The sequence below is a fragment of the Pseudomonas sp. CH61 genome (assembly GCF_059429415.1).
In genome coordinates, this window is sequence record NZ_CM182098.1 from 3,437,450 (window position 1) to 3,495,120 (window position 57,671).

General features: G+C 58.3%; 50 protein-coding genes (2 of these 50 running past the window's edge). 24 read left to right on the forward strand and 26 right to left on the reverse strand.

Annotated elements, in window-relative coordinates; translation table 11 throughout:
• Positions 1-449, reverse strand: partial view of a FadR/GntR family transcriptional regulator gene (locus AC5SEM_RS15345; protein WP_495470709.1) — the 5' portion only. Its footprint begins 265 nt before the window's first position; 449 of the gene's 714 nt are visible here — the first part of the coding sequence; it begins with the start codon at positions 447-449; the stop codon falls past the left edge of the window.
• Positions 450-794: 345 nt separating this feature from the next.
• Here AC5SEM_RS15345 and AC5SEM_RS15350 point away from each other — a divergent pair, with 345 nt between their 5' ends.
• Both AC5SEM_RS15350 and gudD read left to right on the forward strand, forming a co-directional pair.
• Positions 795-2,141 (forward strand): MFS transporter, encoded by a 1,347-nt coding sequence (locus AC5SEM_RS15350; protein WP_116030207.1) that lies wholly within the window; start codon positions 795-797, stop codon positions 2,139-2,141.
• Between the two features lie 40 nt (positions 2,142-2,181).
• Positions 2,182-3,525: a glucarate dehydratase gene (gudD, locus tag AC5SEM_RS15355; protein WP_495470710.1), complete on the forward strand. Its 1,344-nt coding sequence runs from the start codon at positions 2,182-2,184 to the stop codon at positions 3,523-3,525.
• Between the two features lie 128 nt (positions 3,526-3,653).
• Here the strand turns inward: gudD and AC5SEM_RS15360 are convergent, their stop codons facing one another.
• Entirely contained in the window at positions 3,654-4,526 is an 873-nt protein-coding gene (locus tag AC5SEM_RS15360; protein WP_495470711.1) for a LysR family transcriptional regulator, read from the reverse strand.
• Positions 4,527-4,695: 169 nt separating this feature from the next.
• Here AC5SEM_RS15360 and ampC point away from each other — a divergent pair, with 169 nt between their 5' ends.
• Entirely contained in the window at positions 4,696-5,853 is a 1,158-nt protein-coding gene (gene ampC / locus AC5SEM_RS15365) for a class C beta-lactamase (RefSeq protein ID WP_495473473.1), read from the forward strand.
• 92 nt (positions 5,854-5,945) lie between these two features.
• Here the strand turns inward: ampC and AC5SEM_RS15370 are convergent, their stop codons facing one another.
• Both AC5SEM_RS15370 and AC5SEM_RS15375 read right to left on the reverse strand, forming a co-directional pair.
• On the reverse strand, positions 5,946-6,212 hold the full coding sequence (locus AC5SEM_RS15370) for a hypothetical protein (protein WP_007918666.1): 267 nt from the start codon (positions 6,210-6,212) through the stop codon (positions 5,946-5,948).
• Positions 6,213-6,228: 16 nt separating this feature from the next.
• Positions 6,229-6,519, reverse strand: a complete 291-nt coding sequence (locus tag AC5SEM_RS15375) for a DUF6124 family protein (protein ID WP_495470712.1) — start codon at positions 6,517-6,519, stop codon at positions 6,229-6,231.
• A 458-nt stretch (positions 6,520-6,977) separates the two neighbouring features.
• On the opposite strand from AC5SEM_RS15375, the gene AC5SEM_RS15380 reads away from it, so the two are divergent.
• Positions 6,978-8,162 (forward strand): AAA family ATPase, encoded by a 1,185-nt coding sequence (locus tag AC5SEM_RS15380; protein WP_495470713.1) that lies wholly within the window; start codon positions 6,978-6,980, stop codon positions 8,160-8,162.
• Positions 8,163-8,317: 155 nt separating this feature from the next.
• Here the strand turns inward: AC5SEM_RS15380 and AC5SEM_RS15385 are convergent, their stop codons facing one another.
• Complete coding sequence (locus tag AC5SEM_RS15385; RefSeq protein ID WP_495470714.1) at positions 8,318-8,881, reverse strand: DUF4174 domain-containing protein; 564 nt, start codon at positions 8,879-8,881, stop codon at positions 8,318-8,320.
• Positions 8,882-9,089: 208 nt separating this feature from the next.
• On the opposite strand from AC5SEM_RS15385, the gene AC5SEM_RS15390 reads away from it, so the two are divergent.
• Positions 9,090-9,554: a GNAT family N-acetyltransferase gene (locus tag AC5SEM_RS15390; protein WP_495470715.1), complete on the forward strand. Its 465-nt coding sequence runs from the start codon at positions 9,090-9,092 to the stop codon at positions 9,552-9,554.
• Between the two features lie 36 nt (positions 9,555-9,590).
• Here AC5SEM_RS15390 and AC5SEM_RS15395 read toward each other — a convergent pair whose 3' ends face one another.
• The 4 genes from AC5SEM_RS15395 to AC5SEM_RS15410 all read right to left on the reverse strand — a co-directional run bounded on the left by AC5SEM_RS15395 (position 9,591) and on the right by AC5SEM_RS15410 (position 13,105).
• Positions 9,591-9,917: a hypothetical protein gene (locus tag AC5SEM_RS15395; protein WP_495470716.1), complete on the reverse strand. Its 327-nt coding sequence runs from the start codon at positions 9,915-9,917 to the stop codon at positions 9,591-9,593.
• Positions 9,918-9,924: 7 nt separating this feature from the next.
• On the reverse strand, positions 9,925-10,710 hold the full coding sequence (locus tag AC5SEM_RS15400; protein ID WP_077573721.1) for a sulfite exporter TauE/SafE family protein: 786 nt from the start codon (positions 10,708-10,710) through the stop codon (positions 9,925-9,927).
• 234 nt (positions 10,711-10,944) lie between these two features.
• Positions 10,945-12,159, reverse strand: a complete 1,215-nt coding sequence (locus tag AC5SEM_RS15405) for an MFS transporter (protein ID WP_495470717.1) — start codon at positions 12,157-12,159, stop codon at positions 10,945-10,947.
• Positions 12,160-12,355: 196 nt separating this feature from the next.
• Positions 12,356-13,105, reverse strand: coding sequence for a hypothetical protein (locus AC5SEM_RS15410; protein WP_495470718.1), 750 nt, complete (start codon positions 13,103-13,105; stop codon positions 12,356-12,358).
• Positions 13,106-13,437: 332 nt separating this feature from the next.
• Here AC5SEM_RS15410 and AC5SEM_RS15415 point away from each other — a divergent pair, with 332 nt between their 5' ends.
• Complete coding sequence (locus tag AC5SEM_RS15415; RefSeq protein ID WP_495470719.1) at positions 13,438-14,586, forward strand: aldose epimerase family protein; 1,149 nt, start codon at positions 13,438-13,440, stop codon at positions 14,584-14,586.
• 110 nt (positions 14,587-14,696) lie between these two features.
• On the opposite strand, the gene AC5SEM_RS15420 is transcribed toward AC5SEM_RS15415, so the two are convergent.
• From AC5SEM_RS15420 to AC5SEM_RS15470, 11 genes are all read right to left on the reverse strand, one after another.
• Positions 14,697-15,092 carry a hypothetical protein gene (locus AC5SEM_RS15420; RefSeq protein WP_495470720.1) on the reverse strand — a complete coding sequence of 132 codons (396 nt, stop codon included), beginning with the start codon at positions 15,090-15,092 and terminating at the stop codon, positions 14,697-14,699.
• A 79-nt stretch (positions 15,093-15,171) separates the two neighbouring features.
• Positions 15,172-15,435, reverse strand: coding sequence for a PAAR domain-containing protein (locus tag AC5SEM_RS15425; protein ID WP_495470721.1), 264 nt, complete (start codon positions 15,433-15,435; stop codon positions 15,172-15,174).
• Between the two features lie 198 nt (positions 15,436-15,633).
• Entirely contained in the window at positions 15,634-15,951 is a 318-nt protein-coding gene (locus AC5SEM_RS15430) for a hypothetical protein (RefSeq protein WP_495470722.1), read from the reverse strand.
• Positions 15,952-16,276: 325 nt separating this feature from the next.
• The gene (locus tag AC5SEM_RS15435; protein ID WP_495470723.1) at positions 16,277-16,759 is read right to left on the reverse strand and encodes a DUF4265 domain-containing protein; all 483 of its coding nucleotides are present in this window, start codon (positions 16,757-16,759) and stop codon (positions 16,277-16,279) included.
• Positions 16,760-17,111: 352 nt separating this feature from the next.
• A complete protein-coding gene (locus tag AC5SEM_RS15440) occupies positions 17,112-17,834 on the reverse strand; it encodes a hypothetical protein (protein WP_495470724.1) in 723 nt (240 codons plus the stop codon).
• A gap of 216 nt (positions 17,835-18,050) precedes the next feature.
• Positions 18,051-18,482 carry a hypothetical protein gene (locus AC5SEM_RS15445; RefSeq protein ID WP_495470725.1) on the reverse strand — a complete coding sequence of 144 codons (432 nt, stop codon included), beginning with the start codon at positions 18,480-18,482 and terminating at the stop codon, positions 18,051-18,053.
• A gap of 25 nt (positions 18,483-18,507) precedes the next feature.
• Positions 18,508-19,059 carry an Imm15 family immunity protein gene (locus AC5SEM_RS15450; RefSeq protein ID WP_495470726.1) on the reverse strand — a complete coding sequence of 184 codons (552 nt, stop codon included), beginning with the start codon at positions 19,057-19,059 and terminating at the stop codon, positions 18,508-18,510.
• Positions 19,060-19,410: 351 nt separating this feature from the next.
• A complete protein-coding gene (locus tag AC5SEM_RS15455) occupies positions 19,411-20,007 on the reverse strand; it encodes a hypothetical protein (protein ID WP_495470727.1) in 597 nt (198 codons plus the stop codon).
• Between the two features lie 20 nt (positions 20,008-20,027).
• Positions 20,028-24,737, reverse strand: a complete 4,710-nt coding sequence (locus tag AC5SEM_RS15460) for an RHS repeat-associated core domain-containing protein (protein ID WP_495470728.1) — start codon at positions 24,735-24,737, stop codon at positions 20,028-20,030.
• The gene (locus AC5SEM_RS15465) at positions 24,734-27,640 is read right to left on the reverse strand and encodes a type VI secretion system Vgr family protein (protein WP_495470729.1); all 2,907 of its coding nucleotides are present in this window, start codon (positions 27,638-27,640) and stop codon (positions 24,734-24,736) included. Before AC5SEM_RS15465 ends, AC5SEM_RS15460 begins: the two co-directional genes overlap by 4 nt.
• Positions 27,641-27,765: 125 nt before the next feature.
• Complete coding sequence (locus AC5SEM_RS15470; protein ID WP_016983993.1) at positions 27,766-28,281, reverse strand: Hcp family type VI secretion system effector; 516 nt, start codon at positions 28,279-28,281, stop codon at positions 27,766-27,768.
• Between the two features lie 478 nt (positions 28,282-28,759).
• On the opposite strand from AC5SEM_RS15470, the gene AC5SEM_RS15475 reads away from it, so the two are divergent.
• Together AC5SEM_RS15475 and AC5SEM_RS15480 are read left to right on the forward strand one after the other, a co-directional pair.
• Positions 28,760-29,581, forward strand: coding sequence for an aldo/keto reductase (locus AC5SEM_RS15475; RefSeq protein WP_495470730.1), 822 nt, complete (start codon positions 28,760-28,762; stop codon positions 29,579-29,581).
• A gap of 25 nt (positions 29,582-29,606) precedes the next feature.
• Positions 29,607-30,077, forward strand: coding sequence for a DUF1810 domain-containing protein (locus tag AC5SEM_RS15480; RefSeq protein WP_495470731.1), 471 nt, complete (start codon positions 29,607-29,609; stop codon positions 30,075-30,077).
• On the opposite strand, the gene AC5SEM_RS15485 is transcribed toward AC5SEM_RS15480, so the two are convergent.
• Positions 30,042-32,402: a DNA polymerase II gene (locus tag AC5SEM_RS15485; RefSeq protein ID WP_495470732.1), complete on the reverse strand. Its 2,361-nt coding sequence runs from the start codon at positions 32,400-32,402 to the stop codon at positions 30,042-30,044. The two genes, AC5SEM_RS15480 and AC5SEM_RS15485, sit on opposite strands and share 36 nt — an antisense overlap.
• Before the next feature lie 198 nt (positions 32,403-32,600).
• Between AC5SEM_RS15485 and AC5SEM_RS15490 the strand changes: the two genes are divergently transcribed.
• Positions 32,601-33,041 (forward strand): CBS domain-containing protein, encoded by a 441-nt coding sequence (locus AC5SEM_RS15490; protein ID WP_008084932.1) that lies wholly within the window; start codon positions 32,601-32,603, stop codon positions 33,039-33,041.
• A 132-nt stretch (positions 33,042-33,173) separates the two neighbouring features.
• Here AC5SEM_RS15490 and AC5SEM_RS15495 read toward each other — a convergent pair whose 3' ends face one another.
• Positions 33,174-33,797, reverse strand: coding sequence for a glutathione S-transferase N-terminal domain-containing protein (locus AC5SEM_RS15495; protein WP_495470733.1), 624 nt, complete (start codon positions 33,795-33,797; stop codon positions 33,174-33,176).
• Between the two features lie 1,117 nt (positions 33,798-34,914).
• On the opposite strand from AC5SEM_RS15495, the gene AC5SEM_RS15500 reads away from it, so the two are divergent.
• From AC5SEM_RS15500 to AC5SEM_RS15555, 12 genes are all read left to right on the forward strand, one after another.
• Positions 34,915-35,739, forward strand: a complete 825-nt coding sequence (locus AC5SEM_RS15500; RefSeq protein ID WP_495470734.1) for an energy transducer TonB — start codon at positions 34,915-34,917, stop codon at positions 35,737-35,739.
• A 67-nt stretch (positions 35,740-35,806) separates the two neighbouring features.
• Complete coding sequence (locus AC5SEM_RS15505; protein ID WP_371044186.1) at positions 35,807-36,493, forward strand: MotA/TolQ/ExbB proton channel family protein; 687 nt, start codon at positions 35,807-35,809, stop codon at positions 36,491-36,493.
• Positions 36,493-36,894: an ExbD/TolR family protein gene (locus AC5SEM_RS15510; RefSeq protein WP_007918272.1), complete on the forward strand. Its 402-nt coding sequence runs from the start codon at positions 36,493-36,495 to the stop codon at positions 36,892-36,894. The genes AC5SEM_RS15505 and AC5SEM_RS15510 overlap by 1 nt, the downstream gene beginning before the upstream one ends.
• A gap of 207 nt (positions 36,895-37,101) precedes the next feature.
• Positions 37,102-39,813 (forward strand): TonB-dependent receptor, encoded by a 2,712-nt coding sequence (locus AC5SEM_RS15515; RefSeq protein WP_495470735.1) that lies wholly within the window; start codon positions 37,102-37,104, stop codon positions 39,811-39,813.
• Positions 39,814-39,961: 148 nt separating this feature from the next.
• On the forward strand, positions 39,962-41,827 hold the full coding sequence (locus tag AC5SEM_RS15520) for an extracellular solute-binding protein (RefSeq protein ID WP_495470736.1): 1,866 nt from the start codon (positions 39,962-39,964) through the stop codon (positions 41,825-41,827).
• A 1-nt stretch (position 41,828) separates the two neighbouring features.
• On the forward strand, positions 41,829-42,893 hold the full coding sequence (locus tag AC5SEM_RS15525) for a microcin C ABC transporter permease YejB (RefSeq protein WP_454565604.1): 1,065 nt from the start codon (positions 41,829-41,831) through the stop codon (positions 42,891-42,893).
• The gene (locus AC5SEM_RS15530; RefSeq protein WP_102902438.1) at positions 42,893-43,915 is read left to right on the forward strand and encodes an ABC transporter permease; all 1,023 of its coding nucleotides are present in this window, start codon (positions 42,893-42,895) and stop codon (positions 43,913-43,915) included. The genes AC5SEM_RS15525 and AC5SEM_RS15530 overlap by 1 nt, the downstream gene beginning before the upstream one ends.
• A gap of 1 nt (position 43,916) precedes the next feature.
• The gene (locus AC5SEM_RS15535) at positions 43,917-45,551 is read left to right on the forward strand and encodes an ABC transporter ATP-binding protein (protein ID WP_495470737.1); all 1,635 of its coding nucleotides are present in this window, start codon (positions 43,917-43,919) and stop codon (positions 45,549-45,551) included.
• 167 nt (positions 45,552-45,718) lie between these two features.
• The gene (locus AC5SEM_RS15540) at positions 45,719-46,240 is read left to right on the forward strand and encodes a DUF3455 domain-containing protein (protein WP_077573743.1); all 522 of its coding nucleotides are present in this window, start codon (positions 45,719-45,721) and stop codon (positions 46,238-46,240) included.
• Positions 46,241-46,404: 164 nt separating this feature from the next.
• Positions 46,405-46,938, forward strand: coding sequence for a sigma-70 family RNA polymerase sigma factor (locus tag AC5SEM_RS15545; protein ID WP_495470738.1), 534 nt, complete (start codon positions 46,405-46,407; stop codon positions 46,936-46,938).
• A complete protein-coding gene (locus AC5SEM_RS15550; protein WP_495470739.1) occupies positions 46,935-47,627 on the forward strand; it encodes an anti-sigma factor in 693 nt (230 codons plus the stop codon). Before AC5SEM_RS15545 ends, AC5SEM_RS15550 begins: the two co-directional genes overlap by 4 nt.
• Positions 47,628-47,759: 132 nt before the next feature.
• Positions 47,760-48,161, forward strand: a complete 402-nt coding sequence (locus AC5SEM_RS15555; RefSeq protein ID WP_495470740.1) for a hypothetical protein — start codon at positions 47,760-47,762, stop codon at positions 48,159-48,161.
• A 70-nt stretch (positions 48,162-48,231) separates the two neighbouring features.
• On the opposite strand, the gene AC5SEM_RS15560 is transcribed toward AC5SEM_RS15555, so the two are convergent.
• On the reverse strand, positions 48,232-49,323 hold the full coding sequence (locus AC5SEM_RS15560; RefSeq protein WP_495470741.1) for a DUF1615 domain-containing protein: 1,092 nt from the start codon (positions 49,321-49,323) through the stop codon (positions 48,232-48,234).
• Positions 49,324-49,597: 274 nt separating this feature from the next.
• On the opposite strand from AC5SEM_RS15560, the gene AC5SEM_RS15565 reads away from it, so the two are divergent.
• Complete coding sequence (locus tag AC5SEM_RS15565; RefSeq protein ID WP_495470742.1) at positions 49,598-51,802, forward strand: TonB-dependent receptor; 2,205 nt, start codon at positions 49,598-49,600, stop codon at positions 51,800-51,802.
• Positions 51,803-52,124: 322 nt separating this feature from the next.
• Entirely contained in the window at positions 52,125-53,660 is a 1,536-nt protein-coding gene (locus AC5SEM_RS15570; protein WP_495470743.1) for an FAD-dependent monooxygenase, read from the forward strand.
• Between the two features lie 125 nt (positions 53,661-53,785).
• Here AC5SEM_RS15570 and hemB read toward each other — a convergent pair whose 3' ends face one another.
• Together hemB and AC5SEM_RS15580 are read right to left on the reverse strand one after the other, a co-directional pair.
• Positions 53,786-54,760 carry a porphobilinogen synthase gene (hemB, locus tag AC5SEM_RS15575; protein ID WP_495470744.1) on the reverse strand — a complete coding sequence of 325 codons (975 nt, stop codon included), beginning with the start codon at positions 54,758-54,760 and terminating at the stop codon, positions 53,786-53,788.
• A 248-nt stretch (positions 54,761-55,008) separates the two neighbouring features.
• Positions 55,009-55,707, reverse strand: coding sequence for a glutathione binding-like protein (locus tag AC5SEM_RS15580; RefSeq protein WP_495470745.1), 699 nt, complete (start codon positions 55,705-55,707; stop codon positions 55,009-55,011).
• 315 nt (positions 55,708-56,022) lie between these two features.
• Between AC5SEM_RS15580 and AC5SEM_RS15585 the strand changes: the two genes are divergently transcribed.
• Positions 56,023-56,697, forward strand: a complete 675-nt coding sequence (locus AC5SEM_RS15585) for a histidine phosphatase family protein (RefSeq protein WP_077573608.1) — start codon at positions 56,023-56,025, stop codon at positions 56,695-56,697.
• A 119-nt stretch (positions 56,698-56,816) separates the two neighbouring features.
• Here the strand turns inward: AC5SEM_RS15585 and mnmH are convergent, their stop codons facing one another.
• Positions 56,817-57,671, reverse strand: the 3' portion of a protein-coding gene (mnmH, locus tag AC5SEM_RS15590) for a tRNA 2-selenouridine(34) synthase MnmH (RefSeq protein WP_495470746.1). Its footprint extends 249 nt past the window's final position; only the last 855 of its 1,104 coding nucleotides appear in the window; its start codon lies off the right edge, out of view; the stop codon is at positions 56,817-56,819.

The window sequence follows — 57,671 nt, forward strand, 5'->3', positions numbered from 1 at the left end:
CGATCGGCCTCGACGCAGCTGTCGTTGATGTCCAGCAGCCGTTGATAGTCATCCAGCGCCTGGCGCATTTGCAGCAATTGCATCTCGGTACGGCGTTGCGCCGCCAGCGCCGCCGCTTGGGTTTCCAGGCCCAGGCGCAGTTCGAGAATGCTGCGCACACCGAGCGCGGTATCGACATTCAGGCGCAAGCCCTGCTCCGGCGCACGCTCGATGACAAACGTGCCGATGCCGTGCCGGGTCTCCACCAGTCCCGAAGCCTGTAATTTGGAAATCGCCTCGCGCACCACCGTGCGGCTGACACCGTGCTCCTGAACGATGGAATTCTCCGAGGGCAGTTTGTCGCCGGGCGTCAGCTGGCCGAGCAGGATGCTCTGAGTGAGCTTCTCCACCAGGTCATGGGCGAGGTTGTGCGCACGTTTGCGAGCAGGAGCGTCGATATCTTCTTGCATGGTCGGTTCCGGTGATCGGGGCTTGCCGATCGTAGCATTGCGAGGCTGGCTGACGGGATTGATTCTAGCGCCTCAACTTGTATGACAACACTCAAATAAATCGGAAAAAATCAGACCTCCCTGAGGGTTACTCGTACGCAGCCGGATAAATTTATCGCGACCTTCAAAGTACAAAACCCAATAAACGCGAGGATAAAATACCAAAAAGCATAAGAAATCGACCTTCCAGATAAAATTAATCGGCCCTCCCCACTTGTAGGACAAAAATTCTCAGTTGTATGATGTCTATCAACAACGCAGCACCCGTCCTACCCCGCATAAAAATAATCAGTGGGAGAAAACCAAGTGAAAACCTCCGTCTCCGGGATGAACGAGGGCGTCGATTCGACACTCGCGTCGGCCATCTCGAAAGTGAAACGCCACGTCCTGCCGCTCTTCGTGATCATGTTCATCGTCAATTACATTGACCGGGTGAACATCGGTTTCGTCCGCACCCACATGGAACACGACCTCGGCATCGGTGCCGCCGCATACGGCTTCGGCGCCGGTCTGTTCTTCATCGGTTACGCGCTGTTCGAAGTCCCGTCGAACATGCTTCTGCAGAAAGTCGGCGCACGCATCTGGCTGACTCGCATCATGTTCACTTGGGGCCTGGTCGCCGCCGGTATGGCGTTCATCCAGAACGAAACCCACTTCTATGTGCTGCGCTTTTTGCTCGGTGTAGCCGAGGCCGGGTTCTTTCCCGGGGTGATCTACTACTTCACCCGCTGGCTGCCCGGCGCCGAACGCGGCAAGGCGATTGCGATTTTCCTCAGCGGCTCGGCCGTGGCTTCGTTGATCTCCGGCCCGTTGTCCGGCCTGCTTCTGCAAATCAATGGGCTGGGCATGCACGGCTGGCAATGGATGTACTTCATTGAAGGGATGTTCTCGGTGTGCCTGTGCGTGTTCGTCTGGTTCTGGCTCGACGCCAAACCCCACGACGCTAAATGGCTGAGCCGCGCTGAGCAGGACGCACTGGTCAACGCCATCGACGCTGAACAGAAAGCCCGCGAAGCCGCGACACCGATCCGGCCATCGATGGGCAAACTGCTCAAGGATCGCCAGATCATCCTGTTCTGCCTGATCTACTTCTTCATTCAATTGACGATCTACGCGGCAACCTTCTGGCTGCCGAGCATCATCAAGAAAATGGGCGAGATGAGCGACTTCCAGGTCGGCCTGTTCAACTCGATTCCGTGGTTATTGTCGATCATCGGCATGTACGCCTTCGCTTCGTTCTCGGCCAAGTGGAAACACCAGCAGGCGTGGGTCGCCACTGCACTGTTGATCGCTGCTGCGGGGATGTTCATGTCCACCACCGGCGGGCCAATCTTCGCTTTCGTCGCGATCTGTTTTGCCGCGCTGGGTTTCAAATCCGCTTCGTCACTGTTCTGGCCGATTCCGCAGGCGTATCTGGATGCCCGCATCGCGGCGGCGGTGATCGCGCTGATCAACTCGGTCGGCAACCTTGGCGGCTTCGTTGCGCCGACCACGTTCGGCCTGCTCGAAGAACACACCGGCTCGATTCAGGGCGGACTCTATGGCCTGGCCGCGACCTCGATCATCGCCGCGATCATCGTCTTCTTCGCACGCACCACACCGAAACCTGCTGCTGATATCGCCGTGGCCGATGCCGCGCCAAAGCACGCCTGACGTCCATTTTTAAAGATTGCGAATAAGAAGGATAAAAACCATGACTGCACACGACACCGCCAAAGCCCCGATCATCACCGACATGCAAGTCATCCCGGTGGCCGGCCACGACGGCATGCTGCTCAATCTGAGCGGCGCCCACGGGCCGTTTTTCACCCGCAACATCGTCATTCTCAAAGACAACGCCGGCCACACCGGCGTCGGTGAAGTGCCCGGTGGCGAGCGCATTCGACAGACGTTGGAAGATGCACGCAGCCTGGTGGTCGGCAGCCCGATCGGCACCTGGCAGAAGATTCTCAATCAAGTGCGCCAGACCTTCGCTGACCGCGATGCCGGCGGTCGTGGTCTGCAGACGTTCGATCTGCGCATCACCATTCACGCCGTGACCGGACTTGAAGCGGCGCTGCTCGACCTGCTCGGTCAGCATCTCGATGTACCGGTGGCGGCATTGCTCGGCGAAGGTCAGCAACGCGATGAAGTGAAGATGCTCGGTTATCTGTTTTACGTTGGCGATCAACGCGAAACCGACCTCGCCTATCGCAGCGAACCGGACGCCGACAATGAATGGTTCCGCGTGCGTCACGAGAAGGCCATGACGGCCGAAGCCGTGGTGCGCCTTGCCGAAGCGGCGCATGCCAAGTACGGTTTCAAGGACTTCAAACTCAAGGGCGGTGTGCTCAGCGGCGATGCCGAAATCGAAGCAGTAACGGCGCTGGCCGAACGCTTTCCTGATGCCCGGATTACCCTTGATCCGAATGGCGCCTGGCCACTGAAAGAAGCCATTCGTTTGTGCCGCGACCAGCATCATGTACTGGCCTATGCCGAAGACCCGTGCGGTGCGGAAAACGGTTATTCCGGCCGCGAAGTGATGGCCGAATTCCGTCGCGCTACTGGACTGAAAACCGCCACCAACATGATCGCCACTGACTGGCGCGAAATGGGTCATGCGATCCAGTTACAGTCGGTGGACATCCCGCTGGCCGACCCGCATTTCTGGACCATGCAGGGATCGGTGCGCGTGGCGCAGATGTGCCATGAATGGGGTCTGACCTGGGGATCGCATTCCAACAACCACTTTGATATTTCGCTGGCGATGTTCACCCATGTCGCCGCTGCTGCACCGGGCGAGATCACCGCGATCGACACCCACTGGATCTGGCAGGACGGCCAGCGCCTGACCAAGGCGCCACTGCAAATTGTCGACGGTCTGGTGCAAGTACCGAAAAAACCGGGGCTGGGTGTCGAGCTGGATATGGATCAGGTGGCCAAGGCTCACGAGCTATATAAAGACATGGGCCTCGGCGCACGGGATGACAGCGTGGCGATGCAGTTTCTGATTCCGGGGTGGAAGTTCGATAACAAGCGGCCGTGTCTGGTGCGCTGAACCTGATATCCAATCCACCACGGTCCCTGTAGGAGTGAGCCTGCTCGCGATAGCGGTGTGTCAGTTGATGTAAATGTTGACTGACACATCGCTATCGCGAGCAGGCTCACTCCTACAAGGGTTTTGCATTAACCAGAGATTTGCAGCAGCCAGTTTTTGAAGGCGAACATCGCCGCCGTTTCCGGGCGTGACTGCAACCGCGTCAACCAGTAACTCCCCGTCGTAATCTCAATCGCAAACGGCTGACAAATCGCCTCCGCCGCCAGTTGCCGGGCGAACATCAGCGGCGGCGCCAACGCCACCCCGCTACCCTGCAACGCCGCCTCCATCATCGCCAGCGAAGAATCGAAAACGATGCTCTGCGGCGGTGCCGCTTGAGTCGCCAACCCGGCAGCCTGAAACCACTCCGGCCATTCATCGGTGCGATAGGAACGCAGCAGCGTCTGCTGCAACAAATCCCCCGGCGAATGCAATTGCCGAGCGATCTCCGGCACGCACAACACCGACAGCGGCGCATCGAGCAACCGCGTCGCCTCGATCCCGTGCCACGCACCAGCACCGAAGCGAATCGCGTAATCCAGCCCTTCCGCCGCGACATCCACGCGATTGTTGTTGGTCGACAGCCGCAAATCTATGAGCGGATGTTTCGCCCGGAAGTCCGCCAGCCTCGGCAACAGCCAACCCACGGCGAACGTACCCACCGCGCCAACGGTCAACATTTCGCGGTACTGTCCACCGGCGAGGCGTTCGAGTATCTGTGCGATGTGATCGAACGAGGTGCTCAGCACCGGCAACAAAGTTTCGCCTTCGCTGGTCAGCATCAGCCCACGGGGCAGGCGTTTGAACAGGGTAACGTTGAGTTGCGCTTCGAGGCTTTTGACCTGATGGCTGACCGCTGCTTGGGTGACGCACAGCTCCACGGCAGCGCGGGTGAAGCTCAAATGACGCGCGGATGCTTCAAAGGCGCGCAGTGCGTTGAGCGGCAATTGCGGTCGAATCATGCCCAGTCCCAAATTTTTCTAATGGCTCGTGCGAGTTTTCGTCGTTTGCCGATTGGCGCCGCGCTGGCTAGATTGGCGGCGCTCATAGGTCGCCCAACGAAGAAATCGCCCGCAGTGTAGCGGGATAACATCATCAACACTCATGGAGAGTGGCTCATTCATGTCATCCATTCAATCGAGCAAAGTCATTTCCTGCGCCGCTTTCGGTCTGCTCTTCGGCGCAAATTCCTGTTTCGCCGCCGTGCCCGACGATGCGCAGTTGCAAGCGTTGGTCAACGCAGCGGTGACACCGGTGATGCAACAACAGAACATTCCCGGCCTGACCGTAGCGCTGACCGTAAACGGCAAGGCGCATTACTTTAACTACGGCATCGCCAGCAAAGACACCGGGCAAAAAGTCAGCGAAAACACCCTGTTCGAAATCGGCTCGGTGAGCAAAACCTTCACCGCCACCCTCGCCGGTTATGCCCAGGCGACAGGCAAACTGGACCTGTCGACCAAGGCCAGCCAGCTCTGGCCTGAATTGAAAGGCAGCGCCTTCGACAACATCAGTGTGTTGCAACTGGGCACCTACAGTGCCGGCGGTTTGCCACTGCAATTCCCGGAAAACGCGGATTCGTCTGACAAGATGCTCGGCTATTTCCAGCAGTGGAAACCGGTGTATCCGGCAGGTAGCCATCGCCAGTACTCCAACCCGAGTCTGGGACTGTTCGGCTATCTGGCGGCGAAGAATCTCGGCCAGCCGTTTGATCAGGCGATGACACAAATCCTGCTGCCGAAACTCGGTTTGCAGCACACCTACCTCAGCGTGCCTGCCGCGCAAATGGGCCTGTATGCCCAGGGCTATGACAAGAACGGCAAACCGGTTCGCGTTACGCCCGGCGCCCTGGATTCGCAGGCCTACGGCGTGAAAACCAGTGTCGTGGACATGCTGCGTTACGTGCAGGCCAACCTGAAACCTGAAACGCTGGAAGCCTCCCTGCAAAAAACCATCGCCAACACCCACACCGGGTACTACACGGTCGGCGATATGACTCAAGGTTTGGGTTGGGAGATGTACCGTTACCCGATCAGTCTCGAGCGTTTGCTCGCCGGCAACTCGACGGAAATGGCCATGGAAGCGCACAAGGTGCAGTGGCTGAACCCGCCGCAACCGCAGCCACATGACGTGTTGATCAACAAGACTGGCTCTACCGGTGGATTCGGGACTTACGTGGCGTTTGTGCCGAGCAAGGACATTGGCATTGTGATCATGGCTAACAAGAACTTCCCGATTCCTGAGCGGGTGAAAATCGCCCATACAATTCTCAGCGCTGTCGCTGACTGAAAATCAAAAGATCGCAGCGTGCGGCAGCGCCTACAGGATCGGGTTTGCACTCGGTCAATGTAGGAGCTGCCGCAGGCTGCGATCTTTTGTCTTTAAAGCTGCGCCTGCAGCTTCCAGCCGATGACATCCATCAAGTCGCAACTGTCACGCAACGGAATCGCCATCACCCGGGCGAAATCCTGTAGCAGCAAGGCATCATGTCCCTTGCCATCTCCCAACGCCAAGGTCTCCATTAATTGCGTCACACAGCGCAAACGGTAAGCCGCCGTGCCATGCAGCACATCCACCGGTGCTTCGCGGTCGATCAACAGAGCGGGAATCTTGCAGTCGATCCCGGTCAGCGGAATGTATCGCGTCATGTTTTAACCTCCCTGTTCAATGTTGCGTCGCCGCCGGTGGATCGAGATTATCCAGCGCACGGTTGACCAGCAACTCGCCAAGCACAGCTAACTGCTGAATCGACAAGGCGAGACTGCGCGGTGAACCTTGCAGTTCTGCGGCCAGGTCGGTGGTCAGGACGTTCAGTGAAGCGAGGGTTTCGCAAGCGTGGCAGAGCAGCGTGGGGGTATCGATATCGGGGAGGATGGTGAAGACGTGGCTGATGGGATCGGGGTGATGCGGGTTGCGTAAGCGGGGGTTGTTGGCGTCGAAGGATCCCGAATCCATGGGGGATTCTGGAGGGTTTGGAGTATGTTTTTTCATTAGTAAAGACCTCTAAACATGGAAGAAAAAACTGCCAAACTCACTTCCACGAGAGGGTGGCAGCTTTGCGCAGGTGTGGAAGTCCGGGGAGGTCGGGAAGCCCGGTGCACTCGAAAGCGCTCCTGCGCATAGCTGCCATAAGCAAACAATGTTGGCATAAAAACCGCCAACATGTGTTTACAGGCGCACATGCGCTCCCAACCAACACCGGACTTCCACACCCGACCACTGTTTTTTGCAGCGGCCCAAGAAGACTATCCCTCCTCCCCCAACCCCACCAGTTCACCACCGCCGCCGCGACTTGCAGGAAAAATCCGCAGGCCCTGAAGGAGCTTTGTGTAAGACATTTCGGCAGGCACATGCTGCAACGACTTTGGATTAGCGAATGAATTTGTTGTATCTACACTGCATCGAGTCAATCTTTGGACGAGGATGGCGTCGGGCAAAAAAACAGTCATTCGAAGGGCGCAGTGATGGAAATCAAAAGTTTGAAGCTTACGGATGTCGGACACTTTGGCGACATGGATATTCAGTTTGCCCCTACCCCGACACACCGTTCGAATATCACGGTACTGGTGGGAAACAACGGCAGCGGAAAAACCACCATTCTGAAATCCCTGAATATTTGTCTGAGCTGGCTGATCGCAAAAATTCGCTCCAATAAAGGCAATGGCAAATACCTTGTCGATGAAGACATTCGCAACGGCGCCTCCGGAGCCGTCCTTTCGATTGGCATCACCGACGCTTCACACCCTCGCGCATCTGAGAGTGATGCGGGTTCCGAAAACGAATTATTCGTATGGGGCGCTGCCCGAAGTCGCCAAGAAGGTGCAGTTTCGGGCCGTGGATATTTAAACGAAGTCAGACTGCTTGCAGACCACTACCGCACTCAACTCACCGCCGACGATAGTGCCTCACTCCCGCTGATCGCTTATTACCCGGCCGAACGTTGCGTTGTAGAAGTCCCGCTGAAAATCAGCGGCAAACAAGCCTTCGATCAACTCGACGGCTACGACACCAGTTTTCACGGGGGTGCCGATTTTGGCAGTTTTTTCGAATGGTTCCGCGAACGCGAAGACAGCGAAAACGAAGACGGGATTTCCGATACCGCACTGGCCGAAATCGTGGAAAAATTCGGTACTGACAGCGACGCCTGGAAAACGCTGGCCAATGTGAAAGCCTCCACTCGCGATCGCCAATTGACTGCCGTTCGTTCGGCCCTCACCGCGTTCATGCCGGATTTCACTAACCTGCGCGTGCAACGCAAACCGCATCTGCATATGGCAATCGACAAGCATGGAGCGACATTCAATGTCACTCAGCTCTCGCTTGGCGAAAAGTCGATGATTGCGTGGGTGGGTGACATGGCCAGGCGTCTGGCGATGATGAATCCATCGATGGACAACCCGCTGCACGGTGGCGGCATTGTTCTGATCGACGATGTGGAATTGCGCATGGATCCGCAATGGCAGCTCGGTCTGACTACGCAATTAAGCGCGACCTTTCCCAATTGCCAGTTCGTGTTGACCACGCGTTCTCCACTGGTCATAGGTGATACCAAAGGTGTGCTGGTTTACCTGCTTGATGAGGGCGATAGCCGTGGGTAGACAGGTTGCAGTGAGGGCTTCGGTGTCCGCAAATATGTAGGAGTGAGCCTGCTCGCGATAGCGGTGTATCAGTCAACGCTGATGGTGACTGATACACCGCTATCGCGAGCAGGCTCACTCCTACAGGGGACGCGTTTTATTCAGTGACAGCGCGATCAATCATCCGGCATTTCCGGCGGCTTGCTCGGTTTCGCAGGCTTGGTCGGCTTCGCGTTCTTCGCGCCTTTGGCAGGTTCCGGCGTAGCAGCAACCGGCGCTTGAGCCGCAGCGGCCGCTTCATTCTCAGCCATCGGCATGGCATCGATGGTGTCGAAGATTTTCTTCAAATCCACCGCTTTCGCCTCATCCCCCGACGCCGAGAGTTTGGTCTCGCCGTCCTTGCCCACCAGGAACACTTTCGGATACGCCCCGGCACCGAGCTTCAGCGAGCGCAGCAGCGCCATGGTGTCTTGCTGGCCCATGTCCTTGCCGTCGAGCTGGCCGGACATGTTGAGGATGGTGTAGACCTTGATGTTGCGGTCGGCTACGCCTTTTTTGTTCGCGGGGTCTTCCAGCGACTTTTTCAGGGCTACCCACACGGGGTCGACCGTGCTTTGTGCGATCACGATCAGCGGTCGGGCACGGCCCATGTCCCCGGCGATGGGCGAATCGTTGTCAGCGGCGAACAAGGGGCCGGCAATCGCCAGCAAGAGTGTCAGGGTCAATGACCTGATGAGCATGCGCATCTCCTTTTGATATCCACGCTCTAATGATTGCGCATCGTGGCGATTGTTCCGGGCCAACCCGGCAAATATCTTCCGCCTAGTCAGAAGCTTAGGACAGGCGCGACATTGCGCAACCTATCCGAGGTGATCGCAACGCGGATTTGATTACCTTTTATGACCGCATTAGGGTGGCAGTTCTGCCCATGAAATGGAGTTCACCCGTATGCACATCGATTATCTGTGCAATCACCCCGAATTGATCGAAGAACTGGCCACGCTCAACTTCAAGGAGTGGGGCGAGTTTCGTCCCGGACAAACCGTCGAGGACCGTATCGAACACATGCGCGAGTCTTGCGGCAAAGGTGCCGTGCCGAGCGTCGTGGTAGCGCTAGAGGGTTCGCGACTGCTGGGCGGCGCGCTGCTGATCGAAAACGATCTGAAGTTGCGCCCGAATCTGACGCCATGGCTGGCCGGGGTTTATGTGAAGGCCGAGGAACGTGGACGCGGGATTGCTTCGCAACTGGTCAATCGAGTGGTTGCAGAAGCGGCGGCGTTGGGTGTGCAGGAGGTGTATCTGTACACCGACACGTCGCAGTCGCTGTATGCGCGGCTGGGTTGGGAAGTGGTTGAAGAACTGGTCTACGACGATTTGCCGGTGACAGTGATGAAATACGTCATTCAGCGCTAACCGGTGGTGAGGCGGCTCGCCGCAGGCTGTACCGCCTCACCCCAGCGCTGAATCGAGCGCCGAGAGCAATTGTGAAGGATCGACAGGTTGTCCACCGAGCTTGAGTTCACCGCTGTCGAGTTCAACGCTCAACCTCACCGACGCCCGATCGCCCGGGTATTTGCGCAGCACCAGCTCGATGCCATTGGCCGCCTCATCGGCGGTACCGAGCAAATCCCACAGACTCTCGCTCAGATCCAGCAGCACTTTCTGACGCTGCAGATCGACTACCCGCGGCGCGTACAGCCAATGGCTCATGCGCATCTCACGCGGTTCGACGGTGATGGCGAGGCGGCCATCGCAGTGGACAGTGGTTTCAGTCATGGCCGAATCAGAACGCCAGTTTGTAGCCGATCAGTACAAGCATCGTCGCCAGGCACGGGCGCAGTACTTCATCGGAAATGCGTCCGGTCAGGTGGCTGCCGAGCCAGATGCCTGGCAGCGAACCCACCAGCAAAAAGCCCAGCACGCCCCAATCCATATTGCCCATGCTCGCGTGGCCGAGGCCTGCGACCAGCGTCAGCGGAACGGCGTGGGCGATTTCGGTGCCAACCAGGCGACGGGTCGGCAGCAGCGGATAAAGGATGAACAGCGCGACAGTGCCGAGGGCGCCCGCACCGATCGAGGTCAGGGCAACCATGGTGCCGAGGACCAGACCGGTGATCACGGTCATCACGTTCAGCCGTGAACCGCTCGGGTTGTAGTTGCCACCGGCGCGTTTGTGAGCGAACTCGAGCAAGCGTTTCTTGAAGAAGATCGCCAGCGCGGTGGCGAACAGCACGAAACCCAGCGCCTGTTTGATGATGGCGTTCATCGCGTCCGGCGCGGTGTGCAGGGTGCTGAGGAACCACAGGGTCATGGCCACCGCCGGCACGCTGCCGAGGGTCAGCCAACCGGTGATGGCCCAGTCGATGTTCTTGTTTTTACGATGAACGAGGACGCCACTGGATTTGGTTATGGCGGCGTACAACAGATCAGTGCCCACCGCCGTTGCCGGGTTGATGCCGAACCAGAGCAGAATCGGCGTCATCAACGAACCACCACCGACACCGGTCATGCCGACAATAAAACCCACCACCAGCCCGGCAATCACCAGGCCGAAATTCGCCAATTCCATTAACACGTCCAGAAAAACGACAGGAAAAATCTGGCCCGCAGCATAGCGATTTTTCTTATAACCACATATATCGATGCGGTCTATCGTTATGCCATATCGAACTCAATTCCTATTCCCCCTGTGGGAGCGAGCCTGCTCGCGAATACATTGTGTCAGTCGACACATGAGTTGAATGATCCACCGCATTCGCGAGCAGGCTCGCTCCCACAGGGGGTCGTGGGGGTGGCTGATGAATCAATGCACCCTTCGGCCAGTTTTGAAGCTGTGGTTTTTGTTGATCCACACCGTGGCCAGGGCAATCAGCGACAGAATCAGCAACGCCCACGGAAACGACATCGCCCCGGCCCGATCCAGCAACAACCCACCAAACAACCCGCCCCCGGCAATCGCCACGTTCCAAGAGGTGGTGAGCATCGCCTGCACCACGTCGACGTGATCACCAGCAGAGTCGGCCGCAGAGGTGAGCAATAAGGTTGCCGAGCCGCCAAACGACAGTCCCCACACCGCCATGCAGGCGTAAATGACCAGCGGTGACGGCGCTGCCAACGCCAGAACCAGTGCCGTCAGCGCAAACACCGCGAGGCTGATCAACGTCAGCCAGCGCAGCCAGCGATCAACCAGCATGCCAATAATCCAGATCCCCACCAGCGAACACAGGCCAAACACCAGCAGCACCAGATCGACCTGGTCAGCCAGCCCGGCCTGCATCAGAAATGGCGCAATGTAGGTGTAGAGAATGTTGTGCCCGAGCATCCACGTCAGCACCACAAATAACACCGGCCGCACGCCCGGCAGGCGCATCGATTCGAGCAACGGCAGACGTTCATCACTGGTTTGCCCCGGACGATCCGGCACGGCGATGACAATCCACGCCGCCAACACCAGGGCCAGCGCCGACATGATCCCGAACGACGCGCGCCAGCCGATCAGATTGCCCAGCCACGTCCCTGCGGGGGTGCCCAGTGACAGCGCCACCGGCGTGCCGAGCATGGCAATCGCCAGCGCCCGCCCCTGTTGATGCACCGGCACGATGCCGCGCGCATAACCGGCCATGATCCCCCACGACAACCCCGCCGCCATCCCGGCGAGAAAACGCGAAGCCAGGGTCAAGCCGTAATGGCTGGAGAACGTGGTGACGGTGTTGAACAGCAGAAACCCGCCGACCGTCATCAATAAAACCCGGCGCCGAGGCCAGCCGCGCGTGGCGACGGTCAGCGGAATCGCCGCGACAATCGAACCCAGCGCATACAGCGTCACCAGTTGCCCGGCGAGCACTTCGCTGACGTCGAGCCCGGCGCCGATTTGCGGCAGCAACCCGGCGGGCAGGGTTTCGGTGAGGATGGCAATGAAACCGGTCATGGCGAACGCCAGCAACGCGGCATAAGGCAGTTTGTCCGCACGGGCGGTGCGGTCGACGCGAGTGAAATCGGCGCTGGCGGGGTCGGTCATGACGGGTGCGGCTCCATTTTGATCAATAGCGGTGACGGATTGTATACAAAAACAACCTTAGCTATTCGATCAATGTAGGAGCGAGCCTGCTCGCGAATGCGCTCTTTCAGGCACTGAAGTGTTGATTGATCCACCGCTTTCGCGAGCAGGCTCGCTCCCACACTGGATATCTGCACTCCCCAGGTTTTCGTGGAACTCACTGCACCGGCAAGAAATTCAGGAACAGCAAACTCTGCGCGTAGTTAAGGCCGATCCGCCGGTAGCGCTCATCGAGCATCTGCGTGATCAGGTCCAGTCGCGCGACGATTTTTCCGAACTCGGTGGCGAAGCTCAGGTTGCTGCCCTCCTCCGAGATCTCATTGGAAAACAGCAGCGGCTGACCTTCCTTGTTCTGCCGCTGGGACAAAATCCACGTGGCTTTTTCGATATTGCGTGCAGCGTTGTGAACGAACGTCGGGTTGATCGCGTCCGTCATATAGAACTCGGTGCGATTGCCATGGGCGGTGACCAGCATGCTGCCGATCGCATAGATGAACGCGCCGACACGGTCACCGAGAAACTCCGGGCTCATCGCAAAGCTCAGCGCCGCCAGGTCCTTTCGGCCACCCAACACCGGCAGCGGCTGTTGCTGCTCAATGGCCTGGCGCACCTGTTTCACGGCGGCATGGATGTTGAGAAAGCCCGACTTGCGCAGTTCTTCCGGGTTGCGCAGGTACAGCTTGGCTTGCAAGCGATAGAGGCTGCTGAGGTTGTCGCGCATCGCCAGCGTGGCCATGCGGTCGACGCTGGTCTGCAAGAACTCCTGCGGCTTTCCTTCACGCATCTGATTGAAGAAGCCGTTGCCGTCCTGGTGACTGCAACCGCTGAACAGCAGCAACGACAAACAGGCCAGCAACAGGCACGGGCGGCGGATAAAAGCAGTGATCAGGGCAAAAACTCTCGGCATGAAATCTCGAACAGGCACATTCCTGTGCGGCGGGAGTCACCGCATCCTGGCCATGGATAGAGCCGCCGATTGCGAAAAAGTGCAGTGGTGCGCACGACCAGCCGACCTTCGGCAATGCCTGCTCAACCAATTAGTCTGTCTTTATTGTTGAAATAAACGATTAATCAACTATAGATCTTCACTGCGCATACAAATAGCATGACTAGTTACTCTGTAGGAGCTGCCGCAGGCTGCGATCTTTTGACTCTGGGGTTTAACAGATCGCAGTCTGCGGCAGCTCCTACACGGCATCGGCGCCATTTTGAAAACAACAACAAAAAGGAAGGTCAACCATGCTTCAATCCCGTCACCTGCTCTCCGGCCTCGGACTGTCCCTGATGATCGCCACCCTCTCCGCCAACGCGGCCGGCCTCAGCGCCGAACACAAAGCCTTCGGCAAAACCAATGACGGCACGCCCGTCGAGCAATACATCCTGCGCAACAGCCACGGCATGCAAGCCACCGTCATCACCTACGGCGCTACCCTGCAATCGCTGAAGGTGGCAGACAAGCACGGCAAGTTCGACGACGTCGTGCTCGGCTTCGATGATGTACAGGGCTACCAGAAAGGCACCGCCTACTTCGGCGCGACCATCGGCCGCTTCGGCAATCGCCTCGCCGAAGGTGCGTTCGAACTCGACGGCAAGCGCTATCAAGTGCCGCAGAACGACAAGACCAACGCGCTGCACGGCGGCACGCAGGGCTTCGACAAGAAAGTCTGGAAGGCCCAGGAAACCAAGGACAAGGACTCAGTCGGCGTGACCCTGACCTATCTGTCGGCGGACGGCGAAATGGGCTTCCCCGGCAACCTCACCACCGAAGTGACCTATCGCCTCACCGACAATAACGAGCTGCGCATCGACTACAAGGCCAGCACCGACAAACCGACTGTGCTCAACCTGACCAACCACAGCTACTTCAACCTCGCCGGCGCCGGCAATGGCGACATTCTCAAACAGGTCGCCACCCTGCACGCCAGCCATTACACCCCGGTCACCGCCAAACTGATCCCGACCGGCGAACTGGCACCCGTGGCCGGCACGCCGATGGACTTCAGCAAACCGACCGCAATCGGCACGCACATCAAGGCAGATCATCCGCAGCTGAAATTCGCCGAGCCGAAACAGGGTGGGTTTGATTTCAACTGGGCGCTGGATACCAAGGGTGATATCGGCAAAGTTGCGACTGAGGTGAGTGACCCGCAGTCCGGTCGCGTCCTGCAGTTGTTCACCACGGAGCCGGGTGTGCAGTTCTATACCAGCAACTTCCTCGACGGTACGGTCAAGGGCAAGGGTGGCAAGGTCTATCCGCACTGGGGCGCGTTTACTCTGGAGACTCAGCATTATCCGGATTCACCGAATCAGCCTAACTTCCCGAGTACACGCCTTGATCCGGGGCAGACTTACAGCCACAGCGTGGTGTTGAAGTTCTCCGCAAAATAACCTCCAACGCTGATCGTTCCCACGCTCCGCGTCCCTTCGCGAACTGGAACGCGGAGCGTCCCTTGAGGCACTCCTTTGCTGCGAGTGAGAACGATCAATCACCAAGGAGATTACAGACCCACACGCTCCAACCCCTGACGCATGCCTTGATCCGCCTGCTCGCACCACTGCTTGAGCGTCAGACTCGGCGGCAGATTGGCCGCCAGGGTTTTGTATTGACCATCGTCCAATACCTCACCCTTGCGACCATGGGCCTCGTTCTTATCGCCGTCACTCTTGTCCATCTGCCCTGGAATACCAGCAACAAACGCCACCATCTTATTGGCGTTCACTGTGCTCTCAGCTTTCAGGAAACCTTTGTCGACGCAATGGTTAATCAGCCCGGACATGTTGCGCCCAGTGTCGTACATCCCTTTCAACGTAGCGGCGTCCGGTCCTTCTGCGTGAGCAACATTGACGGTGCCGAGAGCGGAGGTCAGTGCGAGGATCAAAGCGATATTCTTCATGTTTATTCCTTTAATGGATGAAGCCAGGTTGTTTACTTGCAGTATTCCTGAGGGCGAACGAAGAGCGCCCCTCGCGGATTCAACTGACCACCGCTCCTTTCGGGCCACTGGCAATCAGCGCGGCGCCGCAGGCGGTTTTCATGCCGTCCAGCGCGATGGGCGTGCCATCGACGGTGTAAGTGCTGCTGCCCTCGGCAATCGGGAAAACCCCTTTGCACAACGGGCAGTTGACCTTGTGCCCGACCCCGGCAATCGGCTTGCCGTTGAGGTCAGTCTGGGAAAAGGCTTCGAGGACTTTGCCACCGTGAGTGGTGGAGTCGCCCAAGCGAATGGCGTCTTTCATGTTGTCATTCCTTCGACTACGAGGGTTGACTGCAGCCTCGATCAATTTCGCGTCTTTCGGCCACCAATGGCAGAGAGTTTTATCAGAGGCAGGTTGCGTTTAATCAACCTTCAAAAACGTGGCCTGCCCCTGATATATTTCATAAATTTTTAGAGATTAAAAAGTGGCTATTCGGCTGCAATTTGACCGAGAGTCAACCTATACGCGGAAGGCCTCATTTAAGCCAACCTCTTCATCCTCGTCCCCATCTTCAAGACACCTGAAATTTCTTCCATTGAGTGCTGTTTTAAGTAGGGCGTACAGTTCTGCTGATTGGAAATTCACTTGGAGCCACAGGAATTCATCATCCCCATAAATGAGACGAGTATCGTAAGCCCCACTGCTATTCAACGAGTGATCCTTCAAATAAAGATCACCGTCGCCCGAGCGAACACAAGCACTACTAGCTTTAACAATGTCGATGACATGCAGGACTGTAAAGTTATCGTCAAACACCAATTTGTATTCATAACTCATGATCCGTGTGGTCTCCTTCGGACAGCTGGTAAATCGGCAGGATTACGAATGCCAAAGTGAGTTTTATTAGGATCGGTGGAAACTTTACCCTCATTATCCAGTTAATGATTGGACGGATCCTGTTTATGGATGTGTGAGTTATTGCCAGATCTGTGAGGGCAGGCATTCAAGTTTCCGTAATTGCGAACCCTGACCTCTCAACCGCCTGAGTTTTACCGGGACAGACTACGCTTAATTAATTCTCCAAACGCAATCTATCTCCGAAAACTTTATTAATTAAAAACAAGCTCAAGCAGATAGCTGTAAGCTATTCACTAATCAGCCGTCAGCTATCCAACCACCAGTACAAAAGCGTCTCGTCACTGTCATCGTCAAGATTTTTATAGACGTTCGCATAATAATATTCGACGCCGTTTTTTTCACGAAACTTATCAAAAAAAGCGTTGATTTTCTCCATTCCATTCTTTGCAGGGATAGCTAATGCGAACACTCCCTCGCATAAACCATCCAATGTACCATCTAACTCTCGAATGACATCATTCTCAAGCGCAGTTACATCCTCCGGGGAAATATAATCTGCATAGATTTGAATACAGAAGTTACCGCCTCGCTTTAGTACCTCTGCAGGTGCATTTTTATCCTTAATTGAAACAATATCTCCTCTCGCCAGATTTTGCGCTAACCCAGGCGATGAGAGTAGCTCGTAAGTATCTTCACCAATTTGACGAGCGAGCAGTTCCTCACGGACTGCGCCATCGTCGTCTGCCATATACACCTGAATCAGCACAGGTGGTTGCTTATCTTCCATAAGGGGCTCCAAACTTCCACGTTCAACACACGACATCCCTTCCTTGACGTAACCACTATTCTCCGCGCTAAGGTTACACAATGCTCCCTCAAGATCCACGTTGACGTCTTCAAGGATTCCTCCTTTTCAGGTGGGCACATTCTTGTGTCCTAAGTGCATATCGTCTGGATTACTTGTCGTGTGTTGGCAGCGCCAGCATGTGAAAACGCCGGTAGGTTTGTTTTCAGCAAATTTCTTTCTCAACAAGCTCTGCCCTATTCGAACTTCGCCACAAACTTTACTCGCCGAAACTTAACAGGCACAGACTGGATTTAAATAGTATTAAAACCGTGATCCGCCCGTTAAAAATCCTTCAGTCGTAAAACTGTTTCATAGTAGGCCTGACCAGCTCTGCGTAACCCTTATCGATTTTTTCCACTTCCAAGAAAGCTTCATCTTCAATGGCCTTGATCAGAGTCATAAAGTGTTTTCTTGACAACCTTTCACTCCAGACATTCAGGTAGTTTAAAGAAAGCGGCAAGTTGTAAAGATCGTTAAATATCGCACAGATCGCGCCAGGAACCTCTTTCATAATATTTTTTATGTATTTATCCCACTCGGATAATGAATACTCCCATCGCTCATGAATTTCTTCCCAAGCAAGATCTGTGTCTAAAGGCACTTCCACAAGCTGAGCCTGAATGACTGCTTCGATTAGTTCTTCAGAAATTTCAATCTGAAAGTCGTCGGTATTCAACCAATATATTCTGGCAGACACGCTCTTTATAAGTTGAATCGAATTGGCGCTCTGACTTAGTATTCGCTGGCTAGCAATTGAGTCAAGCTCTGCAAATCTTCCAGAAATTGAATCGCTAAGCGTCGAGAGCTTTTGGAAAAAATCGTTTTTTGTCTTACTTATTCTTTCCTCTCTAAAATCTGCATCGTAGTAATAGTCAGTATCTCCATTCATTAACTCCAGAGTCGCCGCCCTGGCGATATTCTTTATACCATCAAGATTATCAGCATAACGCTCCCCTAAGAGCTTTGCTGAAAAGCAGTCGGTGCTCGCAATAAAAATAATATGATCAAAATTCATTTATCGGCCCGCTGGAGCTGTAGGGATCTTTGTATGATTGGTGCATGCCGTACAGACAAAAGCGCACGTTCACAGACGTAGTGCACGGTGCGACCTGGTTCCCCATCGCTTTGCGTCGGGCTGCGTTCGAAGGTGAGTTTGTCGCCGTCCCAGCGTAACCGGCAAGTTACGCCTCACAGCACCACTACACTGCTCCCTGCCTAGTGATCTTTAAATTCATTTAAATTCAAAATACTCAATCATCATTCTCATTGGCATCGTCATATCTACTTTCAAGAATCCCAGCACCTCAAAAAACCATGAAAGATTGTCTCCCATTACAGAAACATCATCTTCATCATTTGACAGCAGACAGATAGCTAGCCGCGCCAGTAATACGTCCCTGTCTTGAAAGTCTCGTATTGCGCCTTTCTCATCGAGTTTTGCCCACCAAAACGCAGCCTCAGCCTTACAGGTTTCAATGGGGATCCTGCCATCCACATAGTCCTTAGCAAGACGCAAAGGATCATTCTCGCAATCAGAGAATTTGATATCCAATGCATCCACAACCTTTACCAAAAATCCGATCTGCTGCTTAAGCGCGTCGAAATTATCTGCTGGACGAATAATCGAGCCGACGTTATATCTCTTAAAATCAATTGAATTCATCCCAGCTTTATTCACCCATAGCGCTTTAAGGCCTAAGACTTCGGAAGCTCGACTTGCCAACCCTATTATCTACCTCTTTGGGTACGACAAAGACCCTAATAACTTCCTCATCACATGCGGAGTCATAAAATCTACTTTCATAAAAATCGAAGATAGCTTCACCACCTATTTTATGAAATTTATTTATTACCTCTTTCATTTCTTTCGACACGTCTCCTGCGCTTTTTTCTTTTATCTTATCGATAAATCCAACTGAAGCCACCCCGGGATAAACAAAAATATTGGGGACAATAATCTCGCGCTCATCCACCCCATAAAAATCCGTAAAAGTTATGGCATAGAAGCTACACTTGTCCGTTTCGCGCATTATCTTTATCAGACTCATCAGAAAGATAGCGACCCCCGCCAGCACTTCCGAAACCTTATCGTTGCTCATCTCTTTTTTTAGAAAATCCAACCGCTTGTATCTAGACACAAGCGGTATCTCTTCGAAGCTCTCGTAACTCTCAAAGAATACACCCATATCTTTGTAGGGTTCTTGGCTTATAATTTTTCTATAAATTTCAGCCAGCATCATTTAAGGGTTGCTCATCCGGGATAGTTTAACCACTCCAAGTCTGATCGAAGTCTTCGATAGGCGCCCGGTCGCTATGACGTATTGATACCGAGTCAGGGTGGCCATTCATTACCGTGCTAGACGTTGAACTTTTGGTAATATCTCTCAAAGATTCAAAAAACCCAATCTGTCCAGGAACAATTCAAGCTTTCGAATCAGGCAAACCACGCTTAAAAAACCTTCAGAAACGTGGTCTGTCCCAGAGCAGTTTTACAGCCGCGCTTGCTGTCTTCATCAGCTTGCTAACATCAAGTCTTGGTAACTCGCGGTACAGCAAAGGTTTCCCGTCATGGTTGCTTAAAAACCGTTCGACTATCCTAATTGAAGAAAAAAGCTACCGCACCCGGTTCCTTTTTTCGCTAAAAATTCATCATCTAGGAAAAGATAGCCCATACCATCCGACAGTATGCCTTTGTTGTTGGGGAGAGAAGCATCTAAATCCCCGCCATAAATAGACACCCGCCTGCGCCCACCACTTGATGATATGGGTGCCTGCAACCAAGCATCTATACCATCAAGTTTAGACGCCAAATTTTCATCATCATCAGAGTCGGGATTCAACGAAAGCTGAACTTTTCTACAATCGATTATTTTATTAGGTGCTTCATTCCGCTCTTCGCTTGACCGGGAATACCCTACAACTACTGCTTCGGACACTCCATTGAGAGCTCTTAGCTTTCTGTAATGCCCTACTTCTCCCTGTAGGTAAGGAATAAATATTGAAAGCCAAAAATCCTCATCTACTAGCGCATCTGAAAACCATGTGCCAGGAAAAGAGATCAAATGTGTAAGGGGCTGTCCATCAGCAGACCGAGGCCAAACCACATTACGCGGCAGATAGGCTCCTCCGCCTACATATGCATCAGCTTTCGTAGGTGACTCTCGTGTAAAAACCAACTCATTAAACATCCGTATCTCCCCCTTATTTATTAGTCACAGCAGCAGTTAAGCGAGTTTACATATTGACCAGACCGTTTGCGCAGACGCCTAGCCTGCGAAGCTGATATTCCCGATTGACGGATAGCTCCTTGCCAAACGTCCATTTGCCGTTTAGAAGGTTTACCCGTTGTAGGGTCAAAATCAAACTCATTAACGCCCAGGCCTAGATGCGTTCGCGCTAAAGTGGTTTCGTTCGAGTGAATCGCATCATGTCTTGTGGGGTCAACTGCAATTGACGGATTCGCTTTATTACGACGCCTTTTATTCGCACATCCCATCTGGACCAGAGATTCATGCCTGACTAGCTCATGAACCTCTAACTGATCACCTACGTTACTACCGCCATTCATACTACCGTAAGTACCTAACTGTCCATCCGCTGCGAGGCCTAGTGGATCCGTCCAAATGACCGGATTGGACGCATACTGGTAAAAATTCATCCCCCCACCGAAACTAATCGGATCCCTGCTTACAAATCTACCGGTCTGCGGATCATAGTACCGATACCGGTTGTAATGCAGCCCCGTCTCATGATCGTGATACTGCCCCTGGAACCGTATCGGATTCAGCACACCATGTTGCCGTGCCCACTCCGAGCGCTGCTCCGTCACCTGTCCCCACGCCTTGTACTGCGCGGTCCAAGCCATGTTGCCTTGCGAGTCCGTCAATTCCTGCGGCGTGCCGAGGTGATCACACTGATACCAGGCCAACGCATCAAACGGTAATGCCGTTGCCTTGTGATTCCACACCGGGTCTTCATCGAGGCTGTATTCACCGCTGTAATCCGGCAGCCCAATCAGATCGATTGGCGCATGCCGTACAGCCTGCGCAACAGGGACAAAAGTGCCCGGTTCGAAGACGTAGTGCACCGTGCGGCCGGGCTCGCCATCGCTTTGTGCCGGGCTGCTTTCCCAGGCGAGGTTGTCGCCATCCCAGCCGTAAAGCGTAAAACCGCAGCCAAGTTCGCGTTGTTTGCGGGCGTGTTCGTTTCTGTTCCAGAGAGAGCCTGCTTCAGGCCGCTGTTTGTAGAGCGCACGGGAGTTTTTGTGCAGGCGTCGTCCCAGTGCGTCGTAAGCGAATTCGACGGACAGACGCGGGTCTTCGAAATGCACCAGTCGATCAAACAGATCCCAACGCAGGTCGCTGCGTTGGCCGTTGTGCCAGCGCTGAATCTGGTTGCCGCGTTCGTCGTAGTCGTAGTGGGTGCCGGCGTATTCGCGCAGCAGGTTGTCGACCAGTTTGCTGCGCGGTGGGGTCAGGTCCAGTGGGCGGCGAATTTCTGTCGCTTTGTCGTCGAGCAGGTTGCCGGCCGGGTCGAAGGCGAAGGTTTCCACGCCTTGACGTGTGGTGGCGCTGAGCAGTCGACCGACCGGGTCGTAGCGATAGGCGAGCGGGCCGCGGCGGCTGTCGTTGATGTCGGTCAGTTGGCCGGCGGCGTCGTAGCTGTACTCGCGTTTGAGCAGTGTGGATTTGTCGTCGCTGCGGCCCAGCAGTTGTTCTTGCAAACGGCCGGCCGGGTCCCAGCTTTGGGTTTGCAGCAGGTGGTTGCCTTGATGGCGGGCGACTTCGCGGTGCAGGTCGTCGCGTTCGTAGCCGATCAGTTCGTGTTCATCGAGGCGCAGGCCGAGCAGGTGGCCGCTGCCGTAAGTCAGCCAGCTGACGCGGTGGCCGTCTGGGCGCACGGTGGCAACTCGCTGGTTGAGCACGTCGTACTCGTGCTGCCAGATCGCGACGGTGGGTTTTTCCAGTCCGAGGTAATGTTGGTGTTCGCGCAGCAGATTACCGGCCGGGTCGTGAAACCATTGCAGGCGGCTGTCGGCGTTGTCGGCCAGCACCAGGTTGCCGTTGCCATCGTAGGCAAAGGTTTCGCTTTGCGACTGGTCGCCCAGAGTGGCGCGACGCTCGGTCAAGCGGCCCATCGGGTCGAAGCTCAAAGAGATGACGCGTTGGCCATTGATCGATTGCGCGAGGCGGCCGGTGAGTGGGTCGTACTGATAGCGCGTGCTGCGGCCGTCGAAACCGCGTTCCTCGAGCAGACGACCGACCGGGTCGTAGTGGAAGTGCGCGCGTTGTTCGTTTTCGTTTTCCAAAGCCGTTAACCGTCCGAGACGGTCCCAGCGATAGCGCAGGGTTTGTTCGGCTGCGTCGATACGTTCGGCGATCAAACCAGCCGCGCTGTAGCTCCACGTGGTGCAGCGATCGAGAGCGTCGACATGCGCCAACAGCCGACCTTCGGCGTCACGATCAAAGCGTTCTTCGGTCTTGTCCGGGTGCTTGATCAGCACCAGTTGGCCGGCCTTGTATTGGTATTCGGTGGCGTTGCCGGCGGCGTCGGTGAAGCAGACCATTTGCCCGAGTTCGTTGTACTCCCACGCGCTGGTTTTGCCCGAGCAATCGACGTATTCCACCAGTTGCCCAGCATCGTTGTAATCGAGGGTTTTTTCGTTGCCGTTGGCGTCCTTGATCGCGGTGGGCTGGCCGGATTTGTTGTAGGCGTATTCGGTTTTGTTGCCCAGCGGATCGAGCGCTTCAACCAGATTGCCTTGGTCGTCATAGGCGCGCTGCCATTGTCCGCCCTCCGCATCGCTGATCTTGATCAGCAGATCCTGATCATCGTAGGCGTAATGCATCACCGTGTGATCGGCGCGAATGTGTTCGAGCAGGTTGCTGCGTTCATCGTAGCTGTAGCGATCCGTGCTGCCATCGGCATTCACGCGACGCACGATATTTTTCGCCTCGTCGCGGAAGAACCATTCCGAACGCTCGTCGGCGTAGCGGATGCGGTAGGTGTAGCCAAGGATGTCGTAGTAGTGCCAGGTCTCGTTGCCGAGCGCGTCGGTGACGTAGGTCAGACGAATGTTCTCGTCCCACTCCAGACGCGTGTCGAAGCTGCCGTCATCGGCCCATTCGCGCACGGCTTTGGCCTTGGCGCTCTGGCCATCCCACTGCAGATTCATGCCACGCCCGGTGCGGTCGGTGTAGCGGGTGATCAGGTGATGCTCGAACTGATACGACCAGACGGCGCCGTTCTCGTCTTGTGCCTGAATCAGGTCGCCATAGGCGTCGTACTGATAGGCGCAGAGCTGGCGCAGCGGTTCGCCGTCAACGATCTGCCAGAGGCCGATAAACCGGCCGTGATCGTCGATCATCGTGCCCAGGTGCAAATGGACTTTGGTGAAGTCGTTTTCCTGATAGGTGATCAGGTCGGAGAGCAGCGAGTGTTCGCCGTGACGATGCTCGTAATGCAGCATCACTCCGGCGCCGTTGCGCAGCGAAATGTTACTCAGCACAAAGCGCTGGCCACGGCGGACGTAGGTTTCCTTGCGTTCGAAACCACGGCAAAGCAACAACTGGTCATCGCTGTTGCGGACCAGGGTGATGTCTTCGATGGCGTCGTAGTGGAACAGGCCGACTTTAGGCAACGGATAGCTGTGGTCGCGGCCGTCGGCGCTGTAGAACGTCAGGCCATCATCCACGCAGTCGAAACGCGTGGTGAATTCACTGATCCAGCGCGCGCCGAGTTCGCTCTGATCGTAGGCGTCGAGGCGCGAGTTGTAGGTGCGCGTCCATTCGATCGGGAAGGGGCCGGGCAGGCTGAAATCGGTATGGCTGAGGCTTTCAGAACCCAGGGCAAAGTTGATGCTGCGCCCCGTGCTGGCGCAGGCGCAGTTTTTTTTCGGCTCGGGTGCGTGAGTCGCCGAAGCCTGTTGGCCGTTAGAGGCCAACTGCCCCTCGGATGCCGTACGCTTCGCCTGACCGGTCTTGTCCGGGTGGACCGCGGCGTTCTGCCCATGGGCATTGCGCTTGCGCCACAAGGTCACGGCACTGGAGAGGATCAGCAGCAACCAGCCGATCGAGTTCTGCACCGACTCATCGTCGAGCTTGCTCAACTGCGTACGCAGCTCCGGGCCCATGGCGCGCAGTTTTTTGGTTTCGTCAGAAACGGTTTTTTTGAAGTCATCGGGGACGAGGTTTTGCGCCACGCTGTTGGCCAGGCCTTTGCCTGCCGACTTCAGGGCGCTGTTGGCAGCCCCAAAAACATTGCTGAATGACGCCAGCGGATCATTCTTGAATTGATCGGCTGCGGCGCTCGCCTGGGCGCTGGCTGCATTCAGATCACCTTTGGCATCCAGATTGCCGAACGCCACCGCTTCGATGCCTATTGCAATCTGATCAATGATTTCTTCGCCGAGCTTGCCAGCGTCCGCCAAAATGCCCGGTAACTTGCCTTTGGCTTGCTCAACAAAGTCATCAAGCGTGCCGATAATCGAGGCGTTCAGGTGACCGACCAGCACCTCAATTACGGAAGTGCTGAGCAACAACTTGCTGCTGGCCCTCATCTCCTGACGTACCAGAAACAGCGTCGGACGCAGGGTCATCCGCGCAGCGGCCATCGACGGCGGCAATGGCAATACGCCAATCAGGTTGATGCCCAGGCTGGCCCACGCGAGCAAGTCGCGTTGCTTGGCATTCGACAGCGTGACGATGTCACCCAGCGCATCGACCAGCGCCATGATGTTGCCCACCACCGGCAGGAAGCCGGCGTAGTTCTTGATTCGATCAAGCGTGACCACGCCATCCGTAGCCGATTGCAGCCACGCATCAAAGGTTGCCGCACTGCTGGCGACGTCCTGGATGTCGATGGCATTGAGTGGAACGATAGCAACCTGAGGCTCACGTTTTACGATTTCAGTGGTCATGACAGCATCTCACCCGCCAACAGGCCCGGGGTTTTCAAAGAAGGTTTTGGCAGACTCGGTGCAGGCAGGCTCGGCAACTTGCCCGCCTTGCTTGCCGCCCCCAAAATCCCGGAGGCACTCGGCAACGCCGCACTTGCCAGCTTCGGCAACCCGGCCACGCCGCCCTGCACCACACCCTTCACTTGCTGCGCCGTTTGCATCGCACCTTGCGCCGTCTGCATCGCACTCATCCCTGTTTGCGCCATGTCCTTGCCCTTCTCCAACAGGTCCCAACTCTTGCTCGGCAACACTTGAGCGACCATTGCTTGCACCTGACTCGGCACGTCTTCGGCCCCCGGCGGATTCAACGGCCACTCCGGCTTGCCGATGTAACTGCCATCGCTCCAGGTGTCCGCCGGATCCTTGCCGAACAGCACCCGCGCAGGCCCCGGTGCAGCACCGGCGACACTGGCGAAACCCTTGCCGTCGAGCTTGCCTTTGATGCTTTTGCCCAGCGCATCGATGACTTCGTAATCGCCTTCCTTGATGCCTTGGCGCCCGGCGTACTGGTTGAACAACTCCAGATTGCCCTTGCCCGGTTTCGGCGGTTCCGGGAATACCCCGGCGAGACTTTTCGCGCCGGTGTAGGCGAAGTTCGCCGCGTGTGCGGTGTACGGGCCGCTGGTGGCGTGGGTGATGCCGCCGGCGTTGTAGGTGGTGGCGCTGCCGCCGCCCTGGATCACCAGTTCGGTTTTCGCGGTGATGGTGATGCGGTCGGCATTGGCGGTGATGTTGAGCTTGGCCAGCAGGTTGATGCTGTCCTTCAGTGCGCGCACATCGATGTCGCCGGAGGCGGCGACCAGACGCCAGCCCATGCTCTGCACGAACAGGCGCATACCACGACTGGCGCTGGCCAGCAGGCGCTTGCCGATCGACAGGCTGGTGTGGCCGGTACTGCTCAGCGCCAGGTGTTCGCCGGTGGCGATGTGGCTGGAGCGTGGCGTGGTCAGGGCGATGCCGGCCGGGCTGGCGAGGACCAGATGCGGTTCGGTGAACTCGGGGAATTCGTTGGCGGTGAGGTTCGCCGGTCCGCTGCCGAGTACGCCTTGATGCTGGGCGTGCAGCGCTTTGGCGACGTCGTCCTGATCGCCCGCCTCTTGGGCTTGCAACTCTTTGGCTTGAACGGCGAAGCCATCCTGCTGATCGCTGGCCGTCGCGAGACGCTCGGCAGTTTCCGGCAGGTCCTTGTGGTGCTTGGATTCGTTCGGCCGTGGCTCGGTAGTGATCAGCAAACCAGCGGCCGCACGCACCGCACCGTGGCGATCGGTTCTTAGTTCAAAACCTTCACCACGCGGCTGACCACCGCTCGGGCGCGGATGGGTCAGGTAACCGAGGTTGATCGCACTCGCACCGTGATCACTGCGCAGCGCAATACTGATCTCGCTGGTGGTGTCGTCGATGCGTAGCTCGTTGGCGCGGCTGCCCTTGTATTCCTTGCTCTTGACCGTGGCCAGGGTCTTGAAATCCGGCAGTTTGTACGGCGGCAGATTGGCGCCGTGGTACAGGCAACCGGTGATCAGCGGCTGATCGGGATCGCCCTCAAGAAAGGTGATCAACACCTCCATGCCGACCCGCGGGATATTGATCGAACCAAAGGTTTCCGCGGCCCAGCTCGACGCGACGCGCATCCAGCAACTGGTCATGTCGTCGTGCTTGCCTTCGCGGTCCCAGAAGAACTGCACCTTCACCCGGCCGTACTGGTCGCAGTAAATCTCTTCGCCTTCAGGGCCGCAGACCACGGCGCTTTGTGTGCCGAGGACTTTCGGTTTCGGGTGATCGAGCGGCGGACGGTACGGCACATCCCACGGAATCGCGCTGAAGCGGTTACGGTAGCCCTGGTGGAAATCGTCCTTGAGGTCGGTGGTGTCGCTGGTCACCGACTCTTCGAGCACCTGCGGCTGCTTGCCTTCGTGGAAGATTTCGGTGAGCAGCCAGAGGTCGTTCCAGGTCGAGTTCGCGTGGTCGGTCAGGGCGAGGAAATGCCCGCTGACCAGAATCGGCTGATCGCTATTACCCTCGGCCAGACGGTAGTCGCTGCGATGGCGTTCCAGCGCGCGATTGGCCAGGTGTTTGCCGCGCTCGCGATCAACGAAACGGCCCGGGTAATCGTAGTCTTCGAGGTCCGGTTGCGCGCTGCTTTTGGCGTCGCTTTCCAGCTCGATCTTCGGTTTGACGAAGTCGTAATCACGGCGCGTGGTGCGGCTGCTGCGGGTGGCCAGACGCAGGCCGAAACGCTTGACCACCGGTTTGTCGGCGACCAGTCCGGAGTCCTGCTGATAGGCCACGGGCGCGAGTTTCGGGAAAACCGTCTGGTCATCGCCGAAGGTCAGTTTGTGGCCGCTGGACGTGTGCTGGAAGTGGTAATGAATCCCCTCCTCCTCGCACAGGCGCTGAATGAAATCCAGGTCCGACTCGTCGTACTGCACGCAGTAGATCCGCTCCGGGTAAATCGCGCTGAGCTGGAAGTGGTAATCGCTGGCGAGGATGCCGTGTTCTTCCAAGACCTTGCTGATGATCTGTTGCACGGTCATCTGCTGGAAGATGCGCTGGTTGACTCGATGCGCGAGGTAGGCCAGTTGCGGGCGCAGGGAAATCTTGTAGCGGGTCAGGCGCTTGCCCGCCTCGCCTTGGGCAATGCTGTAGACCAGCCCGTGAATGCCAGTGCCGGTTGGCGACAGCTGCAGAAACGCCAGTTTGTGCAGCACGCTTTCGAGGTTGATCGAGGCCTTTTCGCTGACCAGTTCCAGCTCGAATTCGAACGGCGTGTTGAGGGCCTCACGACCGGTGAACGACAGCACTTGAAAGTCGCTGTCGATGCCATCGACGGTCAGATTGAAATGAGGCTGGTTGGCCGGTGAGAACATCCCTTGTTCCTCGCGCAGTGCTGCAACGCGCATCAAATTGAAAGAATCTGACGCGAAAAAAACCTTGATCAAGCAGTGAACTCGACCAGCAGCACTGGTCGAGTCGGTACAACCATCAGCCGCGATTAAACGACTGGAGCACGCCAGTCATCGGAACCCGAAGTACCGGATACTTCGTGGGTCCAGGTGATTTTGCGGTAGGTGAACTGCACTTCTTCCAGGTGGGTGAAGTGCGCGTTGCCTGGGTCCTGGCAGTTGTGCATTTTGTTGTTGATGGCGACGATGATCGCGTCTTCCAGTTTGGTGGTGTAGTAGTGCTCTTGGGTACCTTGAGCAGAAGTACGGAACCACTGGATAACGATTTCGCTCATGCGCTCGCCGGAGGTCAGAGCGGCTTGCAGCAGAGGCGAAGCCTTGTCGTAGACCTTGGTGATCACAACTGGCTTGTGCACGCGCTGGCCGGTTGGCTGACCGGATTGCGGGTCACGCGGGATGATCACGTCGTGGGTGAAAGCCTGAACCATAACCTGGTCTTCGTGGCCTTCCTGGTAGGTGTTGCCTACGGAGTCAGCGGTGAAAGCGCCTGCAGTGATCAGGCCTTGTTTTTCGCCAGTGACGGACATGTACGCTGGTGTTGCCATGGGGATGCTCTCCTTGCTTGAAAGACATACCTCTCAGGCACCATTGCCTGAAAGGATGGCTATGCGCCATCAAAGTTCATGCCAGCTTTTGTGCAACCCATACAGATCAAGGCCCCGAGCTCATCGACTGATCTTTTCCTGTGACTAAGCCAATGAAAAACAAGGGAAAGTGCGCAACTTCTTGCGCAGTGGTGTGCAAGAAGTTGCGCACTTGGCTGGAGGCCACGTAATTAAAGGGCTACAGAGCATTCACCCGAGAAAAAAAGAACTTCACTGCGCAACTTCTTGCGCACTTGCCCGTGGATGGATAAGGAAGAGCGCCAGATCAAAAGATCGCAGCCTTCGGCAGCTCCTACCATGGGCAACCGGTACCCATAAGGAAAGCGCTGCCGAAGGCCGCGATCTCTTTGCTTTTTGAACCCCTGCGCTATCCTGCTGCCCACTAAAAGGTATCGACACATTCAGCAAGGAGGTTTGCATGCGTACCCTCGAACTGGCCGGCGTCCAGGTTCCGATCATTGGCCAAGGCACCTGGCGCATGGGCGAAGACCGCTCGGCGCACAAGCGTGAAGTGTCAGCCCTGCGCACGGGGATTGAGCTGGGCATGACCCTGATCGACAGCGCCGAAATGTACGCCGAGGGCGGTGCCGAAACCGTGGTCGGTGAAGCCATTGCCGGCCTGCGCGATCAGGTGTTTCTGGTGAGCAAGGTTTACCCGCACAACGCCAGCCGCAAAGGCATCCCGCAGGCCTGCGAGCGCAGTCTGCGGCGGCTCGACACCGATTACATCGACCTCTATCTGTTGCATTGGCGCGGCCAGTATCCGCTGGAAGAAACCGTCGAGGCCTTCGAACGTCTGCGCGAGGACGGCAAGATCGGCCGTTGGGGTGTGTCGAATTTCGATGTCGACGATCTCGAAGAGCTGTCAAGTTCGGCCTGCGCGACCAATCAGGTGCTGTACAACCTTGAAGAGCGCGGCATCGAATTCGACCTGCTGCCGTGGTGCCAACACCAGCGCCTGCCACTGATGGCCTACTGTCCGATCGGCCAGGGCGGCGCGATGCTGGCTGAACCGCTGCTGAATGAAATTGCCGCTCGTCATGGTGTGACCCCCGCGCAGGTTTCGCTGGCGTGGATTCTGCGTCAGGATGGTGTGATTGCGATTCCCAAGGCTGTGCGACCGGAGCACGTGCAACTCAATGCACAAGCCGCGCAACTGCAACTGGAGGCCGGGGATCTGGCGGCGCTGGACCAGGCGTTTCAAGCGCCACAACGCAAGCAGCGGCTGGCCATGGTTTGAGCCAGCGGCTGGCGAGGGCTTCGCGATGAGAAGCACTGATCAGTACGACCCGTTCAACCTGCAACGTTTTGTCCAGGCCCAGGACCCTGTGTTCGAGCGCGTGCAACGCGAACTCGATGAGGGCCGCAAACGCAGCCACTGGATGTGGTTTGTCTTCCCGCAATTCGCCGGACTGGGCGGCAGTGAAATGTCCCGACGCTACGCCATCGGTTCGGCCGAGGAAGCCCGGGCTTATCTGGCTCACGAGCTGCTCGGCGCACGCCTGCGTACTTGCACGCAGTTAGTGCTGAAGGTGCAACAGCGTTCGATCACGGAGATATTCGGCCATCCCGATGACCTGAAATTTCATTCTTCGATGACCCTGTTCGCTCAGTTCGCCGCTGAAGACAGCGTGTTCACCCAAGCGCTGGAGCGCTACTTTCACGGCATTCTCGATGAATGGACGCTGCAATTGCTCGACTCAAAACAGGCCCAGTTGCCCGCCGATCAGGGTTGAGAAATCGTCGTCGACAAACGGCAGAATCGCATCCGCCACCGGTTGCAGTTGCCGGGTGATGTAGTGATCGTAGTCGATGGCGGCGCGGCGCACTTCCAGCGGTTCGGGACCGGCCAGGGTGATGACGTAGCTGATCCAGCCGCCATTCTGGTACTGCCGTGGGCGCCCGTGTTGCGCGTTGTAATCATCAGCCAAGCGCGCAGCGCGCACATGCGGCGGCACGTTGCGTTCGTAGTCGTCGAGAGTGCGGCGCAGGCGTTTGCGGTAGACCAGTCGATCGTCGAATTCACCGGCGAGGGTTTTGCGCACGTAGTCGCGCACGTAATCCTGATAGGGCTTGCGCTGGAAAATCCGTTCGTAGAGTTCCTGCTGAAATTGCCGGGCCAGCAGCGACCAGTCGGTGCGCACGGTTTCCAGGCCTTTGTAGACCATTTCATCGCTGCCGTCAGCGCGGGTGACGAGGCCGGCATAACGTTTCTTGCTGCCCTCCTCCGCGCCGCGAATGGTCGGCATCAAAAAGCGTTTGTAGTGAATTTCGAACTGCAGTTCGAGGGCGCTTTCCAGGCCATATTCATCGCGAACATGCGCGCGCCACCAGTCGTTGACGTGCTTGACCAGCGCATGACCGATGACCGCCGCTTCTTCCTGCCCGTGCGGGCGACGCAGCCAGACAAACGTCGAATCGGTGTCGCCATAGATCACCGCGTGGCCCTGCTCTTCGATCAGCTTGCGCGTACGCAGCATGATCTCGTGACCGCGCAGGGTGATCGATGACGCCAGCCGCGTATCGAAGAAGCGGCAGCCGCTGGAACCGAGCACGCCGTAGAAGGCGTTCATGATGATTTTCAGCGCTTGCGACAGCGGTGCGTTGTGCTCGCGCTTGGCGGTCTCGCGACCCTCGGCGACGCGCGAGACAATAGAAGGCAGGCAATGACGGGTGCGCGAGAATCGCGCGCCACGGAAGCCCGGCACCGAATCAGTATCGTCCGGGTGCTGCAAACCTTCGATCAACCCGACCGGGTCGATCAGAAAGGTACGAATAATCGACGGGTAAAGACTCTTGTAATCGAGTACCAGCACCGATTCGTAAAGCCCCGGTTGCGAGTCCATGACGAAACCGCCGGGACTGGCCTGCGGCGGATTGGTGCCTAGGTTTGGCGCAACAAAGCCCTGTCGGTGCATCAACGGCATGTACAAATGGGTGAACGCGGCGACCGAGCCGCCGCTTCTGTCCGCCGGTAGTCCGGTGACACTGGCGCGCTCCAGCAGGAAGGTCAGCAGTTCGGTCTTGGCGAAGATCCGCGTGACCAGTTCGCAGTCCTTGAGGTTGTACTTGGCCAGCGCCGGCTTGTCCTCGGCGAACATGCGGTTGATTTCGTCCATGCGCTGGTACGGATTGTCGATGGACTTGCCTTCGCCGAGCAGGGTCTGCGCAACGTTTTCCAGGCTGAACGAAGGGAAACTCCAGGTTGCCGAACGCAGGGACTCGATGCCGTCAATGATCAGCCGCCCCGCTGCCGAGGCGAAGTAGTGATTGCGGCTACCGTGTTCTCGCCATTGCATTTCTTCGCCACCACGACCGATTTTCAGCGGCACGCCGAGGCGCCGCGCGTGTTCGTGGAGGATGCGCAGGTCGAACTGCACGACGTTCCAGCCGATGATCGCGTCGGGGTCGTGGCGGGCAAACCAGTCGTTGAGTTTCTTCAGAATGACCGTGCGCGAGTCGCAGTATTCAAGGTCGAAGTCGACGATGCTGTCATCGCCGTTCGGCGCACCGAGCATGTACACCTGACGTTCGCCGCAGCCTTCGAGGGCGATGGAGTACAGCTCGCCGGTTTCGGTGGTTTCGATGTCGAGCGAGACCAGGCGCAGTTTCGGTCGGTAATCGGGGTCGGGTTTGAGCTGGGCGTTGAGCAATACGCCGTCGGCATCGGGCGTGCCGCTGAACCGCACCGGTGCGGTGATAAAGCGCTCCATCAGATAGCGTTCCGGCGGGCGAACGTCGGCTTCGTAGACGTCGACCCCGTTGCGGTTGAGCGCGGTTTCCAGGCGCATCAATTGGCCGTGTTGCTGGCAATAAAGACCGAGCACCGGGCGATGTTCGAAATCCTGCAGGGCCAGCGGGCGCAGTTCTACATTCTTTTCATCGTGCAGCAGGCGTTCGGCCACGGCACGCTGCTCGGCGGGAATAAACGCCACCGACGGCTGATGCGGCAAGCGCACACGGCGCGGCCCGGCGTCGGTCGCCAGCCAGAACTCGACTTCGGTGCCGGCCGGAGTATCGCGCCAATGCCGGGTCAGGACGAAGCCCTGCGGTAAATCCACCACTGCAACCTCAGGAATTGAAACAGAGGGGCATTCTACGCGGCATTGCCTGGGATGACCCTGACGATAAACAGCCGCCAGCCACGGAAAAACCCGGCAAATGACGTTTTTTGCGTGTTATCTGCCGCTTTGCCACCTTGCCCTGCGCGCTTGCGTCTACGATGCTTGGATAACAACGACAACACCTGAGTAACCGCCATGAAGACCGTCGCCCAACTGCTCAAGCTCAAAGATCAGAAAAATCAGGAAGTGCACCAGATCAAACCTGATCACATGGTGCTCGAAGCGCTGATGAAGATGGCCGAGAAAAACGTCGGCGCCTTGCTGGTGGTCGAAGACGACAAAGTGGTCGGCATCATCAGCGAACGCGATTACGCGCGCAAACTGGTGCTGCATGGCCGCTCATCCGTAGGCACGCCGGTGCGTGACATCATGGTGGCGAACGTGATCACCGTCGACACCCACCAAACCGTCGACACCTGCCTGGGCATCATGTCGGACAAACGCCTGCGCCACTTGCCGGTGGTGGAGAACGGCAAGCTGATCGGCTTGCTGTCGATCGGTGACCTGGTCAAGGAAGCGATTGCCGAACAGGCGGAGCTGATCAAACAGCTGGAGCAGTACATTCGCGGGGAATAAAGCCCCTCCTCCTGATCGTTCCCCGCTCCGCGTGGGAATGCCTCCTGTGACGCTCTGCGTCACGCATTGGGACGCGGAGCGTCCCGGGCTGCGTTACCACGCAGAGCGTGGGAACGATCATCTGCGGTGTGTTCAAGAAGGCCAATGCCGGGCGAAGACCGGCGCCAGCACCGGGTGCCGGTCAATCCGCTGCAACCACGCATAAAACCCCGGTCGCGTCTGACGCAAATGCTCGCGGCTGCCCGCCCAGCGCGTCACTACTGCCGCCAGCACATCCAGTGCCCCCGGCGTTTCGTCGTCCAGATACAGCTCGGCAGAAAACTGGTCGGCAAACACCTCCCAACTCCAGTGCAAGCGCTCACGCGCGCCAGCGATCAGATTCTGCCGCGTGGCTTCGTCGGGCATCAGCAGCCAGCGCTCCGGATAATCGATGACGCCGATCGCCGCGTAGCAATTGCTGACGATGTACACCAGGCCGCGAATCGCCTGATCGCGATCATCCGCCCTGACCGGCAGCAGGCCGGACTTGGGAAACGTCAGGCCCAGATGAATCAGGATCGCCGCGCTTTCGGTGATGGCGCTGCCGTCGGGCAGTTGCAAGGTCGGTATCTGCTTGAGTGGATTGAGCTGGGCCAGCGCCTCGGCGGCTTCGGTGCTGGCTTCGATATCAATGAAGCGGTAAGCGATCTGGCACAGTTCCAGCGCCGCTTCGATGGCGGCGGCGCCCGAGTTTCTGTGCCCGTAGAGCTGGTACATATCCAATCCCCCCGAAAAGGCCATTGCCACAGGGTAGATGGCTGTAGCGCGGGTGTAGAAATAATCTGTCTGTGTATCGGTTTTGGCACGGTTTTCCCATGCACTCGCGACTTGCGAATTCAAACCTCGCAAAACAGCGCTGGCGGTGCCCATCCCGCACCAAGAGCAATCATCGAACGCTATCCGCGTTCTTGTAAGGTGCGATACCGAACCAAAAGTTCGCGTATCCGAGCTGGCAACAAGGAGTTCACCGCGTGAATCTTCAAACGCTCTGCCGCATCACAGCCTCTTTGCATTTATCCGTTCGCCGCCGAGTTCACCCGAACAGTCCCGGCTGCCCTCACAATTACTTTATTACCTGACACCTCAACAGCGCACTGCGTTCGGCAATGAGTTATTGGCCGACGGCAGCGTGCTATTTATTTTTTAAATAAGACTTGGGCAGTTATTGCACAAACGCGCCATTAAACGAGCGAAACCAGGATTGTCGAACAATAACTTTCAACGACTTCACAAGTGCACCAAAACAGCTCCAGCGAGCTGAATTACTCAGCACTTCAAACAGTGATTCCATTTAAACAACAACAAGGAACATGCCCCGTGAGCCGCTAAAACATTGACCTGCACCAAATCGGTCCGCCGCGCACCAGCAAGTGCCCGGGCCGCAAGTCACGACGCCGCTCTATCCCGCCATTCAGCGGGATACCGCGTACAGCCTGACTCGCCTCTGAAAAAGCTCCGCCAACAGGAGTAACGGGAGTCTGTGCGCCGGATAAAAACCACGGCAGTGGCGAAACTTATATAAATGCGACATGAGTAACACTCATGAAATACGCACTCTACGTTTCAGCAACATGTGGCACAGCGGTTGCTATGTGTAACAAGCATGAGACACCGAACGTTGTCTTAAGCAATAGAAGAACAACCAGGGAATGGCCAATGAACACTCGAAGTCGATGACGCTAAGCCAGTAAGTTTGCACAAGCCTTGTTAACCGGATAGTTCAACTAACTATCGGCTTCTGCTCACCTTGAAGAAAGTTGCACCCACCCACTCGAACATCCCCCGGATGTTCGGACGGCACCTTATTGCCCTTCATCAACCCGAGGGAGCTTTAATGAACGATGCGGTAAAGCACAGAACCCTGCCGGGGCCGTTGCGGGAAGCGCCAATTCCGCCGCCACCGGGCAGGCCGGCGTTTAAAGCCAATACCTCGCAACCTGGCGGGCTGAACAAACAGCAGATGGTGTTGCTGGTGGCTGTGTCGGCGCTGATACATGGCGGCGCTTGGTGGTTTCTCCAGCAATCCAAAACAGAGCCATTGCCAACGCCACCGCAGATTCCGGAAATGACCGTCGAGCTGACCAGCCCGACGCCACCGGCACCGCCGACGCCGGAACCACCACCGCCGCCTCCTCCGCCGCCACCGCCGGAACCTGAACAACCGGTGGAAGACGAGGACGCGGTCAAGCCACCGCCGAAACCGGTGGTGAAGCCCAAGCCGATCGAAAAACCGAAACCGGTCGAGAAGCCGAAACCGGTGAAAAAGGTTGAGCCGCCGAAAGCTCCACCGGCCCCGGCACAACCGGCTGCACCCGCTGCCCCGGCCACCCCGAGCGCACCGCCGGCCCCTGCCGCTGCGCCGGGTCCGGTCAAGGAATCGGCAGCGATTTCCGGTCTCGCCAGCCTCGGCAACCCGCCGCCGGAATACCCGTCGCTGGCGTTGCGGCGCAACTGGGAAGGCAGCGTGGTGCTGCGCATTCAGGTGCTCGCCAATGGTCGTGCAGGCTCGGTGACGGTGACCAAATCCAGTGGCAAGCCGCAACTGGATGACGCCGCCGTCGCCGCTGTGAAGAACTGGAAGTTTATTCCGGCCAAACGCGGTGACACGCCGATCGACGGCTTCGCCACCCAGACCATCGATTTCAAATTGCCGCAATAACCGAACGCTCAATCAACGCACAACCGAATAACGCAAGCGAGGTGTCACCATGAACGATTTGTCTTCGATGATTGTCCCCGGCGTGCTCTGGGGTCTGGTGCTGTTTTCCGTGGTCAGCTGGGCGATCCTGCTGGTCAAGTCGGCGCAGTACCTGCGGCAGAAAGCGCAGAACAAACAATTCACCAAGGCCTTCTGGGGCGCGCCGGATCTGCTCACCGCCGCCGAACACGCCAGCCAGTATCCGGGCGCTCTGGCGCGCATCGCCAGCAGCGGTTTCGAGGCGCTGCTGGTGGAAGATTCGCCGCGCACCACCCAGCAACTGGCGCACACCATCAACCGTTCGGATCGTCTGGAACGCAACCTGCGCCAGCAGATCCAGAAGGAACGCCGCTCGCTGGAAAACGGCCAGGCGATCCTCGCCAGTATCGGCAGCACCGCGCCGTTCATTGGCCTGTTCGGCACCGTGTGGGGAATCATGGAAGCGCTGAAAAGCATCGGCGAAACCGGTTCGGCCAGCCTTGAAGCAGTGGCTGGGCCGATCGGTCACGCGCTGATCGCCACCGGCGTCGGTATTGCTGTCGCCGTGCCAGCGGTGCTGATTTACAACTTTTTCCTGCGCCGCTTGAAGCTCGCCTCGGCAGACATGGATGACTTCGCCCACGACTTCGACGCCCTCGCCTCGCGCAGTGCGTTTTCCATCAGCCGTCAGGCCATCGCCAGCAAAACCACTGCCGCCGTGCGGGAGGCCAGCTGATGTCTTTTTCTACGCAAGACAGCGATGAAGTGCTCAGCGAAATGAACGTCACGCCACTGGTCGACGTGATGCTCGTGCTGCTGGTGGTGTTTATCGTCACCGCGCCGCTGATGACCAACGCGATCAAGGTCAACCTGCCGAAAACCGACGCCGTCGCCCCTGCCGAGAAGAAAGATCCGGTGGTGGTCAGCGTCGATCAGGACGGCAAGTTTTATCTGGCGAAGACCGAGCTGGCGCCGGAATCGCTGGAAGCCAGCCTCAAGGAGGTCAAGGCCAAGGACGCCGAGGTGCGCGTGCAGTTGCAGGCCGACTCCGCCGTCAATTACGGCCAGGTGGCCAAGGCCATGGCGTCGATCGAACGCTCGGGCATTACCAAAATATCGGTGATGACCACCCACTGAGTGCGGTGGCGGCCGCGTCTTGAGAGACGCGCCCGCCACCGCCCGCTGAATCCTGTCGCAATCAGCCGACCGAAAAAACGCCACGCGTCTTCGGAGGGGATCGGCTTGCTTGAAGAAAGTGGTTTTCCGCACGCGGTATCACCGATAGCGGAGCAATGAGGGGCTCACAAGGCCAATTCGATAACGTCTAAAAAGTCGGAAATAACCATGCTGATGAACACTCCACGCTTCACGCTCAAACCCTTGGTGGCCACGATTTCTCGTCACCGTTTTGTTCCGTTGTATCTGGTGGCCATGGGGATGGGCGCCGGGACTGTGCAGGCGGCCGAGGACGACAACGCTGGCGTCCCGGCGGCTGCGGCGGTGGTTGCGCCGACCACGCAACTGCAACGGGTCGAAGTGACGGGCTCGGCGATTCGCCGGGTCGATGCGGAAACGGCGGTGCCGATCACCATTCTCAAGGCCGATGAGCTGCGCAAACAGGGCGTGACCACCACCGCCGAACTGGTGCAGCGCATCACTGGCAGCCAGTCGATCAACAACAGCGCAGGCTCGGTCGGCGCGGCGACTGGCGGCGCCTCGTTCGCTGACATGCGCGGCATCGGCGCGAACAAGACGCTGGTGCTGCTCAACGGTCGACGCTTGGCCAACAACGCCTTGTCCGGGACCAACTCGGCCGGCGGTGCGGTGGATCTGAACATGATCCCGTTTGCCGCCATCGAACGCGTGGAAGTGCTGCGTGACGGCGCCTCGGCCCTGTACGGCACCGACGCCATCGGCGGCGTGATCAACTTCATCACCAAGAAATCCCTGACCGACGGCCAGTTGACCCTCGGCGGCGAAACCCCGACTCACAGCGGCGGCGGTGCAACCAAAGACATGAGCGCCAGTTGGGGCTACGGCGATCTGGAAGAAGACCGCTTCAACGTCCTCGGCGTGTTCAATTACAACAAGCAGCAGAACCTCGACGCCAACGACCGCTCTTTTGCCACCGACTACGCCCCCGGTCGCGGTCTCGATCAGACCTCCGGCACCGCGTTCCCCGGCAACTACAGTCAGAACGGCAACGCCACCAACCCGTTGGCCAACAGCAATTGCAACGGGCCGAACCTGATCGCCCGCGACGGTTTGTGCCGCTTCAGCACCCGCGAATACATCGACCTGGTGCCGCAGACCGAGAAGACCTCGTTCTTCGGCAAGACCACCGGCAAACTCGGCGACGATCACAACGTCAACCTCGAATACTTCTGGTCGCGCAACAACAACGCCACGGCGATCGGCCCTGCGCCGTTGACCGGTCTGAGCCTCGACGGCTCATCGCCCTACTATCCCGGCAATGGCATCACCCCGGCGCCCACCGATTTCGCCCTCGACCCGACGCAACCGGTCGACGTCAACTGGCGTGAAACTGCGGCCGGCCCACGTGAATCGAAAGACCAGAACACCAGCCAGCGCTTCCTGCTCAGCTTCGATGGTCTGGTCGGTGGTTGGGATTACAACGTCGGCGCCTCGTACAACCAGAACAAAATCGTCTCCAGCGTCACCAATGGCTTTGTCAGCGATCAGGCGATGATCAACGGTTTGGCCAGCGGTCTACTCAACCCGTTCGGCCCGCAATCGGCCGCCGGTCAGCAATACATCGATAACGCGGCGTACCACGGCGCCTACTCCACCGCTGTTGGCCGTGTGGCCGGTTTTGATGGACGTATCAGCCGTGAAATCGGCGACTGGTTCGGCGCCGGCCCTTCCGGTCTGGCGCTGGGTGGCGAGTACCGCAAAGAGAAATTCCACCAGGACTTCGAGTCGTTCGCCGGCGACATCCAGAGCCTCGGCATCGACCCCAACGGCAGTGTCGAGGGCGACCGCAGCGTCAAAGCCGCCTACGCGGAAATCAACGTGCCGGTGCTCGACAGCCTCGAACTGTCCGCCGCCGTGCGTCACGACAAATACAGCGACTTCGGCAGCACCACCAACCCGAAATACTCGTTCCGTTATCAGCCGTTGAAAGAGCTGGTGGTGCGTGGCGCCTACAGTGAAGGCTTCCGTGCGCCGTCGCTGTACGAGCTGTATTCACCGCGCAGCATCACCTTCACCCAGGGCTACTACAACGACCCGGTGCTGTGTACCGGCGGTGTGGTGCAACCGGGCGGCAACGGCGGCCGCGATTGCGGTCAGCAGTTCCTCAACCAGATTGGCGGCAACGAAGACCTGGCTCCGGAGAAGGCACGCAACGTGACCCTCGGCTTCGTCTATCAGCCGATCAACAACCTTTCGGTGGGTCTGGATTTCTGGTGGATTCACATCTCCAACCAGATCCAGCCGTTCCCGGAATCCACCGTGTTTGATCAGGCCGGTTCCTACCCCGATCGCTTCGTGCGCAACGCCGACGGCACGCTCAACTACATCGTCACCGGCAACGCCAACCTCGGCATCGTTGAAACCAACGGTGTCGATGTGTCGCTGGATTACCGCTTTCCGAACACGCCGTACGGTCAGTTCGGTCTGGGCCTGCAAGGCACCTACGTCGATGAATACGACTTCCAGAGCACCATCAAAGGCCCGTTCACCGACAAGGTCGGCGACTTTCAGGGTGACGGCGTGATCGCGCGCTGGAAACACAACCTCACCGGCAGCTGGACCTTCGGCGCGGCGCGGGCGGCGCTGACCAACCGCTTCACCACCGGTTACAACGACTACGACCGCGACACCCACGCGCGCGTGGCGTCGTATTCGGTGTGGGATCTGTCGGCCGGTTACACCTTCAACAAGGTGCTGGATGTCGATGCCGGGATGAAGAACGTGTTCGACCGCAACCCGCCGTTCTCCAACCAGGCTTATAACTTCCAGAGCGGCTATGACCCGCGTTACACCGACCCGCTGGGGCGCACCTTGTTTGCGCGCATGACTTACCACTTCTAACCAAGAGCACCGCAACTCCTGTAGGAGTGAGCCTGCTCGCGATAGCGTTTTTTCAGTCAACCTTGCAGGGTCTGACTTGGGCTCATCGCGAGCAGGCTCACTCCTACAGTTTTGATCTGTGTGCGTTCAGGAATTTAGGAGTGACTTCATGAGTTTTTTGCGCAACATGGCTGGCTTGCTGCTCGGCAGTGCGCTGCTGTGCACCGGCACCTCGTCGCTGGCCGCTGGCAGTTATGCGCTGACGGTCTACGGCGAGTCGCCTAAGTATCCGGCGAACTTTCAGCACTTTGATTTCGTCGATCCCAAAGCGCCCAAGGGTGGTTCGCTCAGTCGCGCGTCAATGGAAATCGGCCAGTACAACTACATCAGCCCGTATGCCGATCAGGGCATTTCCGTGGTCCAGGTCAATGACTGGGTGTATTCGCCGCTGGCGTTCCGTTCGCTCGACGAGCCGTACACCGTTTACGCACTGGTCGCACAACAGATCGAGCGCGATCCGGATGGCTTGTGGGTGCGCTTCACCCTCAATCCAAAAGCACGTTTCGCCGACGGCACGCCGATCACCGCCGAAGACGTGCGCTTCACCTTCAACCTGCTGATGACCAAGGGCAGCCTGAGTTATCGCCAGCAATACGCCGACGTCCAGGACGTGCTGATCGAAGGCCCGCGACAAGTGCGTTTCACCTTCAAGAACAACCTCAACCGCACCCTCGCGCTGGATCTGGCGACGATGCGCGTGGTCCCCGAACACTGGTGGAAGACCCGCGACTTCGCCAATGGCGGCGGTTTCGAGCCACCGCTGGGCAGCGGCCCGTACCGGGTGAGCAAGGTCGACGCCGGGCGCAGCATCAGTTTCGAGCGCGATCCGGGCTGGTGGGGCAAGGACCTGCCGGTCAGTCGCGGGATGTACAACTTCGACACGCTCACGGTGAATTTCTACGGTGACACCGACGTCGCCCGGCAACTGCTGCAGGCCGGCGCGTTCGACTACAACCGTGAGTTCTCCTCATCCGGATACGTGGTCGGCTACGACAGTCCGGCACTGCGTGACGGTCGCTTGCAGCAGTCGATTCTGGCGCCGGAAAAACCCACCGCCGCTCAGGGCTTCGTGTTCAACCTGCAGAACCCGATCTTCGAGGATCGCCGCGTGCGTCAGGCGATCAGCCTGCTGTGGGATTTCGAGTGGACCAACAAACAGATGATGCGCGGCTTCTACGTGCGCCAGAACAGCTTCTGGCCGAAGAGTGAAATGGCCGCCACCGCGCTACCTGATGCCGAGGAATTGAAGATCCTCGAACCTTTGCGTGGGCAGATTCCCAACGAGGTCTTCACCGAGGTTTATCAGGCACCGAAAACCGATGGCAGCGGCTACATCCGCGACAAGCAACTACAAGCACTGAAGCTGCTCGCCGAGGCTGGCTGGACGCCGCAACACAATCATCTGGTCAACGCTGCGGGCGAGCCGCTGGAGTTCACCTTTCTCGACGGTCAGGGCGGCTTCGACCGCATGTTGCTGCCGTTCAAACGCACCCTCGCGCAGATCGGCATCACCCTGAATTTGCGCCGGATCGATTCGGCGCAATACGTCAACCGCCTCAACGCCCGCGACTACGACATGATCGTTACCAGTTTCCCGCGCAGCGGCGATCCGATCGTCTCTCCCGGCCGCGAGTTGTACAGCCTCTACGCCTCGCAAAGTGCCACGCAAGTCGGCAGTTCCAACTCGATGGTGCTGGCCAACCCGGCGGTCGATCAACTGATCGACGGACTGGTCCAGGCCAACACCCGCGAGGCCATGGTGCATTACGCCCGCGCCCTCGATCGGGTGCTGCAATGGGGTTACTACATGATTCCCAACTATTACTCCAAAGGCACGCCGACGGTGTATCAGAACCGCTTCGGCATGCCGCCCGTGCAACCGGCCTACGACGAAGGCCTCAACACCTGGTGGGAGGTATCGGCCAAGGCGTTGACCACCCAGCAGATGCACACTCAACTCGCGAGGGGCCAGTGACATGCTGCGTTATCTGAGTCGACGCTTGCTGCTGATCATCCCGACGCTGCTGTGCATTCTGGTGGTGAATTTTCTGATTGTGCAGGCCGCGCCGGGTGGCCCGGTGGAGCAAGCCATCGCCCGCTTGCAGGGCTTCGGCGGGCACAGCATGGGCGGCGGTGGCGAGGTCGCCGCGATTGGTGGCGCAGGCCGTAGCAGCCGTGGCCTCGATCCGGCGCTGATCGAGGAGATCAAACACCATTACGGCTTCGACAAACCGCTGCACGAACGCCTGTGGCTGATGCTGAAAAACTACGCGCAGCTGGATCTGGGCAGCAGTTTCTTTCGCGGCGCCAAGGTCACCGACCTGATTGTGCAGAAGCTGCCGGTGTCGCTGTCGCTGGGCTTGTGGGCGACGTTGATCACCTACCTGATTTCGATCCCGCTGGGCATTCGCAAAGCGATCAGGAACGGCAGCGCGTTTGATGTCTGGAGCAGCACGGCGATCATCATCGGCTATGCGATGCCAGCGTTCCTCTTCGCGATTCTGTTGATCGTGGTGTTCGCCGGTGGCAGCTACGTCAACTGGTTTCCGGTGCAGGGCCTGGTCTCGGATAACTTCGACAGCCTCAGCACATTGGGCAAGATTGGCGACTACCTCTGGCACCTGGTGTTGCCGGTGACGGCGCTGGTGATCGGCGGCTTCGCCACGCTAACGATCCTGACCAAAAACAGCTTCCTCAACGAGATCAGCCGCCAGTACGTGATCACCGCGCGGGCCAAGGGTTTGACCGAGCGTCGCGTGCTCTATGGCCACGTGTTTCGCAACGCCATGTTGTTGGTGGTAGCCGGTGTGCCGTCGGCGCTGATCGAGGTGTTTTTTGCCGGTTCCCTGCTGATCGAAACCATCTTCAACCTCGACGGCCTCGGGCGCATGAGTTACGAGGCAGCAGTGTCGCGGGATTACCCGGTGGTGTTCGGCGCACTGTTTCTGTTCACCCTGTTCGGCCTGTTGATCAAGCTGATCGGCGATCTCTGCTACACCTTGCTCGACCCGCGCATCGACTTCTCGGCGAGGACTGCCTGATGTTCACTCTTTCTCCTCTTGGTCAACGTCGCGTTGCGCAGTTCAAGGCCAACCGCCGTGGACGCTGGTCGTTGTGGCTGTTTATCGGTCTATGCCTGATTTGTCTAGGCGGTGAACTGATCGCGAACGACAAGCCACTGGTGATCCGCTACCACGACGCTTTCTACTTTCCGATCCTCAGCGATTACCTGGAAACCGATTTCGGTGGCGAACTGCCGTTTCAGCCGGATTACGCCAGCGGTTACGTGCACAAACTGATCGAGGATCAGGGCGGCTGGATGCTGTTTCCGCCGATCCCGTTCAGTTACGACACGGTCAATTACGACCTCAGCGAACCGGCGCCGAGTCCGCCTTCTTCAAGCAACTGGCTGGGCACCGACGATCAAGCGCGCGACGTGTTAGCGCGGGTGATTTTCGGCACGCGGATTTCGATTCTGTTTGCGCTGATCCTCACTGGCATCAGTGCGTTGATCGGCATCGTTGCCGGGGCGTTGCAGGGTTACTACGGCGGTTGGGTCGACTTGCTCGGGCAACGGGTGCTGGAGATTTGGTCAGGGTTGCCGGTGCTCTATCTGCTGATCATTTTGTCCGGGTTCGTCTCGCCGAGCTTCTGGTGGTTGCTGGGGATCATGGCGTTGTTTTCCTGGCTGGCGCTGGTCGACGTTGTGCGCGCCGAATTCCTGCGTGGGCGCAATCTGGAATACGTCAAAGCCGCGCGGGCGCTGGGCCTGACCGACAACGAACTGATGTGCCGGCACATCCTTCCCAACGCGATGACCTCCACCCTCACCTACCTGCCGTTCATTCTGACCGGCGCCATCGCCACGCTGACGGCACTGGACTTTCTTGGTTTCGGTATGCCGGCGGGTACTGCATCGCTGGGCGAATTGATCGGTCAGGCCAAGCGCAATCTGCAAGCGCCATGGCTAGGGCTGACGGCGTTTTTTGCCCTGGCGCTGATTTTGTCGTTGTTGGTTTTCATCGGTGAGGCTTGCCGTGATGCGTTTGATCCAAGGAGCTGAGATGAACGACAACCTGATTGAAATTCGCGATCTGCGCGTGGCCTTCGCCGGGCAGGCAGTGGTGCATGGTTTGAACCTGGATATTCGCCGTGGCGAATGTCTGGCACTGGTCGGTGAATCCGGCTCGGGCAAATCGGTGACGGCGCACTCGATTCTGCGTTTGTTGCCGGGCAAGAACGTCAGCAGCAGCGGCGCGATCCGCTACAACGGCGTCGACTTGCTGCACGCCAGCGAACAGCAAATGCGCGGCTTGCGCGGCAACCGCATCGCAATGATTTTCCAGGAGCCGATGACTTCGCTGAATCCGTTGCACACGGTGGAAAGGCAGGTCAGTGAAGTGCTGGAAATTCACAAAGGTCTGAAGGGTCGCGCGGCACGTGAGCGGACATTGGAGCTGCTGGAACTGGTCGGCATCCGCCAGCCGTTGCAGCGTTTGAAAGCCTATCCGCATCAGCTTTCGGGCGGGCAGCGGCAACGGGTGATGATCGCCATGGCGCTGGCCAACGAGCCGGAGTTGTTGATCGCCGATGAGCCGACCACGGCGCTGGATGTGACGGTGCAGCAGAAGATTCTCGAGCTGCTGATCGAGCTTCAGCAACGCCTTGGTATGTCGCTGTTGCTGATCAGCCATGACCTCAATCTGGTGCGCCGTATCGCGCAACGGGTGTGCGTGATGCGTCACGGTGAGATCGTCGAGGAGGCCTATTGCGAAGCGTTGTTTGGTGCGCCGCAGCATCCTTACAGTCGTTTGTTGATCGAGGCGGAGCCCAACGGTGCGCCAGTGCCCAGTGAGTACGATCACAACCTGCTCGAAGTCGATGATTTGAAGGTGTGGTTCCCATTGCCCAAAGGGTTGTTCAGTCGCCAGCAGGATTACATCAAAGCGGTGGATGGCGTGAGCTTCACCCTGCAGCGGGGCAAGACCTTGGGAATTGTCGGCGAGTCAGGATCGGGCAAATCAACACTAGGTCAGGCGATCCTGCGACTGGTCGAGTCCGAGGGCAATATCCGTTTCGGCAACAAGCAACTGAGCCTGCTCAATCAGCGCTTGATGCGGCCGTTGCGGCGGCAGATTCAGGTGGTGTTCCAGGACCCGTTCGGCAGCCTCAGCCCGCGGATGTCGGTGCAGCAGATTATTGCCGAAGGCTTGCTGACCCATGGCATCGGCACTGAAGCCGAGCGTGAGGCGGCGGTGATTCGCGTACTGGAGGAAGTTGGCCTCGATCCGCAGAGCCGGCATCGTTATCCCCACGAATTTTCCGGTGGCCAGCGCCAGCGCATTTCCATCGCCCGCGCACTGGTGCTGGAACCGGCGCTGATTCTGCTTGATGAACCAACGTCGGCGCTGGATCGCACGGTGCAGAAACAGGTGGTGGAGTTGTTGCGGCAATTGCAGATCAGGCATGGGCTGACCTATTTGTTTATCAGCCATGACCTGGCGGTGGTGCATGCGCTGGCGCATGACTTGATGGTGATCAAGGATGGCAAGGTGGTTGAGCAGGGTTCTTCACGCGAGATTTTCGCCGCGCCGCAACATCCCTACACCCAGGAACTCCTGAACGCCTCCGGCCTCAAGCCCGACACAAATCCCTGTAGGAGTGAGCCTGCTCGCGATAGCGGTATTCCAGTGACATGAGTGCTGCCTGACCCACCGCCATCGCGAGCAGGCTCACTCCTACAGGGATGGTGGTGAGTCATTGAAATTTATTTGTCGGGCACTGCATCCAAACGCCTCCGTCACGGGTAGTCCTTATAACAGCCCTCTTCGGCTGTCAGCGGTCTACCCTTTCGGAGATAACACTGATGAACATCACCCAGCTGATTGGCCTCACCGGTTTGCTCGCCCTGTCCTCGACGACCTTCGCCCAAAGCAACTATCCCGACGCGATCAAAGTCCCGGACGGCCACAAGATCGCGATGGAAACCACCGGCGTCGGTGAGATCACTTACGAATGCCGTGACAAAGCCAATACTCCAGGGCAGACCGAATGGACCTTCGTCGGCCCGAAAGCGGTGCTCAATGATCGCAGCGGCAAACAGGTCGGCACCTACTTTGGCCCGCCCGCCACCTGGCAAGCCAAGGACGGTTCGAAAGTCACCGGCACGCAATTGGCCGTGGCGCCATCAAGCCCGGGCAACCTGCCCTATCAACTGGTCAAGGCCAATCCGGCCGAAGGCAAAGGCGCGATGAGCGGCGTGAGTTACATCCAGCGCGTCGCGCTCAAGGGCGGCGTGGCGCCGGGCAGCGAATGCACGGCGGCGAACAAGGGCAAGCAGGAAGTGGTGAAGTATCAGGCCGACTACATTTTCTGGGCGGCGAACTGACTTCCGGACTAACCGAGATCCAATGTGGGAGCGAGCCTGCTCGCGATAGCGGAGTGTCAGCCGACCTATTCTTTACTGATGCACCGCTATCGCGAGCAGGCTCACTCCTACAAGGGGAATTATGTGTTCTGGATGTTTGCGGAATGTAAGCTAGATTGCACGACATGCCTTTAGCCGAATCCACATTCGATTACGAAGCCCGCCTCGCTGCCTGTGCCCGTGGCGAGCGGTCGGCCCTGCGCGATTTGTATGTGCAGGAAGGCCCGCGCCTGCTCGGCGTGGCCAAACGGCTGGTGCGCGACACGGCGCTGGCGGAGGACGTTGTTCATGAGGCCTTTATCAAGATCTGGAGCGGCGCGGCGGGGTTTGATCCGGCGCGCGGTTCGGCGCGTGGCTGGATGTTCAGCGTGACCCGGCATCTGGCGCTGAATCTGCTGCGAGATCAGGGTCGTGAAACGTCGCTCGGGGTTGAGCACGAAACAGTCGGGGATGCTGACGACTTCGATGCCCATGCGCATTCGGCACGCATTCATCGTTGCCTCGAACAACTCGAGCCACAACGCCGCCACTGCATCCTGCATGCCTATGTCGACGGCTACAGCCACGCGCAGATTGCCGCGCGTTTAGACACTCCGCTGGGCACGGTCAAAGCGTGGATCAAACGCAGCCTCAACGCCTTGCGGGAGTGCATGGGATGACCAGCGAATCGGCGCAAGACCGCGATGAACTGGCCGGCGAATATGTGCTCGGCACGCTTTCTTTTGAACAGCGGATCGAGGTGCAACGACGCTTGCCCAACGACCCCGAACTGCGTGCAGCGGTGGATGCCTGGGAGCGGCGTCTGCTGGAGCTGACCGATCTGGCGCCCGCGCAACAACCCTCGGCACTGTTGTGGCCACGGATCGAACGCAGCCTTGAACGACTCACGCCAAAAGAGTCATCGACCTCATGGTGGAATCTGCTGCCGCTATGGCGCGGGTTGAGTGCTGCCGGACTGGCCGCGACATTGATTTTGGGTTCGATCCTGCTGACCCAGACCACGCCGAAACCGAGTTATCTAGTGGTGTTGGTGGCGCCGCAAGACAAAGCCCCGGGCTGGGTGATTCAGGCGAGCAATTCGCACGAGATTCAGCTGATTCCGCTGGGTGTGGTTGAGGTGCCAGCGGACAAGGCGCTGGAATTCTGGACCAAGGCTGATGGCTGGCAAGGGCCAGTGTCGCTGGGGCTGGTCAAGCCAGGCGAGGCTTTATCAGTGCCGCTGGACAAGCTGCCGCCGCTGCAACCCAATCAGCTGTTCGAGCTGACACTTGAGGGCGCCAATGGCTCGCCGATCGGCAAACCGACCGGGCCGATTCAGGCGATCGGGCGCGCGGTGAAGGTGCTGTGAGGCTCTGATCTGCGGGTTCCGGCAACCATCATCGGCATCGATGTTCACCATCACGGCAATGAAGTTCTCATAAAAAATCTCCGGCGTAACATCAGCTCCATACCAACCAACAACACCCCGGAGCACACCATCATGAAACGCCAAACTCTTCTCGGTATCGCTTTCTCGGTCTTCGCTATCAACGCTTTCGCCGCTACCCCGGCCCACACCCTGATCGCTGAGGGCGGTTCGGACAAACTGATCGAAAGCCGTGTGGCTGAAGGTGGCTCGGATCGTCTGATCGAACGTCGCGTTGCTGAAGGTGGTGCGGATCGTCTGATCGAACGTCGCGTCGCTGAAGGTGGTGCGGATCGTCTGCTTGAACGCCGCGTTGCCGAAGGTGGTTCGGATCGTCTGATCGAACGTCGCGTTGCCGAAGGTGGTTCGGATCGTCTGATCGAACGTCGCGTTGCTGAAGGTGGCTCGGATCGTCTGATCGAACGCCGCGTTGCTGAAGGTGGCTCGGATCGTCTGATCGAACGCCGCGTTGCCTGATGATTGGCTGTAAGCGCATCACCCCAGAGAAACCCGGCTCCCTTGGCCGGGTTTTTTATGTCTGTGTGTTTTATCCGGCCTTGGCCATGCAGCGTTTGTAGCGCTCGTCCACGCGCTTGGCGAACCACGCGGTCGTGAGTTTTCGGGTGATCTTCGGGCTTTGCAGCACGATCCCCGGCAACACCGCACGCGGCAGCTTCTTCCGCTCCGCTTGCTCTGCCAGTTCGAACACCCGCTGATAGAGCTTGGTCTCTTCGAACTCCAGGGTTTTGCCCTTCTCCAGTTGATCGCGAATGGTCGGGTTGCGCATGCCCAATGACTTGCCGAGGGTGCGCACCGCCAGTTCCGTGCCGCCGGGCATGATCGAGTCGTAGCGGATCAGATCGCCATCGAGTGCCAGCGGAATACCGGAGGCGCGGCTCACCGCGTTTTGAAACGCCGCGTTGCGACTGGCGTACCAACCAGCGTTGAAATCGGCAAATCGGTACAACGGCTCGCGATAGCTCACCGGATAACCGAGCAAATGCGCGATGCCGAAATACATGCCACCGCGCCGGCTGAACACCTCACGGCGGATCGTGCCGTCCACCGGGTACGGATAATCCTTGGCATGTTGTTCGGCAAATTCGATGCTGACCTGCATCGGCCCGCCGGTGTGCACCGGGTTGAAGCCGCCGAACAACGTGCGGCCCATCGGCACCCGGCCGATGAAGTCGTCGAAAATGCCACTGAGTTCTTTTTCACTGCGTGCCGCATTCAGGCGTTCGCTGTAGGTCTTGCCGTTGGTGGAACGCACTTGCAGAGCGCCGCTGACCAACAGGCTGGGGATGTGCACTTTAGCGGCACGACGATCGATTTCGTCGCGGGCGATTTTGCCCAGGCCGGGCACGGTGGGATCGGCCTGAAAGGTGGATTCCTGTTCGGCAACAGCCAGCACCGAGCAAAGATTTTGCGTGGTCGGGCTGATATTCTGCGCGGCAAATGCGGCGTAAATATCGGTGGCCCAGCCTTGGCGATCGGCAGTCTTGGCAGGCATCAGCCGTACGATCTCGGCCTTCACTTCGGCAGGCGCACGAGGTACCGGCTCGGTACTGCGTTGCCCTGCGCAACCGGCGAGCACCAGCAGTGCAGCGAGCGTGATCGGTAATCGAGGGTTGTGCATGTTGCTCCATCCAGTCCAATAAGCCAGAACCACCATACACAATCCGTGTAGGAGCTGCCGCAGGCTGCGATCTTTTGACTTTAAAAAACAAGATCAAAAGATCGCAGCCTTCAGCAGCTCCTACACAGGAATATGGGTTTTGAAGAGGTGATGACAAACTGATTGCAAAACGTTACTGAGAAAAAATATCATTTGTACCTGGAGTCGCATTTGCGCAAGGAGTTCCCGCGCCGCCCTTATTTTTCTCACCGGCCGTGCGCCTCCAGGTATCTACATGCCCGCTCCAGCTCGACTCGCCGTCCCGTTTCGCCCGACGCTTCTCGCCCTGCTGTGCTCCCTGACTGTCACCGCTCACGCCGCTGAAGGCGATACCAAAGCGCTGGTGCTGGACGACGTCAACGTCAACGCCCAAGCCCCGACGCCCAACGCCCTGCCTCCGGTTTACGCGGGTGGTCAGATCGCCCGTGGTGGTCAACTCGGCGTGCTGGGCAATCAGGACATGATGGACGTGCCATTCAGCGCCGCCTCTTATACCGAACAACTGATCCAGGATCAGCAGGCCGAAAACGTCGCCGACGTGCTGCTCAACGATTCGTCGGTACGTCAGGCCTCGGGTTTCTCCAACCAGGCGCAGGTCTTCATGATTCGTGGCCTGCCGCTGAACGGTGATGACATTTCCTATAACGGCCTGTACGGCGTGCTGCCACGGCAGATCATTTCCATCGACGCCTTGGAGCGCGTGGAAGTGTTCAAAGGCCCGAACGCGTTTATCAACGGCGTGACCCCGACCGGTTCCGGCATCGGCGGTGGCGTCAACCTGCAACCGAAGCGCGCCGGCGACGTGCCGCTGCGTCGATACACCACCGACATCAACAGCGAAGGCCGTATAGGTCATCACTTCGACATCGGCCAGCGCTTCGGTGAAGACAACCGCTTTGGCGCCCGGATCAACCTGTCCCAGCGTGAGGGCGACAGCGGCATCGATCACGAAAACCAGCGCTCGAAACTGTTCGCCATCGGCCTCGACTATCGCGGCGACGCCCTGCGCCTCTCCGGTGACTTCGCCTACCAGAAAGAGCGCGTCAACGGTGGCCGCAGCTCGGTCAACCTCGGCACTGCCACGCACATTCCGGATGCGCCATCGGCCGACACCAACTACGCGCCGAAGTGGGGCTACACCGACATCGAAGACACCTTCGGCATGCTCCGCGCCGAGTACGACCTGAACGACAACTGGACCGCTTATGCGGCCGGCGGCGCCAAGCACACCCGCGAAGTCGGGCGTTACAACTCGACCACTTTGGTTGGCAACAGCGGCGCGTCGTTTACCACGGGTTCGTTCGTCCCCCACGATGAAGACAACACCAGCGTCATGGCTGGCCTCAACGGCAAATTCAATACCGGCGCGATCAGTCACAAGGTCAATTTCGGGTTGACCGGTATCTGGGCCGAACAGCGCAGCGCCTATGATTTTGACCTGACCCAGTACGCCAACAATATCTACCATCCGGTGCAAACACCGTCGCCTGTCGGTAACTTTGCCGGCGGCGACTTGAATGATCCGGGCATCGTCGGCAAGACCTTCAACCGCAGCATCGCGCTTTCCGACACCCTCGGTTTCTTCGATGATCGCCTGCTGGTCACCGCCGGCCTGCGCCGCCAGCAACTGGTGGTGCAAGGCTACAACTACGCCAGTTGGGGCAGCGGCGATCGCAAGTCGAGCTACGACGAATCGATCACCACGCCGGTGTACGGCGTGGTGTTCAAGCCATGGGAACACGTGTCGTTCTACGCCAACCACATCGAAGGCCTGGCCCAGGGCCCGACCTCGCCGACCAGCTCCGGTGGTTTCCGTGTGACCAACGGCAACGAGGTTTACGCACCGGCCCGCTCCAAGCAAACCGAGGCTGGTGTGAAAGTCGACATGGGCACTTACGGCGCGAGCCTGGGTGTCTATCGCATCGAACAGCCGAGCGATGGTTACTGCGAAATCGACAGCGCCACCACCTGCACCTACGTGCGTGAAGGCGAGCAGGTCAACAAAGGCGTGGAAATGAACGTGTTCGGCGAGCCGATCCAGGGCCTGCGCCTGATCAGCGGCCTGACCCTGATGGACACCGAACTGAAGAACACCCTCAACGGCGCCAACGACGGCAACCGTGCGATCGGCGTGCCGACCTTCCAGTTCAACGCTGGTGCGGATTGGGACGTGCCCGGCCTGCAAGGCGTAGCGCTGAATGCGCGGATGCTGCGCACTGGCGGCCAGTACGCTGACGCGGCGAACAACCTCAGCCTGCCGACCTGGAACCGTTTCGATGCGGGCGCGCGTTATGCGTTCAAGGTCTCGGAGAAGGACGTGACCGTGCGTCTGGGCGTGGAGAATCTGGCGAACAAGAAGTATTGGGAATCGGCTCAGGGTGGTTATCTGACTCAGGGTGAGCCGCGGGTGGCCAAGTTGTCCGGGACTATTGATTTCTAAGGCTGAAAAGCCCCTCACCCTAGCCCTCTCCCGGAGGGAGAGGGGACTGATTGCGGTGTTCTTTCGAGTTACGCCGACGTGTGCCACCGAGTTGAACTCAGGTTTTGAACGGCCCCGAATCTGCTCCCTTTCCCCCTCGCCCCCTTTGGGGGAGAGGGCTGGGGTGAGGGGGTAAATTTCACTGTCACCAAAATCTCCTGCCGAACACCCGAAAAAGGCCCCACAGCCTCACCGCTGCGGGGCCTTTTTCCGTCTGACCGATGAACTGGCCACCCTCTCCTGCTGATCCATACTTGCTGCACAGCAAACGGAGGACAGGCCCATGAACCGCAGCGACGTCCTGATCATCGGCGCTGGCCCGACCGGGCTGGTGCTGGCCCTGTGGCTGAGCAAACTCAGCGTGCGCGTGCGCATCATCGATAAAACTTCCGCGCCCGGCACCACTTCGCGAGCGCTGGCGGTGCAGGCTCGCACCCTCGAGTTGTACCGGCAACTGGACCTCGCCGACACCGTGGTGCGCAACGGTCATCGGGTGGCGGCGGCGAATTTCTGGGTCAACGGCAAAGCGGTCGCGCAATTACCGCTGAACCGCATTGGCGAAGGCCTGACGCCCTATGCGTTCGTCGAAATATTCCCGCAGGACGAGCACGAACGGCTGCTGATCGAGCGCCTCGAGGACTACGGCGTCACGGTCGAACGCAACACCACGCTGGAAAGCTTCGAAGAAACCGGCGACGGCCTCACCGCGCATTTACGCCTGCCCGATGGCGAGCAGGAAATCTGCCAGGCCTGTTATCTGGCCGGCTGTGACGGCGCCCGCTCAGTGGTGCGCAAAACCCTCGACACCGGGTTCCCCGGCGGCACTTATCAGCAGATTTTCTATGTCGCGGACGTCAAGGCCAGCGGCCCGGCAATGAACGGCGAGCTGCACCTGGAGCTGGATGAAGCAGACTTTCTCGCCGTGTTTCCTCTCGCCGGCGAAGGCCGCGCGAGGCTGATCGGCACCGTGCGGGACGAGCGTGCTGATCGCGCCGAAACCCTTGAATTTTCCGATGTCAGCAGCCGCGCCATCGAACATCTCAAGGTGCACATCGAAGACGTGCACTGGTTCTCGACCTACCGTGTGCATCACCGCGTGGCCGAGCATTTTCGCAGTGGCCGCGCGTTTCTGCTCGGCGATGCCGCACATGTGCACAGCCCGGCAGGCGGTCAGGGCATGAACACCGGCATTGGCGACGCGATCAATCTGGCGTGGAAACTTGCCGCCGTGCTTAGCGGCGCTGCCGAACCAGGCCTGCTCGACAGCTATGAAACCGAACGCATGGCCTTCGCCCGCAGGCTGGTGTCGACCACCGACAAGGTCTTCAGTTTCGTCACTGCCGAGGGACGTATGGCGGACCTGCTGCGCATGCGCGTGGCGCCGTTTCTGATCCCGAAAATGGCTTCGTTCGAGGCCAGTCGCGAGTTCCTCTTTCGCACGGTGTCGCAAGTCACCCTCAACTACCGCGGCATGCCGCTGAGCCAGGGCGCAGCCGGCCACGTCCACGGCGGTGACCGTTTGCCGTGGGCGCATGATGGTGAGGGGGATAACTACGAACCGCTACGGCAACCGTGCTGGCAGGTGCATGTGTACGGCGACACCAGCGACGAGATGATTGCCTGGTGCCACGAACATCATTTGCCGCTGCATGTGTTCGACTGGCGTCCGGCGTTTGAAACGGCAGGATTGGGGCGTAATGGCTTTTATCTGCTGCGCCCGGATACGTATGTAGCGATTGCCGAGAACAGCGCGGATCCGAAAGTGATTGAACGCTACTTCCGCGATCACGGGATCCGGCCCTACTTCAACTGCCCCTGACCCACCACAAAACCCTGTAGGAGTGAGCCTGCTCGCGATAGCGGTGTATCAGCCGCCATTAATGTTGACTGACAAGACGCTATCGCGAGCAGGCTCACTCCTACAGTTTGGATTTGCGGTGTTGCTTAGATCCCGGCCAAGGCCAGATCCATCGCAAAGTAAGTGAAGATCAAATCCGCACCCGCGCGCTTGATCGCGCCCAGACTTTCACGCACCACTCGATCCTCATCAATCGCCCCGGCCTGTGCGCCGAACTTGATCATCGCGTACTCGCCGCTGACCTGATACGCCGCCAGCGGCAGGTTCGAGGCCTCGCGGATATCGCGGATGATGTCGAGGTAAGCACCGGCCGGTTTGACCATCAGCGCATCGGCGCCTTCCTGCTCGTCTAGCAGCGATTCGCGCAGGGCTTCGCGGCGGTTCATCGGGTTCATCTGATAGCTTTTGCGGTCGCCCTTCAGCGCGCTGCCGCCGGCCTCGCGGAACGGGCCGTAAAGCGCCGAGGCAAATTTGGTCGAGTAGGCCATGATCGGAATCTGAGTAAATCCGGCCGCATCCAGGGCCTGACGAATCGCCCGCACCTGACCGTCCATCGCCGCCGACGGCGCGATCACATCAGCACCGGCACGCGCCGCTGCCACGGCTTGTTTGCCGAGGTTGATCAGGGTCTGGTCGTTGTCGACTTCATGGTTGTGCATCACGCCGCAGTGGCCGTGATCGGTGTATTCGCAGAAGCAGGTGTCGGACATCACGATCATCTCCGGCACGGCATCTTTGGCAATGCGCGACATGCGCGAGACCAGACCGTCTTCGCGCCAGGTGTCGCTGCCGGTGCTGTCCAGATGGTGGGACACGCCGAAGGTCATCACCGACTTGACGCCGGCACGGGCATAACGCTCGATTTCGCTGGCCAGTTTGCGCTCGGGAATACGCATCACCCCGGGCATGCTGTTGATCGGCACGAAGTCATCGATTTCTTCCTCGACGAAAATCGGCAGCACCAGATCATTCAGGCTGAACTCGGTTTCCTGGAACAGGCTGCGCAGGCTCGCATTGCGGCGCAGACGGCGGGGACGTGCTTCGGGGAACTGACTGGACATGAGGGCCTTTCCTGAAAACGGCAGATGAGACGAAAGTCGTAGGGGGCGAAGCTTATGCCTTGCGGGGGGCGGGATACAAACCTGGATCAATCAAGAGTGCATTACTGGGGGTGCAATAATCCCTCGGACTTTGCACATTCCCTTGTGGGAGCGAGCCTGCTCGCGAAGGCGTCGTATCAGTCAACCCAATTGTTTCTGATACACCGAATTCGCGAGCAGGCTCGCTCCCACAGGGGTTATGTGTGTAGTCAGGAAGGGATGGTCAGGCCGCGAATGACCGCTGGGCGGGCGACGAATCGCTCCAGCACACGGGTAACGTTCGGGAAGTTGCTGATGCCCACCAGATCACCGGCCTCATAAAACCCGATCAAATTACGTACCCACGGAAACGTGGCGATATCGGCGATGGTGTAACGCTCGCCCATGATCCAGTCACGGCCCTCGAGCCGGCCGTCGAGCACCTTGAGCAGGCGTTTGCTTTCGTCGACATAACGATCGCGCGGGCGCTTGTCCTCGTAATCCTTGCCGGCAAACTTGTTGAAGAAGCCGAGCTGACCGAACATCGGACCGATGCCGCCCATCTGGAACATCAGCCACTGAATGGTTTCGTAACGCAGCGCGCCTTCCTGCGCGAGCAACTGGCCGCTTTTGTCGGCCAGATAAATCAGGATCGCACCGGACTCGAACAACGGCAGCGGCTGGTCTCCGGGGCCGTGTGGGTCGAGGATCGCCGGGATCTTGTTGTTCGGGTTCAGCGACAGAAACTCGGCAGACAACTGATCCTGGGTATCGAAAGCAACCTTGTGTGGCTCATACGGCAGGCCGATTTCTTCGAGCATGATCGAGACTTTGACGCCGTTGGGCGTCGGCAGGGAATAGAGCTGAATCCAGTCAGGGTACTGCGCCGGCCACTTCTGGGTGATCGGGAACGCGGACAGATCGGTCATGGGAAGCATCCAGTCACAAATTAAAGTCCTGAGCATAATCCAGGATCACACGCTCTAGCGCGGGTTCTTTTTGCCAGCGTCGTTGCACCTACTTAAATCCGCAACATCCTGTCGTTAACCTGCCACCAGGCCGCTTAACGTTGCCGTTAGAGTGCTGCGCACTCGGGCGATCGAACCAATGGCCCTCAGGGGACTCTGAGCTATGCCTTTGTTGCAGAGGAAGCCGTTAACGACAGGGAAAACACCCGGTGCTGGGAGCCCGTGGTGTAAAGGTTTGTCAGCCTTAATTGAATCAGCTGAAGAACTTTCTATTTCATGACGAACCTTATGCGATTCGCCAAACGCTTCAAACACCGTGCGTATGTGGCCCTGCCTTCCCTGCTGGCCGTCAGTGCGCTGTTCCTGTCGCTTGAGTCCAGTGAAAGCCGCGCGCAACCGGCGGACGGCACCCAGACGCTGGTGTTCCTGCGCCACGCGGAAAAACCCGAGGGCGGTCTCGGCCAGCTCAACTGTCAGGGCCTGAACCGCGCCATCGACCTGTCGACGCTGCTGCCGGAAAAATTCGGCAAGGCCGATTACGTGTTCGCCGCCAACCCGACGCGCAATGTCGAGGAAGGTGAGCTGGACAACTCCTACAGCTACATCCGTCCGTTGATGACCATCAGCCCCGCCGCGATCAAGCTCGGCCTGCCGGTGAACATCGAATTCTCGGCCAACGACACCAGCGATCTGGCCCGCGAACTGCTGGAAGACAAGTATCACAACTCGACGATTTACACCGCGTGGTCCCACGGCTATCTGCCGGAGCTGATCAACAAGGTGGCGGGCAAAGCGCTCGGCGAAAAACAGAACATCACCGAGGACTGGGCGGGCAACGATTTTGACTCGCTGTATGTACTGACCCTGACCTGGCACAACGGCAAGGCCAGTCTGCAGAGCCACAGCTACAAGCAGGGGCTGGATCATGGCAAGGAAACCTGCCCGACCTGAGTTTTGTGGGGCCTGACCCGGCCTCTTCGCGAGCAGGCTCGCTCCCACATTGGATTTGCGTGAAATACAAATCCCCTGTGGGAGCGAGCCTGCTCGCGAAGAGGCCAGCCGCTACAGCCTCAATCTTTCTGGCTGGCCCGCTCACGCAGATACTCAAGCACCGCCCCACGCTCCCCGGCAAACTCGATCCGCCCGCCCTTCTTCTCGCGCTGAAACACATACATCGGGTCGTAATACTCACGCAGCAACCCTTCGATCCAGCCGCGATGCAAGTCCACCGCCCCGCTTCGCCCCTGCTCGATCAACGCCTCTTCCATCAACAACAGCATCCGCCTATGACGCTCGCCTCCGAGGCGCTTTTGCACATTGTTGAGGCTTTCCAGCAGGCGCTCCGAGAACAAGGTAAAACCCTCCTCCCCGTGCACGGCCACGAACTCCGCCGATAGATCCACCACATAATCCCGCAGAATCCGCTCGACGCGATCGTCAAAACTGTCTTCCAGCCAGACCATCGGGTACTGCTGCATGCCCTGATACAACGGCAGCGGTAAGGCGCAACTGCCCACCACCCGGCTCTCGTCCTCCAGCACAAACTGCGCGATACCCGCGTCGCGTTTCTTGAGGATGTCGATGGCCAGACGGTTTTCAAAATCGATGTTCGACGGCTGCCCGGTGGCGCGCTTGCCGAAGCTTGAGCCGCGATGGTTGGCGTGACCTTCAAGGTCCAGGCCATTTTGCAGTTGCACCAGCACTTCAGTCTTGCCAGTACCGGTCATGCCGCCGAGCAGGACGAAATCACATTGCGCGATGGCCTGCTCAAGGGTGTCGATAAGGAAGTTGCGCATCGCCTTGTAACCACCGCCGATACGCGGATAGTCGATCCCGGCTTCGTCACGCAGCCATTGCTGGGTGATCTGCGAGCGCAGGCCGCCACGAAAACAATACAGATAACCCTCAGGATGGGCGCGGGCAAA

Coding starts and splice junctions, on each gene's coding strand:
- gudD (WP_495470710.1), top strand. CDS start 2,182: ATGACTGCACACGACACCGCCAAAGCCCCGATCATCACCGACATGCAA.
- AC5SEM_RS15360 (WP_495470711.1), bottom strand. CDS start 4,526: ATGATTCGACCGCAATTGCCGCTCAACGCACTGCGCGCCTTTGAAGCA.
- AC5SEM_RS15370 (WP_007918666.1), bottom strand. CDS start 6,212: ATGACGCGATACATTCCGCTGACCGGGATCGACTGCAAGATTCCCGCT.
- AC5SEM_RS15375 (WP_495470712.1), bottom strand. CDS start 6,519: ATGGATTCGGGATCCTTCGACGCCAACAACCCCCGCTTACGCAACCCG.
- AC5SEM_RS15385 (WP_495470714.1), bottom strand. CDS start 8,881: ATGCTCATCAGGTCATTGACCCTGACACTCTTGCTGGCGATTGCCGGC.
- AC5SEM_RS15390 (WP_495470715.1), top strand. CDS start 9,090: ATGCACATCGATTATCTGTGCAATCACCCCGAATTGATCGAAGAACTG.
- AC5SEM_RS15395 (WP_495470716.1), bottom strand. CDS start 9,917: ATGACTGAAACCACTGTCCACTGCGATGGCCGCCTCGCCATCACCGTC.
- AC5SEM_RS15400 (WP_077573721.1), bottom strand. CDS start 10,710: ATGGAATTGGCGAATTTCGGCCTGGTGATTGCCGGGCTGGTGGTGGGT.
- AC5SEM_RS15405 (WP_495470717.1), bottom strand. CDS start 12,159: ATGACCGACCCCGCCAGCGCCGATTTCACTCGCGTCGACCGCACCGCC.
- AC5SEM_RS15410 (WP_495470718.1), bottom strand. CDS start 13,105: ATGCCGAGAGTTTTTGCCCTGATCACTGCTTTTATCCGCCGCCCGTGC.
- AC5SEM_RS15415 (WP_495470719.1), top strand. CDS start 13,438: ATGCTTCAATCCCGTCACCTGCTCTCCGGCCTCGGACTGTCCCTGATG.
- AC5SEM_RS15420 (WP_495470720.1), bottom strand. CDS start 15,092: ATGAAGAATATCGCTTTGATCCTCGCACTGACCTCCGCTCTCGGCACC.
- AC5SEM_RS15425 (WP_495470721.1), bottom strand. CDS start 15,435: ATGAAAGACGCCATTCGCTTGGGCGACTCCACCACTCACGGTGGCAAA.
- AC5SEM_RS15430 (WP_495470722.1), bottom strand. CDS start 15,951: ATGAGTTATGAATACAAATTGGTGTTTGACGATAACTTTACAGTCCTG.
- AC5SEM_RS15435 (WP_495470723.1), bottom strand. CDS start 16,759: ATGGAAGATAAGCAACCACCTGTGCTGATTCAGGTGTATATGGCAGAC.
- AC5SEM_RS15440 (WP_495470724.1), bottom strand. CDS start 17,834: ATGAATTTTGATCATATTATTTTTATTGCGAGCACCGACTGCTTTTCA.
- AC5SEM_RS15445 (WP_495470725.1), bottom strand. CDS start 18,482: ATGAATTCAATTGATTTTAAGAGATATAACGTCGGCTCGATTATTCGT.
- AC5SEM_RS15450 (WP_495470726.1), bottom strand. CDS start 19,059: ATGATGCTGGCTGAAATTTATAGAAAAATTATAAGCCAAGAACCCTAC.
- AC5SEM_RS15455 (WP_495470727.1), bottom strand. CDS start 20,007: ATGTTTAATGAGTTGGTTTTTACACGAGAGTCACCTACGAAAGCTGAT.
- AC5SEM_RS15460 (WP_495470728.1), bottom strand. CDS start 24,737: ATGACCACTGAAATCGTAAAACGTGAGCCTCAGGTTGCTATCGTTCCA.
- AC5SEM_RS15465 (WP_495470729.1), bottom strand. CDS start 27,640: ATGTTCTCACCGGCCAACCAGCCTCATTTCAATCTGACCGTCGATGGC.
- AC5SEM_RS15470 (WP_016983993.1), bottom strand. CDS start 28,281: ATGGCAACACCAGCGTACATGTCCGTCACTGGCGAAAAACAAGGCCTG.
- AC5SEM_RS15475 (WP_495470730.1), top strand. CDS start 28,760: ATGCGTACCCTCGAACTGGCCGGCGTCCAGGTTCCGATCATTGGCCAA.
- AC5SEM_RS15480 (WP_495470731.1), top strand. CDS start 29,607: ATGAGAAGCACTGATCAGTACGACCCGTTCAACCTGCAACGTTTTGTC.
- AC5SEM_RS15490 (WP_008084932.1), top strand. CDS start 32,601: ATGAAGACCGTCGCCCAACTGCTCAAGCTCAAAGATCAGAAAAATCAG.
- AC5SEM_RS15495 (WP_495470733.1), bottom strand. CDS start 33,797: ATGTACCAGCTCTACGGGCACAGAAACTCGGGCGCCGCCGCCATCGAA.
- AC5SEM_RS15500 (WP_495470734.1), top strand. CDS start 34,915: ATGAACGATGCGGTAAAGCACAGAACCCTGCCGGGGCCGTTGCGGGAA.
- AC5SEM_RS15505 (WP_371044186.1), top strand. CDS start 35,807: ATGATTGTCCCCGGCGTGCTCTGGGGTCTGGTGCTGTTTTCCGTGGTC.
- AC5SEM_RS15510 (WP_007918272.1), top strand. CDS start 36,493: ATGTCTTTTTCTACGCAAGACAGCGATGAAGTGCTCAGCGAAATGAAC.
- AC5SEM_RS15515 (WP_495470735.1), top strand. CDS start 37,102: ATGCTGATGAACACTCCACGCTTCACGCTCAAACCCTTGGTGGCCACG.
- AC5SEM_RS15520 (WP_495470736.1), top strand. CDS start 39,962: ATGAGTTTTTTGCGCAACATGGCTGGCTTGCTGCTCGGCAGTGCGCTG.
- AC5SEM_RS15525 (WP_454565604.1), top strand. CDS start 41,829: ATGCTGCGTTATCTGAGTCGACGCTTGCTGCTGATCATCCCGACGCTG.
- AC5SEM_RS15530 (WP_102902438.1), top strand. CDS start 42,893: ATGTTCACTCTTTCTCCTCTTGGTCAACGTCGCGTTGCGCAGTTCAAG.
- AC5SEM_RS15535 (WP_495470737.1), top strand. CDS start 43,917: ATGAACGACAACCTGATTGAAATTCGCGATCTGCGCGTGGCCTTCGCC.
- AC5SEM_RS15540 (WP_077573743.1), top strand. CDS start 45,719: ATGAACATCACCCAGCTGATTGGCCTCACCGGTTTGCTCGCCCTGTCC.
- AC5SEM_RS15545 (WP_495470738.1), top strand. CDS start 46,405: ATGCCTTTAGCCGAATCCACATTCGATTACGAAGCCCGCCTCGCTGCC.
- AC5SEM_RS15550 (WP_495470739.1), top strand. CDS start 46,935: ATGACCAGCGAATCGGCGCAAGACCGCGATGAACTGGCCGGCGAATAT.
- AC5SEM_RS15555 (WP_495470740.1), top strand. CDS start 47,760: ATGAAACGCCAAACTCTTCTCGGTATCGCTTTCTCGGTCTTCGCTATC.
- AC5SEM_RS15560 (WP_495470741.1), bottom strand. CDS start 49,323: ATGCACAACCCTCGATTACCGATCACGCTCGCTGCACTGCTGGTGCTC.
- AC5SEM_RS15565 (WP_495470742.1), top strand. CDS start 49,598: ATGCCCGCTCCAGCTCGACTCGCCGTCCCGTTTCGCCCGACGCTTCTC.
- AC5SEM_RS15570 (WP_495470743.1), top strand. CDS start 52,125: ATGAACCGCAGCGACGTCCTGATCATCGGCGCTGGCCCGACCGGGCTG.
- hemB (WP_495470744.1), bottom strand. CDS start 54,760: ATGTCCAGTCAGTTCCCCGAAGCACGTCCCCGCCGTCTGCGCCGCAAT.
- AC5SEM_RS15580 (WP_495470745.1), bottom strand. CDS start 55,707: ATGACCGATCTGTCCGCGTTCCCGATCACCCAGAAGTGGCCGGCGCAG.
- AC5SEM_RS15585 (WP_077573608.1), top strand. CDS start 56,023: ATGACGAACCTTATGCGATTCGCCAAACGCTTCAAACACCGTGCGTAT.